Origin of the sequence: Pseudomonas sp. Leaf59, assembly GCF_920984685.1 — a bacterium.
GTDB lineage: Bacteria > Pseudomonadota > Gammaproteobacteria > Pseudomonadales > Pseudomonadaceae > Aquipseudomonas.
The window spans coordinates 55,419-99,967 of record NZ_CAKLBR010000021.1 but is presented as its reverse complement, the minus strand read 5'-3'; the positions used below and the strand labels follow the sequence as shown (position 1 = coordinate 99,967).

Genomic DNA, 44,549 nt, shown 5'->3' with positions numbered 1-44,549 from the left:
TGCCTCTGGCTAACACTTCCCCTTGCCGGGTGTGTAGAGGACTTTCACCTCCAAGTCACCAGCGTGGCCACCACAGCCAAACTGGTTGCGCTTCGCGCAACGCGCCATGCCTGGCGCACCAAAAAAAGGGCGACCCATGGGTCGCCCTTTTCATTGGCACAACGATTTACGCCGCGCTGAACAGCTTATGCGGATCAATCACAAACTTCTTCGGCACACCCGCATCGAACTCGCCGTACCCACGCGGCGCGTCATCCAGGCTGATGACCTGCACGCCAACAATGTCGGCAATGTTGATACGGTCCCACATGATCGCCTGCATCAGTTGGCGGTTGTACTTCATCACCGGCGTCTGCCCGGTGTGGAAGCTGTGGGACTTGGCCCAGCCCAGGCCAAAGCGGATGCTCAGGCTGCCCATTTTCGCGGCGGCGTCCACCGCGCCTGGGTCTTCGGTCACGTACAGGCCCGGAATACCGATCTTGCCCGCCACGCGCACCACGCCCATCAGCGAGTTGAGCACGGTGGCCGGTGCTTCGGCCTTGACGCCGTCGTGACCGTGGCCGCGTGCTTCGAAGCCCACGCAGTCAACGGCGCTGTCCACTTCGGGCTCGCCCAGCAGTGCGGCGATCTGTTCGTGCAGCGGGGTGTCGGTGGACAAGTCGGCAATTTCGAAACCCTGGGCCTTGGCGTGCGCCAGGCGGATCGGGTTGACGTCGCCGATGATCACCACCGCTGCGCCCAGCAGGCGTGCGGAAGCCGCAGCGGCCAGACCGACCGGCCCGGCACCGGCGATGTACACGGTGCTGCCCGGGCCGACGCCGGCAGTGACAGCGCCGTGGTAGCCGGTCGGCAGGATGTCGGAGAGGCAGGTCAGGTCGCGGATTTTCTCCATAGCCTTGTCGCGGTCCGGCAGCTTCAGCAGGTTGAAGTCCGCGTACGGCACCAGCACGTATTCAGCCTGGCCGCCGGTCCAGTCGCCCATGTCGACATAGCCGTAGGCGCCACCGGCACGAGCCGGGTTGACGGTCAGGCACACGCCGGTGTGTTGCTCCTTGCACGAGCGGCAGCGGCCGCACGCCACGTTGAAGGGTACGGAGACCAGGTCACCGATTTTCAGGTTCTCGACGTCGCTGCCCTTCTCGATCACTTCGCCGGTGATTTCGTGACCGAGCACCAGGCCAGTCTGAGCGGTAGTGCGGCCGCGCACCATGTGTTGGTCGGAGCCGCAGATGTTGGTGGAGACCACGCGCAGGATGACGCCGTGTTCAATCTTCCTGCCACGGGGGTCCTGCATTTTGGGATAGTCGATTTTCTGTACTTCGACCTTGCCGTTGCCGAGATACACGACACCACGATTACCAGACATGCTTTCACCTCGCTGTTGTTTTTATGGAACTGCGTTGCCCCTTTGGGTGGGCAGCGCGTTAAGTGCTCGGGTACAGATGCTGTTTCCTTGTGTTTTTCCTGTGGGCCTCATCGGGGGCAAGCCCCCTCCCACAGGGGAATGCATTCCAAAGGTGGGAGGGGGCTTGCTCCCGATGGCGCCAGTCAGAGCACCACGGTCCTATTGGCATTCAAGAACACCCGCCGCTCGATGTGATACCCCACCGCCCGCGCCAATGTGAGCCCTTCGATATCCCGCCCCTTGGCAATCAAGTCCTCGGGATAGTGGCTGTGGTCCACCACTTCCACCCCCTGGGCAATGATCGGGCCTTCATCCAGATCGTTATTGATGTAATGCGCCGTGGCACCGACCAGCTTCACCCCCTTGTTGTACGCCTGGTGATAAGGCTTGGCGCCCTTGAAGCCCGGCAGCAACGAGTGGTGGATGTTGATCGCCTTGCCATCCAGCTTGCGGCACAGCTCCGGTGACAGCACTTGCATGTAGCGCGCAAGGATCACCAGTTCCGCGCCCGTCTCTTCAATCACCTGCCACACCTGACGCTCCTGGGACGGTTTGTCGTTGGGGTCGAGGGGGAAATGGTAGTAGGGAATCTGGTGCCAGTCGGCCAACGGTTGCAAATCAGGGTGATTGGACACCACCGCAACCACGTCCATCGACAGCTGGCCGATGCGTTGGCGGTACAGCAGGTCGTTGAGGCAGTGATCGGCCTTGGAGACCATGATCACCACTTTTGGCCGGTAGTTCGGCGCCGTCAGCTCGAAGATCATGCCAAAGGCTTCACCGCGCGTGGCCAGGCCATCGCGAAAACCCTGCTCGTCAAAGCCGTCTGGCTGGCGAAATTCCACCCGAATAAAAAATCGTCCCGAGAGGCGATCATCGAACGAATGGTGCTCGGTGACGTAGCAGCCCTGCTCGAACAGGTAGCGGGTGACCGCGTCCACCGTGCCGAGCACGCTGGGGCAGTCGGCAGTCAAAATCCATGTATCGGGTGCGCGGCTCATGGTTTATTCCTCAGGCTTGAACACTCAGGCCGAACTCGGCCGAGGCATCCTGCAGCCACAACCACCAGTAATCCGAGAAGCTGCGACGAATCAGCAGTTCCCAGGTGTCTTCTGCCGTGTGGCGGATCACCAATTGCGACTTGGCAAACACCGTGCCCACCGCCTTGCCCACCGGGAAGTTGTTGGGGTGCACGTCGTAGCTGGTGGATTTCATCAGTACGTCGCGCACGTTCGGGCCGCTGAGTTCGAGGATCTGCTGGCCGCCGCTGACGTTGACGATCTGGATATGCAGCTCGCCCAGGGCCGCGCGCAGGTTCTGCTCGGCAGCGAACTCTTCACCGCCTGGCACGATCAACAGCCACTCATCCGGGCCGAGCCATTGCAGGCTGGTTTCGCCTTTGACGATGACCTGCAGGGCGCCCGGCAACTCAATGCCCAGAGCCTTGTGCACGCCAGCGGCGAAGGCGGCGTCATGGCCATCGCCACGGATGGTCAGGTGGCCGAGGAGTTTCTTTTCACGCACGGTCACGCCGGCATTGTTGCGGCCCTTGCCGACCAGGCTGGCGAGGTCGGCATGGTGCAGCGAGGATTCGGCTTTGGCGCTGGTGGTGGGGCGTTGTTGGTAAACATTGGCTGCTGTCATAAAGCACCTGTTTGAATTCTGTTGTGAGGCTGATGGCCTCATCGGGAGCAAGCCCCCTCCCACAGGGGAATGCATTTCAAAATGTGGGAGGGGGCTTGCCCCCGATGCAGGCGACTCAAATGTTCTGCCGGTCACCCTTAGGATCAAAGAACACCGAGGACACAATCTCCGCCTCGATCACGCTGCCATCCGCCTGCGGCGAGAACACCCGCTCGCCGATGCGCTTCAAGCCGCCCTTGACCACACCCATGGCAAACGAATAACCCAGGGAGTTGTGCGCATAGCTGGAAGTGACGTGGCCGACCATCTTCATCGGAATCGCCTGCTTGGCATCCAGCACAAGCTGCGCGCCTTCGGGCAGCCACACATTCGGATCGATCGGCTTCAAGCCCACCAGTTGCTTGCGCTCTTCACGCACGCAGTCTTCACGGTTCATGCCACGCCAGCCGATCCACGAGAACGGCTTGGTGCGGCCTACGCACCAGCCCATGTTCAGGTCGTCCGGGGTCATCGAGCCATCAGTGTCCTGGCCGACGATGATGAAGCCCTTCTCGGCCCGCAGTACGTGCATGGTTTCGGTGCCGTACGGGGTCAGGTTGTACTTTTTGCCGGCCTCGACGATTTTCTCCAGCACGCCCATGGCGTAGTCGGCCTGCACGTTGACTTCATACGACAGCTCACCGGTAAACGAGATGCGGAACACCCGCGCCGGTACGCCGCCGACCAGGCCTTCCTTCCAGGTCATGAACGGGAAGCCGTCCTTGTCCAGGTCGATATCGGTCACCTCACTCAGCAGCTTGCGGCTGTTGGGGCCCGACAGGGTCATGGTCGCCCAGTGGTCGGTGACCGAGGTGAAGTACACCTTGAGGTCCGGCCATTCGGTCTGTTGGTAGATTTCCAGCCACTGAAGAACACGCGCCGCGCCGCCGGTGGTGGTGGTCATCAGGAAGTGGTTATCGGCGAGGCAGGCCGTCACGCCATCGTCGAAAACCATGCCGTCTTCCTTGCACATCAGGCCATAGCGCGCCTTGCCCACGTCGAGCTTGGTCCACGCATTGGTGTAGATGCGGTTGAGGAACTCGCGGGCATCCGGGCCTTGAATGTCGATCTTGCCGAGGGTGGACGCGTCCAGCAGGCCGACGCTGTCGCGCACGGCCAGGCATTCGCGCTTCACCGCCGCGTGCAGGTCTTCACCGTTGCTCGGGAAGTACCACGGGCGTTTCCACTGGCCGACGTCTTCAAACTCGGCGCCGTTCTTCACGTGCCAGGCTTGCAGCGCGGTGTAACGCACCGGTTCGAAGATGTGCCCACAATGGCGGCCCGCTATCGCGCCGAAGGTGACCGGCGTGTAGTTGGGACGGAACATGGTGGTGCCCATCTGCGGGATGGTCACGTTCAGCGAGCGCGCGGCAATCGCCAGGCCGTTGACGTTACCCAGCTTGCCCTGGTCGGTGCCGAAGCCCAGTGCGGTGTAGCGCTTGACGTGCTCGACCGACTCGAAACCCTCGCGAGTCGCCAGTTCGATGGCGGCGGCGGTGACGTCGTTTTGCAGGTCGACAAATTGCTTGGGGGCCCGTGCAGTGACTTTGTCGTGGGGTACCTGGAACAGCGCCAGAGTCGGTTCTTCCAGACGGCTCAAGGCTTTTGGCAGCGTGCCTTCCACCGGCGCAAACCCGGCTTCGCTGGCCGCGCGCACGCCGCCTTCAAAACCGTCGGCCAACGAATCACCAAGGCCATAAACGCCGTTGATACCGCCGACGCACACGCGTTTCTGCGGCGCTTCGCCCGGCACGAAACCGAGAATATCTTCGCGCCAGGTCGGCTTGCCGCCCAGGTGCGAGGCCAGGTGCACCACCGGGCTGTAACCGCCGGAGCTGGCGAGCAGATCGCAGTCCAGCCATTCGCCGGGGCTGCTGACTTTATGGGCTTTCACATCGATTGCCGCCACGCGGGCAGCGGTGACGTGCTTGCTGCCACGGGCCTCGATCACGGCACTGCCGGTGAGAATGCGAATGCCCTTGGCGCGGGCTTCTTCCACCAGCGCGCCGCGTGGGTTGTGGCGCGCATCGGCCACGGCCACCACTTGCAGCCCGGCGTCGAACCAGTCCAGCGCCACGCGGTAGGCATGATCGTTGTTGGTCGACAGCACCAGTTTCTTGCCCGGCGCCACGCCGTAGCGGCGCACGTAGGTCGACACCGCACCGGCGAGCATATTGCCCGGCACGTCGTTGTTGCCGTACACCAGCGGACGCTCGCACGCACCAGTGGCCAGCACGACGCGCTTGGCGCGCACCCGGTGGATACGCTGACGCACCACGCCAATCGGCGCACGGTCACCGAGGTGATCGGTGAGGCGTTCGTGAATGGTCAGGAAGTTATGGTCGTGGTAGCCGTTGACCGTGGCGCGGGGCAGCAGCACCACGTCCGGCAGAGCCTTGAGTTCTGCGATCACGCTGGCGACCCACTCGGTGGCCGGCTTGCCGTCGAGGCTTTCGCGCGAATCGAGCAACGAGCCGCCGAATTCTTCCTGCTCATCGGCGATGATCACACGGGCACCGCTGCGTGCAGCCGCCAGTGCCGCGGCGAGGCCGGCAGGGCCTGCGCCCACGATCAGCACGTCGCAGTGACGGTTGAAATTGTCGTAGGTGTCCGGGTCGTTCTCGGTCGGCGAGCGGCCAAGGCCGGCAGCCTTGCGGATGTACTTCTCGTAGGTCATCCAGAACGATTGCGGGTACATGAAGGTTTTGTAGTAGAAGCCCGGCGGCATCAACTTGCCGCCGACCTTGCCGAGAATACCCATCATGTCGTTGTTCACGCTCGGCCAGCCGTTGGTGCTGGTGGCGACCAAACCCTGATACAGCGCCTGTTGCGTGGCACGCACGTTGGGGATTTGCGTGGCTTCGGTGGCGCCGATCTGCAGCACCGCGTTCGGCTCTTCGGCGCCGGCGGCAAAGATGCCGCGCGGGCGCGAGTACTTGAAGCTGCGGCCGATGATGTCGACGCCGTTGGCCAGCAGGGCGGCGGCCAGGGTGTCGCCTTCAAAGCCCTTGTAGCTCTGGCCGTTGAAGGTAAACGTCAGGACCTTGTTGCGGTCGATGCGGCCACCGTTGGACAGGCGATTGATCTGGCTCATACCTTCTCTCCAGAGGCCTTGGCGGTGAATTGTGGCTGCTCACCGATCTTGTAGGTTTCAAGGATTTCGTAGGTCACGGTGTCGCGGGTGGCGTTGAAGTACTGACGGCAACCGGCGGCGTGAATCCACAGTTCGTGGTGCAGGCCACGGGGGTTGTCGCGGAAGAACATGTAGTCGCCCCACTCGGCATCGGTGCAGGCATTCGGGTCCAGCGGGCGCGGGATGTGCGCTTGGCCGGACGCGTGGAATTCCTCTTCGGAGCGCAGTTCGCCACAGTGAGGACAGAAGATATGCAACATAAGGTGGTTCTCCTGTTAGTGGGCGACGGCCGCAGCGCCGTGTTCGTCGATCAGCGCACCGTTGTGGAAACGGTCGATGGAGAAAGGCGCGGCCAATGGGTGCATTTCACCCTTGGCGAGGCTGGCGGCAAACACGTTGCCTGAGCCCGGCGTAGCCTTGAAGCCACCGGTGCCCCAACCGCAGTTGAAGAACATGTTCGGTACTGGAGTCTTGGAAATGATCGGGCACGCGTCCGGCGTGGTGTCGACGATGCCGCCCCACTGCCGGTTCATGCGTACGCGCGAGAGCACCGGGAACATCTCGACGATGGCCTGGATGGTGTGTTCGATCACCGGGTACGAGCCGCGCTGGCCGTAGCCGTTGTAGCCGTCGATACCGGCGCCGATCACCAGGTCGCCCTTGTCGGACTGGCTGATGTAGCCGTGCACGGCGTTGGACATGATCACGCTGTCGATAATCGGCTTGATTGGCTCCGACACCAACGCTTGCAACGGGTGGGATTCGATTGGCAGACGGAAGCCCGCAAGCCCGGCCATGTGGCCCGAGTTACCGGCGGTGACCACACCGACGCGCTTGGCGCCGATAAAGCCCTTGTTGGTTTCCACGCCGATGCACACGCCGTTTTCCTTGCGAAAACCGATCACTTCGGTCTGCTGGATCAAGTCCACGCCCAGTGCGTCAGCCGCGCGGGCGAAGCCCCAGGCCACGGCATCGTGACGGGCCACGCCGCCGCGACGTTGCACGGTGGCGCCCAGCACCGGGTAGCGAGTGTTCTTCGAGCAATCGAGGTAAGGAATCTCGTCGGCAACCTGTTTGGCGTTGAGCAGTTCGCCGTCGACGCCGTTGAGGCGGTTGGCGCTCACGCGGCGTTCGGAATCACGGATGTCCTGCAGGGTGTGGCACAGGTTGTAGACGCCACGCTGGGAGAACATCACGTTGTAGTTGAGGTCCTTGGACAGGCCTTCCCACAGTTTCATCGCGTGCTCGTACAGGTGCGCCGACTCATCCCACAGGTAGTTGGAACGCACGATGGTGGTGTTGCGCGCGGTGTTACCGCCGCCCAGCCAGCCCTTCTCGACCACGGCCACGTTGGTGATGCCGTGCTCCTTGGCCAGGTAGTAGGCGGTCGCCAGACCATGCCCGCCGCCGCCGACGATGACCACGTCGTAGACCTTCTTCGGGGTCGGCGTGCGCCACATCTTCTGCCAGTTTTCGTGATGGCTGAGGGAGTGCTTGAAGAGGCCGAAGCCCGAGTAGCGTTGCATAGTCATTACTCCAAAACCGCGCTCAGCGATAAACCGGGAAATCAGCGCACAGGGCAGACACGTGCTTGGCCACGTTGGCCTCGACGTCGGCATCGCCGAGGTTGTCGAGGATGTCGCAGATCCAGCCGGCTAGTTCGACGCACTGCGCCACTTTGAAACCGCGCGTGGTCACCGCCGGGGTGCCGATGCGCAGGCCCGAGGTCACGAACGGCGACTGCGGGTCGTTCGGCACGGCGTTCTTGTTGACGGTGATGTGGGCGCGACCCAGGGCGGCGTCGGCGTCTTTGCCGGTGAGGCCCTGGCGGATCAGGCTGACCAGGAACAAGTGGTTGTCGGTGCCGCCGGAGACCACATCGTAGCCACGCTTGATAAACACTTCGGCCATCGCCTGGGCGTTGTCGATCACCTGTTGCTGGTAAACCTTGAAGCCAGGCTCAGCCGCTTCCTTGAAGCACACGGCCTTGCCGGCGATCACGTGCATCAGCGGGCCACCCTGGGCACCGGGGAACACGGCGGAGTTGAGTTTTTTCTCGATGGCTTCGTTGGCCTTGGCCAGAATCAAACCGCCACGCGGACCGCGCAGGGTCTTGTGGGTGGTGGTGGTGACCACGTCGGCGTAGGGCAGCGGGTTCGGGTACAGGCCAGCGGCAACCAGGCCGGCGACGTGGGCCATGTCGACGAACAGCAGCGCGCCCACCTTGTCGGCAATCGCACGAAAGCGCGGGAAATCCAGAGTCTTGGAGTAGGCGGAGAAACCGGCCACGACCATCTTCGGCTTGTGCTCGACGGCCAGGCGCTCGACTTCGTCGTAGTCGATCAGCCCGGTGTCGGTGTTAATGCCGTATTGCACCGCGTTGTACAGTTTGCCCGAGGACGACACTTTGGCGCCGTGGGTCAGGTGACCGCCGTGGGCCAGGCTCATGCCCAGGATGGTGTCGCCAGCGTTGATCAGCGCCAGGTACACCGCGCTGTTGGCCGACGAACCGGAGTGCGGCTGCACGTTGGCGTAATCGGCGCCAAACAGTTGCTTGGCACGCTCGATGGCCAGGGCTTCGACCTTGTCCACATGCTCGCAGCCACCGTAGTAGCGCTTGCCCGGGTAGCCTTCAGCGTATTTGTTGGTGAGGCCGCTGCCTTGCGCCTGCATCACACGTTTGCTGGTGTAGTTCTCCGACGCGATCAGCTCGATATGATCTTCCTGACGCTGCTCCTCGGCATTCATCGCCGCCAACAGTGCGTCGTCATATCCCTGGATCTGGTCTTGTTTGCTGAACATCGCGTCTCTCCCAGCCTTTCGTATTGTTGAGGCCCGTGCAGGGCCCTTTGATGCGATGGTAGGGCTGGGGCGTGCAGGTCAAATGCCTACGGACGCCACGCAAAGGTGCGTTTACGACATCGCCTGAATATTGTGCAGAGGCCTCTGCGGGAGGCGGCTTGCCTGCGATGGCATCGCTGCGGTGCAACTGACGCTCCGAGGTGTCTGCATCGCAGGCAAGCCAGCTCCCACAGGGGTTAGGCGATGATCTTGCGAAGGAGGAAAAGCAGCAGAAAATGCGCCGGATACAAAGCATATGCCCAGCGACGCATGGCCGGCGGCGAGACATTTTTGACATGTCGCAACAAGACCAATCCGGCCAATGGCGCAATCAGGCACGCAGCCAGCCCGGTCAGCGCCACGATTGAGCCGCTATTGAGCAAAATCTGCCATTGATTAGCCGCCACACAGACCAAACCCGGCAACACACTGAAATACCATGGCCGGCGAAACACCAGCAGCATCGCCAGCGGCAGCAATACACCGAATACCCCGAACATCAAATATGGGGAAAACACAGCACCTGACGCGAGCGCGATCAACGCCAGTCCTCGATCAAAAAACGCCTTCTGCTGCCATCCTCGGGCAACCAGCAGACCCAGCGCGAGGGTGGGCAGCACGTTCAAGGTATCGGCATCGTCGATAAACATCCGATACGGCACTTCGCTGATCACGCTGAACAGCAGCAGCCAGCCCAGATAACGCCAGTGGCCGGTCACCACAGCGTTGCGCGTACGGTGCAGGTTCGCCGCAATCGCCAGGCAAAACCACGGGAACGCCAGGCGTCCCGGCACATACAGCCCATCCAGGCTCACACCGACGTAGCGCAGGTGATCGAGCACCATGCTCAGCAGCGCCAGCCACTTGAGCAGATCCAGGGCGCCATCACGGACTCGTCCGACAGGCGTAGTGTGAGTACCGTGCATAATTCCCCACTGACTTTGCATTTACAGCGCGTGCGCACCCCGGCCGATGTTGGGTAAAGTGCGCACCAACATCGACCACAGGAACGGGCCATGACCGACAAGAGCCAACAATTTGCCAGCGACAACTATTCCGGCATCTGCCCGGAAGCCTGGGCCGCCATGGAACAAGCCAACCAGGGCCATCAGCGCGCCTACGGTGATGATGAATGGACCCATCGCGCCGCCGACGGTTTCCGCAACCTGTTCGAAACCGACTGCGAAGTGTTTTTCGCGTTCAACGGCACCGCCGCCAACTCGCTGGCGCTGTCGTCCCTGTGCCAGAGCTACCATAGCGTGATTTGCTCGGAAACCGCCCACGTCGAAACCGACGAATGCGGCGCACCGGAGTTTTTCTCCAACGGCTCCAAGCTGCTCACCGCACGCACCGAAAACGGCAAGCTGACCCCGGACTCGATCCGCGAGATCGCCCTCAAGCGCCAGGACATTCACTACCCCAAGCCGCGCGTGGTCACGCTGACCCAAGCCACTGAAGTGGGCAGTGTGTACACCCCCGAAGAAATCCGTGCCATCAGCGTCACCTGCAAGGAACTGGGCCTGAACCTGCACATGGACGGCGCGCGCTTCGCCAACGCGTGCGCTTTCCTCGGCTGCTCGCCGGCGGACCTTACCTGGAAGGCCGGGGTGGACGTGCTGTGCTTTGGCGGCACCAAAAACGGCATGGCAGTGGGTGAAGCGATCCTGTTCTTCAACCACGCGCTGGCCGAAGACTTCGACTACCGCTGCAAACAGGCGGGCCAGCTGGCATCGAAAATGCGCTTTCTCTCCGCGCCGTGGGTGGGCCTGCTGGAAAACGACGCGTGGCTCAAGCACGCCCGCCACGCCAACCACTGTGCGCAATTGCTGAGCAGCCTGGTGGCGGATATTCCCGGCGTGGAGTTGATGTTCCCGGTACAGGCCAACGGCGTGTTCCTGCAACTCTCGGAACCGGCGATTGCGGCGCTCACGGCCAAGGGCTGGCGGTTCTATACCTTCATTGGCAAAGGCGGCGCGCGGTTCATGTGTGCGTGGGATACCGAGGAAGAGCGTGTAAGGGAATTGGCTGCTGATATCAGGGAAGTGATGAACGCCTGACGCAGGAAATCGGCGAGTGGGTACTGGCCGATTGCCGAGGTTGTTTTATGGTATTTCCGACAGCCCACGATATCAAAATCATTGACTAGCCTCTTGGAACCCGGAAGGAAAACGCAGACCGGTCTGCCACTTTCCGGGGCTCACCGCCCGCCGAATGAATCGGCAGGAAACGGAAATCCAATAGAGGGCTACACCATGGAAGACGCTGCACGCTACGCAATGAACACAAAACAATTCGGCACTCTTGCGCCAACCTACATAGGTTGGGACGACTTCAGGAAACTGGCGAACGTCGGTGACACCATCAGGGAGCCTTCCAGGACCTTGACCGTTACCGGAAAAGTGTTCGAACTGACACCTTCAGGTGATCAGTTCGCCATCCACATCTATACCCGATAACGATCAGGGGCAGCGCCGGGGACTCATCCACCCCGGCGCAGTTCTTGTGTTGGAGGAGGCAAGCCCTAATGCCGTTCAGTTAAGCGCAGATTCCCTGTGGCGAGCAGGCTTGTCCTGCGTTGGGCTGCGCAGCAGCCCCAAAACCAGACGCTGAGCCGTATCAGGTACACCGCGTTTTGCTTGATTGGGGGCGCTTCGCACCCCAACGCGGGGCAAGCCCGCTCGCCACAATAAGCCCACACATTTTCCTTAACTGAACGGCATTAGGGCTTGCCCCCTTGCACATTTGAACAGTGCGTCCCCGGGAAATCAGAACTCGATACGCACATCGCCCTTCGGCACGCTGCAGCACGACAGGATGTAACCCTCGGCTTCGTCTTCTTCGGTGATCCCGCCGTTGTGCTCCATCTCGACCTCCCCGCCCAGCTTCATCACTTTGCACGTGCCACAGATGCCCATGCCGCAGGCCTTCGGAATCAGCAGGCCCAGCTTGGCGGCGGCCGCATGCACGGTTTCGCCGGGGGCCACGCGGATGCTCTTGCCCGAGGCGATGAATTCCACTTGATGCAGGTCGGCCAGGTCGACTTCCGGAGCGTCGGCAGCCTGTTCGGCCTGCTCCACCGCGTCGGCGCGGGCTTCCGGTGGCGTGGCGCCGAAGGATTCTTCGTGATACCGCGCCATGTCGAACCCGGCCGTTTCCAGCAGGCGCTTCACCGCGCTCATGTACGGCGTGGGGCCGCAGCAGAACACTTCACGTTCGAGGAAGTCCGGCACCATCAGTTCGAGCATCTTGTGGTTCAGGTAGCCGCGATAACCCGCCCAGGGTTCGCCAAGGCCATGTTTCTCGCAGATCAGGTGCAGGCTGAAGTTGTCGATCCGCGACGCCATGTGCTCCAGCTCGCGGTGGTAGATGATGTCCTTGGGCGAGCGGGCGCTGTGGACAAAGGTCATGTCGACATTGGCATTGGTGTCGTAGAACCAGCGCGCCATGGACATCACCGGCGTGATGCCGACCCCGCCGCTCAGGTACAGCACTTTGGGGCTGGGAAAGTCGATGGCGTTGAACAGACCAACCGGCCCGTGCACCGCCAGCTCCTGCCCTTCATGCAGGGTATCGTGCAGCCAGTTGGACACCCGGCCGCCCGGTACGCGCTTGATGGTCACCGAAAAACTGTAGGGCACCGACGGCGAACTGGAAATGGTGTAGGAACGCATGATCGGCTGGCCTTCGATTTCCAGCTCCAGCGTGACGAACTGCCCCGGCTTGAAAAAGAACAGAATCGGCTGGTCGGCCATGAAGCAGAAGGTGCGCACGTCCCAGGTTTCCTGGATGACTTTGACGCAACGGACGATGTGCCGACCATTGGCCCAGGTCTGTGTCGTTACCGGATTCAGGAAATTGTTGGACATGCTTATTCTCCGTAGCCGTAGGTCGGCCTGATGGTGGCGATTCTGCGTAACGCCGGAACCACCCACTTACCTATCTGCGACATTCACATACTTACGGCGACCAGCCCCCAATGACAGGGGGTTGCGCGTCGGGATCAGATTGCGCCATGTCGCCCATGGATAAGGTTCGTCGCAACGCCGGCCCCACACTCACGCCCAACAAGACACTTTCTTTACGCCTTGCATTGCAACAACCGTAGCCACTTTCACCGGCCACACAGAATGGCCTTGAGGACACACACGATGGACGTCACCGCAACCTTAAGCTTGGGCGATCCGCTGGAACCCGCACGCAAGGCCACCGCGCAAATGCTGCAAGAGCGTGAGCGCACCTTTTCCCTGCCGCAGCCGTTCTACTCTGACGAGCGGCTGTTTGATATCGACATGCAGGAAATCTTCCAGAAAGAGTGGTTGATCGCCGGCATGACCTGCGAAATCCCTGCCAAGGGCAACTACCTGACCCTGCAGATCGGCAAGAACCCAATCATCGTGATCCGTGGCGCCGAAGGCGTGGTGCATGCGTTCCACAACGTGTGCCGGCACCGTGGCTCGCGCCTGTGCACCAGCGACAAGGGCAAGGTCGCCAAGCTGGTCTGCCACTACCACCAGTGGACCTACGAGCTCGATGGCCGCCTGCTGTTCGCCGGCACCGAGATGGGCACCGATTTCGACATGAAGCAGTACGGCTTGAAGCCGGTGAACGTGAAAACTGCCGGCGGCTATATCTTCATCAGCCTGGCGGAAAACCCGCCAGCCATCGATGACTTCCTGTCGACACTGAACCACTACATGGAACCCTACGACATGGAAAACACCAAGGTGGCGATCCAGACCACCTTGTTCGAAAAAGCCAACTGGAAACTGGTGCTGGAAAACAACCGCGAGTGCTACCACTGCAACGCGTCGCACCCGGAACTGCTGAAAACCCTGCTGGAATGGGACGACGTCACCGACCCACGGGCCGACCAGGCCTTCAAGGACCACGTCGCCGCCTCGGCCGCCGCCTGGGACGCCGAGAAGATCCCTTACGCCCACGCCAGCTTCGGCCTGCGCAACCGCATTGTGCGCATGCCGCTGCTCAAGGGCACTGTGTCGATGACGCTGGATGGCAAACAGGGCTGCGCCAAACTGATGGGTCGCATCAAGAACCCGGACCTGGGCTCGATGCGCATCCTGCACCTGCCCCACTCCTGGAACCACTGCATGGGCGACCACATCATCGTGTTCACCGTGTGGCCGATCAGCGCCCAGGAAACCATGGTCACCACCAAGTGGATCGTGCACAAGGACGCCGTGGAAGGCGTGGACTACGACGTCGACCGCATGCGCCAGGTGTGGGACGCCACCAACGACCAGGACCGTCGCCTGGCCGAAGAGAACCAGCGCGGGATCAACTCCACGGCCTACCAGCCGGGTCCGTACTCCAAGACCTATGAGTTTGGCGTGGTGAACTTCGTGGACTGGTACAGCGAGCGGCTGCTCAATAACCTGGGTGCGGCGCCAGCGCCTTATCTCAAAGGTGTGGCTGCACACGAGTAACTGATACCCCACAGATCAGAAAGGTGGGACTTTTGTGGGAGCGGGCTTGCCTGCGATGCGGACACCTCGCAGCCTCGGCGGCACCGGGGTGATGCCATCGCAGGCAAGCCAGCTCTCACATTGGATATCATCAGTGTTCAAAAAATGCTCAGCCCCCTTCAAACCCTTTATCGCCCTGCCCTCCAGCCTTTACCCAACAACTTATCCACAAAGCCACCCACAGCAATTGTGGGCAACTGCATCGTTCAGCTGAAATTAAATCAAGAAAATCCGTGACTTATTCAGTTGACGCAATTTTATCCCGCACTGATCACTTATTGATCAACCCCATCAAAGCCGCGATCTGCAAGGGCTGTAGCGGTGCGCGAACACCTTATCCACAGAAGCACCAACAGACTTTGGGGGCAACTTTGCAAGCGCTGTGGAAAACCATGTCAACGCTTCATAAACCGGGGTATCCAGGGGTTTTTGGCAGCTGAAAAGGCGACATTGATCAGAATTTGATCAGAGCGGCGCAGCCCACGTCTTATAAGGCCTGTAGCCGATAGCGAACATCTTATCCACAGAAGCGCCAACAGACTTTGGGGGCAAGTTCAGAACTTTCTCAACGGAAAAACCCAATAAAAACCGCAGGTTAGCCTGGTTATTTTTCGTACGACAGGCTGCAGGGCCTGATTTACAAGGGGTGTGGACATGCGCGAACAGGTTATCCACAGACGGGTCAACAGGGATTGTGGGTAAGCACCCCGTCATCACAAAAATAACGGTGGGAGGGCTTGCCCCTCCCACACAGGATTCAGCGTACGACGCCTTCTTCTATGAGCAACTTGAGAATGGCCTGGGCGCCCTCTTCGGCGCTGACGCCCTTGAGCACCTGGCCACCGCCGCCGCTGGCCTTGGCCGTGGCGGCTTTCATGCGGTCGGCGCCGCTCTTGGCCTTGATCACCTTGAGGCGCTTGGGCCGAGGCTTGGCCGGTTGCAGCGAGGCGCCTGTGAATAACTCGTCTTCTTCGACTTCAACCTCATGGGCCGCCAACTCGCCGCGTTGCGCCGGGCCGTACGCGCTCTGCCGGGGCTTGGGCGCGGCGTTATCCACAGTTGCCAGAAATGGCAGGCGCACCTTCAGGCGCCGCCGCTGACCACGGGGCAACGCCTGCAACACATGGGCGACGCCGCCGTCGATGGATTCCACTTGCGCCAGCCCCACAATCAGCGGCCAGCCCAGGTGTTCAGCGAGCAAAAACGGCAGCATGCCCGAGCCTTCACCGGTTTCGGCCTGGCTGCCGGTGAGCACCACCTGGGCGCCGGCCTCGCGCAGATAATCGCCGAGCACCGGCAGCGCATCAGCGCCGCTCGGTTGTTCCAGCACGTGCAATTGCGGCAGGCCCATGCCCAGGTAGCTGCGCAAGGTGGGCTCATTGATGTTGCCGGCGTGCAGCACCTGCAACTTATCCCCAGCCATTTGCAGGCCCAGCTCGACAGCGCGTGCGTCCTGCTCTGCACGGCGCGCGCGCCCGGAGGTGGGGTGGGCGCCGATGGACACCAGGCTGATTACATTGGTTGTCATGCTCATGTCCTCAAGCCGCGTCGCGCTTGGCGCCGTGGCGGTGGGCCTCGACCGCAGCGATCAAGGCTTGCAGAATCGCGGCACTTTCACCGATCACCGACAGGTCGGCCCGCTTGATCATGTCGCAACCCGGGTCGAGGTTGATCGCCACCACCTTGTCGCAGGCACCGATGCCTTGCAGGTGCTGGATAGCCCCGGAAATGCCCACGGCCACGTACACCCGCGCCGTGACCCAGGTGCCGCTGGCGCCAACCTGACGGTCACGCGCCATGAAGCCGTCGTCCACCGCCACCCGTGATGCGCCTTCGGTGGCGCCGAGTGCGGCGGCAGTCTGGTGAAACAGTGCCCAGTCCTTGACCCCGTTGCCGCCGGAGAAAATGAATTCGGCTTCGGCCATGGGAATCGCTGCCGGGTCCACCGCCACCGCGCCCAAATCTTCGATACGCGGCAGGCTGCGCGCCAGGGCTGTGGATAACTCCACCGGTAATACTTCATGGCGCGTGTCGCTGACCGGTTCGGCGCATTCGACGGCGGCGAGGATCAGGCGTGGCAACGGCCGCGCCACATCCTGCTGGCCGGCACCGGCGCGGCCGATGCATTGTTCGTCCTTGACTTGCCACACCCGCGTGGCCGGACGTTCCTTGAGGCTGGCGGCAAAGCGTCGGCCCAGTTCACCGCCGCCGCTGCGGCTGTCGGGCAGCAACCAGTGGCGTGGGTTGAACTGGTTATCCACAGCGCGCAGCCCCTGCACCCGTTGCTCCGGTGAATAACCGTCGAATTCGTGACCCTCCAGCACCAGCAGGCGGTCGACGCCAGCGGTGGCGAATGCGCTTTCCTTGTGCTCGCCAAACACCACGGCCAGCACCGCGCCGTCGTGGCCGGCCAGTTGCCGTGCCAGGCCCAACAGATCGCGGTCGTGGCTGCTCAGGCGGCCGCCGACCATGTCCGGCACCACGTTGATGTAAAACGCAGGCTCGGCAATCCGGTGCAACGGCAACTGCACTTCCACTGCCGCCGTACGCTTGGCCGCGCCGCCCTGCTGGGCGCCGCTGCGGTCGATGCGCTTGATGCCGTTGGGGCCGATAAAGCCCACGCCATGCACGTTCTTGCGCATGACGCCGTTGGGCCCCATCCAGCTCTGCTGCACAGGCTGCATGGCCGCGTGCAAGGGATGCAGACGGTTACGGGCGATCCATTCGGCCCGTGGGTCGCGGCGGATAATGTCGCTCATCACTGCACCTCCGCAGGTTCACGCTTTAAGGGGGCTTTGGCCGGTGCAGCGTCTTCCAGCAACGCGTCAGCCACCAACTCGGCGATGTCCTTGATCAACGGCCGCGGTTCGACCACGCCTTCGAGCATTGCCGTGCATTGCGGGCAGCCCACGGCCACCAGTTCGGCGCCGGTCTCACGGATGTCGTCCATGCGCATGTCCGGGATCCGTTGCTTGCCGGGAATGTCGGTGATCGGCGCGCCGCCACCGCCGCCACAGCAGCGCGAACGGAAGCCCGAGCGTTGCATCTCCTTGACCTCGATGCCCAGCGCACGCAGTACCTGACGCGGCGCCTCGTACTCGCCGTTGTAGCGGCCCAGGTAGCAAGGGTCGTGGTAGGTCACGCTGTTGCCCTTGTGCTGGCCCAGGTTCAGCTTGCCCGCGTCGATCAGTTCGGCCATGAAGGTGCTGTGATGCTGCACCTGGTAGTTGCCGTTGAAGGCGCCGTATTCGTTTTTGAGTACGTGAAAACTGTGCGGGTCGCAGGTGACGATGCGTTTGAAGCAGTACTTCTCCAGGGTCTGGATATTGCGGGTCGCCAGCAGCTGGAAGGTCGCTTCGTCGCCCAGGCGTCGGGCCACATCGCCGCTGTCGCGTTCTTCCAGGCCGAGGACGGCGAAGTCTACCCTGGCGGCCTTCAGCACTTTGACGAAGGCGCGCAGGGTGCGCTGGTTGCGCATGTCGAAGGCGCCGTCGCCGACCCAGAACAGCACATCACAGCTGGCCTTTTCGCTGAGCAACGGCAGGTTCAGATCCGCCGCCCAGTTGAGCCGACCGCCCGGGGCGAAGCCGCCGGGGTTGTCGGTGGCGATCAGGTTTTCCAGCACTTCAGCGCCCTTGTTCGGCGTGGCGCCCCTTTCCAGGGTGAGGTGGCGGCGCATGTCAACGATGGCATCGACGTGCTCGATCATCATCGGGCACTCTTCCACGCAGGCGCGGCAGGTGGTGCATGACCACAGGGTCTCGGCGTCCACCAGGCCGTTGACGATTGGCTGGTGCGGGTTGCCGCCGTGTTCGCCGACGGGTTTGCCTGGATAGGGGCTGCCAGCGAATTTTGCGTCGGTGCCGCCAGCCAGACCGACGACCATGTCCTGGATCAGTTTTTTCGGGTTCAGCGGCTGGCCGGCGGCGAAGGCCGGGCACGCCGCTTCGCACTTGCCGCACTGCACGCAGGCGTCGAAACCGAGCAGTTGGTTCCAGGTGAAATCCTTGGGCTTTTCCACGCCCAGGGGCGCGCTTTTGTCCGTCAGGTCCAGCGGTTTCAAGCCGGTGGAGCGGCCGCCGCCGAAGCGTTCGGCGCGGCGGTGCCAAGCCAGGTGCAGGGCCCCGGCGAAGGCGTGCTTCATCGGGCCGCCCCAGGTCATGCCGAAGAACATTTCGCACACGCCCCACAGCACACCCACGCTCAGCAATGCAGCGAGCAGCCAGCCGCCAAAGTCAGCGGGCAGAATGCCGGCGACCGGCAAGGTCACCAGGAAGAAGCTCACCGAGAACGCCAGCAGGCTTTTCGGCAGGCGCATCCATGGGCCTTTCGACAGGCGCGCGGGCGGGTTGCGGCGGCGCAGGTACATGAAGATCGCGCCGACAAACATCAAGGTCGAGGCCAGCAGCAAGGCGTAGCCGAGGATACGGTTTTGCAGGCCGAACCCATGCACCAGGATCGCCAGCAGCGCCGACAGCACAAAGCCCAGCGCCGTGGCGACGTGGGTGTTGGCGATGTATTTGTCGCGGGCGACCACGTGGTGCAGGTCGACCATGTAGCGCTTGGGCATGGCCAAAAGGCCGCCCAGCAGGTCGACTTTGGACGCGCGGCCACGGCGCCACATGTTTGCCCGGCGCAGGGCGCCGAGGACGGCGAGGCCCAGGGCGGCAAACAGGAGAATAGGCAGCAAGGTGTTCAACATGGTGAAGCTCCCAAAGACCACACAGGCCTACGGTGAAACTGGCCTTGAAGGTGGGAGGGGGCTTGCCCCCGATAGCAGTGGGTCAGCTACAGCTGCATCAACTGACACTCCGCTATCGGGGGCAAGCCCCCTCCCACATTTTTCGACCGTGTGCGGGTCAGAAATCCTTGCACAAGCGCAGGGCGTCATAGATGGCGGCGTGGGTGTTGCGCTGGGCCACACAGTCACCGATGCGGAACAGCAAGTAGCCCTCGCCCGCTTCGCTCAAACAAGGCTGCGGCTTGATCGCGAACAAGGCTTCGACGTCGATCTGGCCCTTGTTGCGCGAGGCTTCCTTGAGGGCGTAGTAGATGGCCTCGTCCGGACGCACGCCGTTCTCGACCACCACCTGGTCCACCACCCGCTCCTCTTTGGCGCCGGTGTATTCGTTCTCCAGCACCGCCACCAGTTTGTCGCCCTCGCGGTAGACCTTCTCCAGCATCATGTCGCCGGTCATGATCACTTCTTTCGGGTACATGCTGCGGTAGTAGGTGGGGAACGACGTGCCGCCAATCGCCACGCCCGGCTTGATGTCGTCGGTGACGATCTCCACCTGGCAGCCCTTGTCGGCCAGAAAGTCCGCCACCGACATGCCGGTGAACTCGCAGATGGTGTCGTACACCAGCACGTTCTTGCCCGGCGCAACCTTGCCGTCGAGCACGTCCCAGCTGCTCACTACCAGGCCTTCGGCGGCGCCCCAGTGTTCGTTCTGCTCGATGAACGGATGGCCGCCGACGGCCAGCACCACCACGTCGGGGCGCAGGTCGAGGATGGTGTCGGCGTCCGCCGCTACGCCCAGGCGCAGGTCGACTTTCAAGCGCGCCAGCTCCAGTTGGAACCAGCGGGTGATCCCGGCAATCTGGTCACGCTGCGGCGCTTTGGACGCGGTGGTGATTTGCCCGCCGATAAACTCTTTCTTCTCGAACAGGGTCACGTCGTGGCCACGTTCGGCCGCCACGCGCGCAGCTTCCATCCCGGCCGGGCCGGCACCGACCACAACGACCTTGCGTTTCGGTCCGGTGGATTTCTCGATGATGTGCGGCACGCCCATGTATTCACGGGAGGTCGCGGCGTTCTGGATGCACAGTACGTCCAGGCCCTGGTACTGACGGTCGATGCAGTAGTTGGCGCCGACGCACTGCTTGATCTGGTCGATCTGGCCCATCTTGATCTTGGCGATCAGGTGCGGGTCGGCAATGTGCGCACGGGTCATGCCGACCATGTCCACGTAGCCGCCTTCGAGGATGCGCGTGGCCTGGTTCGGGTCCTTGATGTTCTGCGCGTGCAGCACCGGCACCTTGACCACTTCCTTGATACCGGCGGCCAGGTGCAGAAACGGCTCCGGCGGGTAGCTCATGTTCGGGATCACGTTGGCCAGGGTGTTGTGGGTGTCACACCCCGAGCCCACCACGCCGATAAAATCGAGCATGCCGGTGTCGTCGTAATACTTGGCGATCTGCTTCATGTCCTCGTGGGACAGGCCGTCCGGGTGGAACTCGTCACCACACAGGCGCATGCCCACGCAGAAGTCGTCACCGACCTCGGCGCGCACGGCTTTGAGCACTTCCAGGCCGAACTTCATGCGGCCTTCGAAGGTGCCGCCCCATTCGTCAGTACGCTTGTTGACGCGCGGGCTCCAGAACTGGTCGATCATGTGCTGGTGCACGGCGGACAGTTCCACACCGTCCAGGCCACCGGCCTTGGCGCGTTTGGCGGCGCTGGCGTAGTTGCCGATCACGCGCCAGATCTCTTCGGGCTCGATGGTCTTGCAGGTGGCGCGGTGCACCGGCTCACGCACCCCGGACGGCGACATCAGGGTCGGCCAGTTAAAACCGTCCCAGCGCGAGCGACGGCCCATGTGGGTAATCTGGATCATGATCTTGGCGCCATGCTTGTGCATGGCGTCGGCCAGGTTCTGGAAGTGCGGGATGATGCGGTCGGTGGACAGGTTCACCGAACTCCACCATTCCTGGGGGCTGTCGATGGCCACCACCGAGGAGCCGCCGCAGATGGCCAGGCCGATACCGCCCTTGGCTTTCTCTTCGTAATACTTCACATAGCGGTCGGTGGTCATGCCGCCGTCGGTGGCATACACCTCGGCGTGGGCGGTACTGAGCACGCGGTTGCGGATGGTCAGTTTGCCGATCTGAATCGGCGCAAACATTGCTTCGAAAGCCATGGCACGGTCCTCGGCTTACAACGGCTTGACGGTGAACAAACCATCTTCGTGACCCTCTTCGGAGCCTCCGTAGACTTGTTCGGCGACGGTGCGGATCTGGCTGCCGCGGGCTTGCAGAATCTGGTCCATGGCGCCGGCAAACCAGCCGGTGAACATGTAGTCGACCTTGCGCCCGACCTTGCCGTACACGTAGACGAAGGCCGAGTGTTCGAGCTTGACGCTGGCGGTGCCTTTGTCGAGGTCGATGTCCTGGATCTTGAACAGGCCCCAACCGCGCTGCGAGAGGCGCTTCATGTAGTGCTCGAACACGGCGACGCCTTCCAGGCCGTGACATTCGGCTTCCTTTTCACACCAGTGCCAGGCGGACTTGTAGCCGGCCTTGTAGAGGATGTCGGCATAGGCGTCGGCACCCAGCACTGCTTCGATGCCCATGTGGTTGTTGACGAAGAAATGGCGCGGCACGTACAGCATCGGCAGGGCGTCGGAGGTCCAGACACCGGTTTCGCTGTCGACTTCGATTGGCAATTGCGGGGCGATCTTGGCCATGGAAACTTAACTCCAGAAAATTCGTTTGGATGCCCCCGGCGCGGATGCCGGAGGAAAAGAGAGGTTGGCTTATTCGCCCCAGACGTCTTTCAAGACGTTGACCCAGTTTTCGCCCATGATCTTGCGCACTACGCGCTCAGGATGGCCGCGCTTGAGCAGGGTCTCGGTGAGGTTGGGGAATTCGCCCACGGTACGGATGCCCAGCGGGTTGACGATCTTGCCGAAGCTGGTCAGGCGGCGGGCGTAGCCCTTGTCATGGGTCAGCATTTCGAAGAAATCCTGGCCATGGCCCTGGGTGAAGTCGGTGCCGATGCCGATGGCGTCTTCGCCGACGATGTTCATGGTGTATTCGATGGCTTCGGCGTAGTCGTCGATGGTCGAATCGATGCCCTTGGCCAGGAATGGCGCGAACATGGTCACGCCGACAAAACCGCCATGGTCGGCAATGAACTTGAGCTCTTCATCGGACTTGTTGCGCGGGTGCTCTTTGAGGCCGGACGGCAGGCAGTGGGAGTAGCACACCGGCTTTTTCGATTCGAGGATGACTTCTTCGCTGGTCTTGGAGCCAACGTGGGAGAGGTCGCACATGATGCCGACGCGGTTCATCTCGCCGACGACCTCACGGCCAAAGCCGGACAGGCCGCCGTCGCGCTCGTAGCAGCCGGTGCCGACCAGGTTCTGGGTGTTGTAGCACATCTGCACCACACCCACGCCGAGCTGCTTGAAGATCTCGACGTAGCCGAGCTGGTCTTCAAAAGCGTGGGCGTTCTGGAAGCCGAAGATAATGCCGGTCTTGCCCAGCTCTTTCGCGCGGCGAATGTCGGCGGTGGTTTTTACCGGGATCACCAGGTCGCTGTTCTCACGGATCAGGGTCTGGCTGGCAACGATGTTGTTGATCGTGGCCTGGAAGCCTTCCCACACCGACACCGTGCAGTTGGCGGCGGTGAGGCCACCTTTGCGCATGTCTTCGAACAGGTCGCGGTTCCACTTGGCAATAATCAGACCGTCGATAACGATGCTGTCGGCGTGCAACTCGGCTGGGCTCATCAGGCGTCCCCTTATTGGCGATTCATGCGCCGAATCGTCTGCCGGCGCTTTGGGGCCAGCATATGCCCCGGGGCTGAACGGACCGGGTGCAAAAACGACAGGGGAATTGCCGAAAGCGTCAATCCGCGACAAAGGCTGCACAGACAGGCCTGACTGGCGGCTGTTCTTTGTCTTACGCTTGAGCCAGAATTCGGCCATCACCTGATATGAGACGGCGCAATGAAATCGATTTTCCTGGCTTTGGCACTCATCGCAACCGGCGTCCACGCCGCCGAAGACACCGACAGCACGCCGTGCGACGGCATCGAAAACGACCAGCAGACCCTCGCCTGCGCCACCTACAACAAGACCACCGCCGAGCAATTGCTCAAGGACAACTATCAGGGCCTGCTCGAGCGCATGGGTTCGACCTACGGCAGCGACAAGACCAAACTGGCCGACATTACCGCTCGTCTGAAGGACGCCCAACAGAAATGGGAAAAATTGCGCGACGCCGACTGCGCCGTAGACACCTTCCCGGCGGTGAATGGCAGCAAAGCGTATGCGATTGCGCAGAATGATTGCCTGGCACGGATGAGTGATGAACGGTCGGAGTTTTTGGAGTCGATTGGGCAGGAATAAGCGACAATCTGCGCCCACTTGATCTTATCCAGGGCTATTCATGACTATTTGCGGCATCGAAATCAAAGGCAGCGAAGCCATCATCGTGGTGGCCTCACTGGATAACCAGGCGCTGACCCATGTGGCCCTGTCCACCAAGAAAATCGCCCTGGAAGACGACGATGAGGCCGCCAACGTCAAAGCCTTCGCCGCACAGGTGAAGGCCTTCGTACAGGCAAACGCAATCACCCGCATCGCGATCAAGAAGCGCAGCAAGAAAGGTGAGTTTGCCGGTGGGCCGACCACGTTCAAGATTGAAGGGGTGTTTCAGTTGCTGGACGGGGTTGAGGTGACGCTGCTGTCGCCGCAGACCATCAATGCGCAGAACAAGAAGCACACCTTTGACCTGCCCGCGACACTGAACAAGTATCAGCATGAAGCGTACAAGGCGGCGTGTTCGGCACTGCTGAAAAAATAAGCCACACCAAAATCTACTGTGGGAGGGGGCTAGCCCCCGATGGCGGTGTATCAATCACTTATGTGCTGCTGACCCACCGCTATCGGGGGCAAGCCCCCTCCCACATTTGATCTCTGTGTTCTTCAAGCAATTGAACGGCGCCGGTGCTGCAGCCAATCCCCGAAGGATTTGTCCTCCAGAGCATAGCCACCCCGGCTCGACTTCCATACCAGCTCTTTATCGCGCAGGGCATCGATACAGGCCTGAATGGTCTGGGTGCCCGGCACTACGTCGCTGCCCATGTCCTCCAGTGCCTTGCTGACGGCCGTGATGGTGCTGTCGGTAAACGGCGCGAACGGTTCGTTGTTCTGGGAGCGCTCCACCATCACTTCCAGCACCGCACGCTGGGGAATGGTGAGGGCGTTCCAGGCACTTTCGAATTCGGTCCAAACGCCAGCGCGCAGCAGTTCGGCGCGGCTGTGCAGCAGTTGGCCGAGATTGCTTGCCTCCCCCAGTTCCAATGCCACCTCACCAATAATGGTGCGCAACATTTCCGGGCGACGACCCACCAGCTCGAACGCTTCATCGATGTCGGCCGCATTGAACTGGTTGGTCTTGGCCAGAAGGCCGTTGAGGTACACGGTGTAGGCCTGTGTGAATGCTTTGCCCAGCAGTGGAAATGGCGTGATGCTGGACCCGAAGAACGGCTGGCTTTTACCTAATACCAGATGGGCAAGCTTGTCGCGATTGGACCCCGTGAACACCAGGCGCAACCCGCTGCCCTCGCCTTCACGACCTTGGTTGAGCTGGTCTCGGGCGGCCTTGAGGGCAAACATCGCGTTAACACCCGCTTCGGTGGTGAGCGCGTGCTGGGCTTCGTCGATCACCAGCACGACGGTTTTCTCGGCAGCGCTGTGAAGCAGCTCCAGCGCTTGCGTCAGTGTCGCGCCTGCAGGCAATTGCGGCTTGGTGAAATCCCAGGACAAGGTGCGCAGGAAACTGAGCTTTTCAATGCCGATATTCTTGGCCAGTTTGCGGATGCCCTTTGCAAAGGGCACCAGGGCACCGGCAATGGCGCTGGAGATCAGGTCGGCGGGGTCTTTTTCCTTGTCGGCCCACAGGTCGACATACACCGCCAGCCAACCACGCGCCTGGCATTCAGGAACAAAGTCCTCACGCAAAAAAGTACTTTTGCCCGTGCGACGCGGCGCCGCGAGAAACAGGCCAGAGGTGAAATCCTGAATACCGGCCCCCACCAGGCCATCGGCAATGCTGCTTGCCAGGTCGGGACGGCGGAACACAAAGCCGCTGTTCTTGGACATGCTTTTATACTCAATTATGGAAAGGACTATAAATTATAGTAACAAGTATAATTGACTATAATCAGCCGTCAAACCACCTCCCGTCGCCGATCCTCCCTTGGGCATTTCGCAAACCGTGCCCGATAACTCCGGGTGAAATACGACGGCGACTCAAACCCGCACGCAATGCTCACCTCCAGCACGCTCATGCCGCTTTGGCGCAACAGCTGCCGGGCTTTTTCCAGGCGCAGGCCAAGGTAGAAGTTGCTTGGCGTGTCGTTCAAATGCAGGCGAAACAGCCGTTCCAGCTGGCGCCGCGTCACTTTGATCGCTTCGGCCAGGGCCAGTGTGCTCAGCGGCGGCTCGGTGTGCTGCTCCATCTCGCCGATGACCTGCACCAGTTTCTTGTTGTTGATGCCGTAGCGCGTGGCGATCTGCATGCGCTGGTGGTCTTTGCGCGGGCGGATGCGGCCGAGCACGAACTGTTCGGAGACCTGGATCGCAAGGTCGGGGCCGTGGGCCTGAGCGATCAGGTCGAGCATCAGGTCGATGGAGGCGGTGCCGCCGGCGCAGGTGATGCGGCGACGGTCGATTTCGAACAGTTCCTGAGTCACGCTCAGGTGCGGATACGACTCCTTGAAGGCATCGATGGCTTCCCAGTGCAGGGTCACGCGGTGGCCGTCGAGCAGGCCGGCTTCGGCCAGCACGCAGGCGCCGGTGTCAATGGCGCCCAGGGTCACGCCGTCATGGTCGAGGCGGCGCAGCCAGTGTTCCAGGGCAGGCGTGGCGAACTGCAGCGGTTCGAAGCCGGCCACCACCAACAGCGTCGCGCCTTTGTTCAGCGGTTCCAGCGCAGCGTCGGCGTTGACCGACATGCCGTTGCTCGCCAGCACCGCACCGCCGTCGGCGCTCAGTATGTGCCAGCGGTACAGCTCGCCGCGAAAGCGGTTGGCCACTCGCAGCGGTTCCAGCGCAGAGATAAAGCCGATGGCGGAGAAGCCCGGCATCAGCAAGAAGTAGAAATCCTGAGACATGGTGGGGCTCTCGTCGGCAGGCTAAGTGGCACTGTGATACTCCCGTTGTCGGGCGGATTCAAGGGGGCAGGTCGCTGCAGTGCAAGCGTCGGTCGCCGCTGTGCGTTTTGTGCTCGACGAAGATCCGTAACGTGGCGTCACGGTGCACGAAGACGCCGGCCCCCACAATAACGACCTGCCGAGGGATCCACCATGAACCGACTGATCAGCCGCTGCGTGTTTGCACTCAGCGCCAGCGCCATTTTGAGCACCAACGCTCTGGCCGCCGACGCGGCATCCTGCCAGAACGTGCGCATGGGCGTGGTGAACTGGACCGACGTCATCGCCACCAGCGCCATGACCCAAGTGTTGCTCGACGGCCTCGGCTACACCACCAAACAGACCAGCGCCTCCCAGCAAATCATCTTCGCCGGCATCCGCGACCGGCGCCTGGACCTGTTCCTCGGCTACTGGAACCCGCTGATGACCCAGACCATCACGCCATTCGTCGACGCCAGGCAAGTCAACGTCCTCGACAAACCCAGCCTGGAAGACGCCCGCGCCACCCTCGCCGTGCCGACTTATCTGGCCGACAAGGGCCTGAAAACCTTTGCCGACATCGCCAGGTTCGACAAGGAACTGGGCGGCAAGATCTACGGCATCGAGCCGGGCTCGGGCGCCAACACGCAGATCAAGGCGATGATCGCCAAGAACCAGTTCGGCCTGGGCAAGTTCCAGTTGGTGGAATCCAGTGAAGCCGGCATGCTCGCCGCCGTCGACCGCGCCGTGCGACGCAAGGAAGCCGTGGTGTTCTTCGGCTGGGCGCCGCACCCGATGAACGTCAACATTGCGATGACCTACCTCAGCGGCAGCGAAGACGCCCTGGGGCCGAACGAGGGCATGGCAAGCGTGTGGACCGTCACCTCGCCCACCTACGCCCAACAGTGCCCCAACGTGCACAAGCTGCTGACCAACCTGACCTTCACCGCCGCCGACGAGAGCCGGATGATGCAGCCGCTGCTGGATCACAAGGACGCCCTGGAATCCGCCCGGCAGTGGCTCAAGGACCACCCGCAGGACCAGGCACGCTGGCTGGAAGGTGTGACCACCTTCGACGGCAAACCGGCTGCGGCCAACCTGCAACTGACCGGTAAATAACCCGTTTTCAATCACTGTTTCGCGGTCGCTTTCGACCGCGAGCGGCACCACCACGCCTGTAAGGAACCGCCCCATGAACCACGACGTCATCATCACCTGCGCACTCACCGGTGCTGGCGACACGACCAGCCGCAGCCCCCACGTGCCGGTCACCCCCAAACAGATCGCCGCCGCTGCCGTGGAGGCCGCCAAGGCCGGCGCCACGGTGGTGCACTGCCACGTACGTGATCCAGAGACCGGCAAGTTCAGCCGCGACGTGGCGCTGTACCGCGAAGTGATGGAGCGCATCCGCGAAGCCGACATCGACATCATCGTCAACCTCACCGCCGGCATGGGCGGTGACCTGGAGATCGGCGGCGGCGAGAACCCGATGGCATTCGGCCCCAACACCGACCTGGTCGGCCCGCTGACCCGCCTGGCCCACGTCGAAGAACTGTTGCCGGAGATCTGCACCCTGGACTGCGGCACCCTCAATTTCGGCGATGGCGACACCATTTACGTGTCCACCCCGGCGCAATTGCGGGCCGGCGCCAAACGCATCCAGGAACTGGGCGTAAAAGCCGAGCTGGAAATTTTCGACACCGGCCACCTCTGGTTCGCCAGGCAGATGATCAAGGAAGGCCTGCTGGATAACCCGCTGTTTCAGCTGTGCCTGGGCATCCCCTGGGGCGCGCCGGCCGATACCACCACCATGAAAGCCATGGTCGACAACCTGCCGACCGACGCGGTGTGGGCCGGCTTCGGCATCGGCCGCATGCAGATGCCGATGGCGGCGCAGGCGGTGCTGCTGGGCGGCAACGTGCGGGTGGGCCTGGAAGACAACCTGTGGCTGGACAAGGGTGTGCTTGCTACCAATGGCCAGTTGGTGGAGCGCGCCAGCGAGATCCTCAGCCGCCTGGGTGCGCGGGTCCTCAGCCCCGCCGAGGGCCGAATCAAGATGGGTCTGACCAAACGCGGTTAAAGAATGTGGGAGGGGGCTTGCTCCCGATAGCAGTGTGTCAGCCAATAAATCCATCAACTGACCCATCGCCATCGGGAGCAAGCCCCCTCCCACAAGGGATTAGCGAACTCTTTAGGAATGTGCCATGAGTTTTATCACTGAAATCAAAACCTTCGCCGCCCTCGGCAGCGGTGTTATCGGCAGCGGCTGGGTGTCCCGCGCCCTGGCCCACGGCCTCGATGTGGTGGCCTGGGACCCGGCCCCCGGTGCCGAAGCGGCCCTGCGCAAACGTGTCGCCAACGCCTGGGGTGCCCTGGAAAAACAAGGCCTGGCACCCGGTGCATCCCAGGGCCGCCTGCGCTTTGTGCCAACCATTGAAGAGTGCGTGAAAGACGCCGACTTCATCCAGGAAAGCGCCCCGGAACGCCTGGAGTTGAAGCTGGAATTGCACAGCAAAATCAGCGCCGCAGCCAGGCCGAACGCCTTGATCGGCTCCAGCACTTCGGGCCTGTTGCCGAGTGAGTTCTACGAGGGCTCGACCCACCCGGAGCGTTGCGTGGTCGGGCACCCGTTCAACCCGGTGTATCTGCTGCCGCTGGTGGAAGTGGTGGGCGGCCGGCACACCGCGCCCGAGGCCATCCAGGCAGCGATCAAAGTGTACGAATCCCTCGGCATGCGCCCGCTGCATGTGCGCAAGGAAGTCCCCGGGTTTATCGCCGACCGACTGCTCGAAGCGCTGTGGCGGGAGGCGTTGCACCTGGTGAATGACGGCGTGGCTACCACCGGTGAGATCGACGATGCGATTCGCTTTGGCGCGGGGTTGCGCTGGTCGTTCATGGGCACGTTTCTCACCTACACCCTGGCGGGCGGCGATGCCGGTATGCGGCACTTCATGGCACAGTTCGGCCCGGCGTTGCAGTTGCCGTGGACTTACCTGCCCGCACCGGAATTGACTGACAAGCTGATCGACGATGTGGTCGATGGCACCCGCGATCAGTTGGGCAAACACAGCATTTCGGCGCTGGAGCGCTATCGTGATGATTGCCTGCTGGCAGTGCTTGAAGCGGTGAAGAGCACCAAGGCAAAACACGGCATGACCTTCGCCGAATAACCCAATGTGGGAGCGGGCTTGCTCGCGAAGGCGGTGTGTCAGGCAACTAATTTGCTACTGATGTACCGCATTCGCGAGCAAGCCCGCTCCCACATTTTTGACCGAGTACAAACCCCATGCCCGTACTGAAAACCTATACCACCAACATCCAACAGGACTGGGTGGACTACAACGGTCATCTGCGCGATGCGTTCTACCTGCTGATTTTCAGCTACGCCACCGACGCGCTGATGGACACCCTGGGCCTGGACAGCGACAACCGCGAAGCCAGCGGTCACTCGTTGTTCACCCTGGAGCTGCACCTGAACTACCTGCACGAAGTCAAACTCGGCGCCGAGGTGCAGGTGCACACCCAACTGATCGCCTTTGATGCCAAGCGCCTGCACCTCTATCACAGCCTGCATTGGGTGGGCGACGAGAAGGAGTTGGCAGGCAACGAGCAGATGCTGTTGCACGTCGACCTGGCCGGCCCGCGCGCGACGCCGTTCAGCGAGGTCACATTGGCAAGACTCATGGCCCTCAGCGCCGGGCAGAAGGATCTCCCCAGGCCCGCCCTGCTGGGCCGGGTGATCGGTTTGCCGACAAAAAAAGCCCCGATCCAGCCGTGACTGAATCGGGGCAGAGGTGCCTTGTGTGAGCCATGCATCCCGAGGGTGACCAAACCGTCAAGCTGCTTGCCTGGGTGCAGTGTGCCGGTTCATGCGCTCGCCACCTGCCCCCAAAACGACACCCTCATAGCCATTCGAGGCATTCGGGCATTCTGCCCTTGCCGAGCGGTCGGGGGGCTACCAGAATCCGAGTCAATCCAGCTCCGTTAACCAGGGTAAACGTCATGATGCACGCGGATTTGATTGACCAGGATGACCTGCTGAGCCAACTGCGCTCGCTGGGTTTCGACGTGTCCAGCGGCGCCAGCGCCGAGCAGGCCTGCGAGTGTGCGGTGCGCGGTTTGAGTGACGAGCGGGCGAAGGCGCTCCAGAGGATGGTTGAGCGGATGTATGGCGGCAGTGCGACGATCCTGCCAGCGGTGAGGCAAGCGATTGACAAGCAGCTGTTGCCGGCCTTGATGCAGTTCAAACAGAACGCCGGCGCCTGACAGAGCGCTATCGGGAGCAAGCCCCCTCCCACATTTTGAATTGTGAATACCTTCAAATGTGGGAGGGGGCTTGCTCCCGATACAGGCGACGCGGTCTACAGCCTTACACTGGCAAACGTCGACTCATTGCGCGCCTGGCTCAACGCCGACATCGGCCCCGACAACGGCGACAACAGCGCCTGCGGAATCGGCAGCATCGCCACCTGCTGGGTGGTGTTGGAGCCGACGCGCTCATCGCGTGGCGGAATGCCGAAGTATTCGCGGTAGCACTTGGAGAAATGCGGCGTGGACACAAACCCGCACACCGATGCCACTTCGATGATCGACATCGGCGTTTGCTTGAGCAACTGCCGCGCACGGATCAGGCGCAGTTTGAGGTAATAGCGCGACGGCGAGCAGTGCAGGTATTTCTGGAACAGCCGCTCCAGTTGGCGTCGCGACACGGCGACGTACACCGCCAGTTCATCCAGGTCGATCGGCTCTTCGAGGTTGGCTTCCATCAACGCGACGATTTCCTGCAGCTTCGGCTGGTTGGTGCCGAGCATGTGCTTGAGTGGCACGCGCTGGTGATCCTGTTCGTTGCGGATGCGTTCGTAGACGAACATTTCGGAGATGGCCGCCGACAATTCACGGCCGTGGTCGCGGCTGATCAGGTGCAGCATCATGTCCAGCGGCGCGGTGCCGCCGGAGCTGGTGAAGCGGTTGCGGTCGAGGGTGAACAGGCGCGTGCTCATGGCCACGCGCGGGAAGGCTTCCTGCATCGACGCCAGGCACTCCCAGTGCACGCTGCAATCGAACCCGTCGAGCAAACCGGCACAGGCCAGCGCCCAACTGCCGGTGCACACCGCACCCAGGCGGCGCGACTGGCGCGCCTGGCTCTGCAGCCACGACACGTGCTCACGGGTCACGGTGCGCTGGATGCCCACGCCGCCGCACACAATGACGGTGTCCAGGGCCGGGGCTTTGTGCATGGAGGCATCGGGCGTGATTTGCAGACCGTCGCTGGCCCACACCTGGCTGCCGTCGGCACTCAGGGTGGTCCAGCGATACAGTTCGCGACCGGACAGCTGATTGGCCATGCGCAGCGGTTCCACCGCCGACGCCAGGGAAATCAGCGTGAAATTGTCCAGCAGCAAAAAGCCGATGGATTGAGGCGCACGGTTCTGGGGTTGGGCCCCTGAGTTGAACGACGTCATCGCGGTATCTCCTCACACAAAGCAGTTGATGGCCTCAGGCGAGGCTCTTGTTATTGCGCTCTTCATCCATAAAGAAGAGAGGCTTTGAATTGCTAGAGCAAATGCCGTGCCTGAATTTGAATGCCTATTCAATAAATCCTGAAAACGACCTGTTGACGCGTCTATACAAGCCCACGCAGGGAGTCCGGGATAGGGCTGAAAAAGGCGCTCGTTCAAAAGGGGTGAGCAGATCGGTAGCACTTGTGGGAAGGCGCTTTGCGGGCGTAGGAGTAGTCTGTCACCCCATGCGCAGGTGACGGGTCGTTAAGGGGGAAGTCGTTCGCTAGCTACTTATCTATTTGCGACGCGCTAAAAGGTGGCGCTTTTGGGGCCGGGTGTTCACTTTATGAGCAGCTTTGTTTGAACCACCGCTATCGGGAACAAGCCCCCTCACACATTTGAAGGTATTCACAATTCAAAATGTGGGAGGGGCTTGCTCCCGATGCAGGCAACTCGGTCTCAGCACTCAACCGCGCTGACCGCCAAGCCACCGCGCGACGTTTCCTTGTACTTGTCATGCATGTCCGCGCCGGTATCACGCATGGTGCGGATCACCCGGTCCAGGGAGATAAAGTGCTGCCCATCGCCACGCAGGGCCATTTGCGCGGCGTTGATCGCTTTCACTGCGGCAATCGCATTGCGCTCGATGCACGGCACTTGCACCAGGCCACCCACCGGATCGCAGGTCAGACCAAGGTTATGCTCCAGGCCGATTTCGGCGGCGTTGCACAGTTGCTCCGGGGTCGCGCCAAGAATCTCCGCCAGCCCGGCGGCGGCCATGGCGCACGCAGAACCCACCTCGCCCTGGCAGCCGACTTCGGCGCCGGAGATCGACGCGTTCTTCTTGCACAGAATCCCCACCGCCGCAGCGCCGAGCATGTAGTCGACCACGTTGGCTTCGGTGACGTCTTCGCTGAATTTCATGAAGTAGTGCAGCACTGCCGGAATGATCCCTGCCGCGCCGTTGGTGGGGGCGGTGACCATGCGCCCGCCGGCGGCGTTCTCTTCGTTGACCGCCAGGGCGAACAGGTTGACCCACTCCATGGCGCTCAGGGTCGAGCCGATCACATTCGGTTTGCCCAGCTCTTGCAGGCTGCGGTGCAACCTGGCCGCACGGCGCCGCACATTCAGCCCGCCGGGGAGGATGCCTTCATGCTTGAGGCCCTGCTCCACGCAATCCTGCATGGCGCGCCAGAGCTTCATCAGGCCGCTGCGGATTTCCTCTTCGGAGCGCCACACCTTTTCGTTGGCCAGCATCAGTTCGGCGACGCGCAGGTTGTGGGTCTTGCATAACTGCAACAACTCGGCCGCGCTGGAAAAATCATAGGGCAGCTCGGTGCGGTCCATGTCGGCCACCCCGCTTTGCGCCTGGGCCTCGTCCACCACAAAGCCGCCACCCACCGAGTAGTAGGTGTCGCGGTGCAATTCGCCGTGCTGGTCAAACACCACCAGGGTCATAGCATTGGGGTGAAACGGCAGGTTTTCGTCGAGCAGGCGCATGTCCCGCGCCCACACGAAGGGCACCGGCAAACGCCCGTCGAGCAGCAGCGTGTCGGTTTCGCGCAGGGTGCTGATGCGGATGCCGATCTGCGACGGATCAATCGCGTCCGGCCACTCGCCCATCAGGCCCATGATGGTGGCGGTGTCGCTGCCGTGACCGATGCCGGTGGCCGACAATGACCCGTACAGCTGAACTTCGACGCGGCAAACCTGTTCCAACAGGTCACGTTCACGCAGTGTCTGAACGAACAACGCCGCGGCGCGCATGGGGCCGACGGTGTGAGAACTCGAAGGCCCGATGCCGATCTTGAACAGGTCGAAAACGCTGATAGCCATTAACGTGAAACTCCTCGGTGGACACAAATCGGACACCCGGGAGCTGCTACGCTCAGATCGCCCAGATGGCGGCATCATCAGGCTTTTGTCCGCCGTCACGGCGTCTCACACCGACGCAACCATGCTCACCAGCGTCGCCTGCGTGCAATCGCCTGTTTTGGCCGTTTTTTGCGGTGCGCAAGGCTGAAAACTGCGGTTTTGCCTTGGGAAAAATCTGTAAGCGACGTCACCAATACTGGATACGACCCTCCCTGTACTGGATACGACGCCCCCTGTAGGCGTCAGATTTTCACTGGTACATGATCAGTCCCGACTCGTTTGCAAGGCACCGTGCCAGAGCTGCATCGCACGCTCCAACCGCAACACCTATAAAGCGCGGCGATTGCCGCCAGAAAAAACACAGGAGTCTAGCCCTATGAAAGCTTCACCCTCGTTGTTGTTGGCCGCCATGCTGAGTCTGCCCGTCATGACTCACGCTGCAGAACCGGAACAGTGCAAGACCGTCAACTTCTCCGATGTCGGCTGGACCGACATTACCGTCACCACCGCGACCACCAGCGAAATCCTCAAGGGCCTGGGCTACAAGCCGCGCACCACGATGATTTCGGTACCTGTGACCTACAAGTCGCTGGCCGACGGCAAGAACATGGACATCTTCCTCGGCAACTGGATGCCGACCATGGAAAACGACATCAAGCAGTACCGTGATGCCGGCACCGTGGAAACCGTACGCGCCAACCTGGAGAACGCCAAGTACACCCTGGCCGTGCCGGAAGCGCTGTACAACAAGGGCCTGAAAGACTTCGCCGATATCGCCAAATTCAAGGACGAGCTGGACGGCAAGATCTACGGCATCGAGCCTGGCAACGACGGCAACCGCACCATCCAGACCTTGATCGACAAAGACGCCTTCGGCCTCAAGACCGCCGGTTTCAAAGTCGTCGAGTCCAGCGAAGCCGGGATGCTTTCGCAGGTGGAGCGCGCTGCCCGGCGCGACAAGGCCATCGTGTTCCTTGGCTGGGAACCGCACCCGATGAACACCCGCTTCAAAATGAAATACCTGACCGGGGGGGATGATTCATTCGGCCCCAACTACGGCCAGGCCACCATCTACACCAACACCCGCAAGGGCTACACCCAGGAATGCAGCAACGTGGGCCAGTTGCTGAAAAACCTGGTGTTCAGCCTCGACATGGAAAGCACCCTGATGGGCAAGGTCCTGGACGACAAACAGAAGCCCGACGCCGCCGCCAAGGCCTGGCTGAAAGCCAACCCGCAAGTCCTCGATACCTGGCTCGCCGGTGTCACCACCGTCGACGGCAAACCCGGGCTCGACGCCGTTAAAGCTTACCTCGCCAAATAACCCCCGCTGACCCCGGGCCGGTGCGCTGGCCCGGGATGTTTTCCCCTTCGCATGTGGACATTCACTACCATGCTGACTGAACAGAAAATCCCACTAGGCCAGTACATCGCTGCCTTCGTCGAATGGTTGACCGAACACGGTGCCAACTACTTCGACGCAATCGCATCGACACTGGAAACGATGATCCACGGCGTGACGTTCGCGCTGACCTGGTTCAATCCACTGGCATTGATCGGTCTGATTGCGCTGCTGGCTCACTTCATTCAACGCAAATGGGGACTGACTGTCTTCGTCATCGTCTCCTTCCTGCTGATCCTCAACCTGGGGTACTGGCAGGAAACCATGGAAACCCTCGCGCAGGTGCTGTTCGCCACCCTGGTCTGCGTGGTCATCGGCGTGCCGCTGGGCATTGTTGCCGCGCACAAGCCGATGTTCTACACCATGATGCGGCCGGTACTCGATCTGATGCAGACCGTACCGACCTTCGTCTACCTCATCCCTACCCTGACCCTTTTCGGGCTGGGTGTGGTGCCTGGCCTGATCTCCACGGTGGTGTTCGCGATTGCCGCGCCCATCCGGCTGACCTACCTGGGCATCCGCGATGTACCGCAAGAGTTGATGGACGCCGGCAAGGCCTTCGGCTGCTCGCGCCGTCAGTTGCTCTCGCGCATTGAACTGCCCCACGCCATGCCGAGCATTGCCGCCGGTATTACCCAATGCATCATGCTGTCGTTGTCGATGGTGGTGATCGCCGCGCTGGTGGGCGCCGACGGCCTCGGCAAACCGGTGGTCAACGCACTGAACACCGCCGATATCGCCCTGGGCTTTGAAGCGGGCCTGGCGATCGTGTTGCTGGCCATCATGCTCGACCGCATCTGCAAACAACCCGAAGCCAAAGCAGGGGGTGATGCATGAGCATTATCCGATTCGACAAGGTCGACGTGATCTTCTCCAAGGACCCACGCGAAGCGCTCAAGCTGCTGGACCAGGGCATGAGCCGTAACGAGATTCTGAAAAAAACCGGGCAGATCGTCGGCGTGGAAAACGCCAGCCTGGATATCCAGAAAGGCGAAATCTGCGTGCTGATGGGCCTGTCGGGCTCCGGCAAGTCGAGCCTGCTGCGCTGCATCAACGGCCTCAACACCGTGAGCCGTGGCCAGTTGTTCGTCGAGCATGAAGGCCGCCAGATCGATATCGCCTCGTGCACACCCGCGGAGCTTAAGATGATGCGCACCCAGCGCATTGCCATGGTGTTCCAGAAGTTCGCCCTGATGCCCTGGCTGACGGTGCGCGAAAACATCAGCTTTGGTCTGGAAATGCAGGGTCGCCCGGAGAAAGAGCGCCGCAAGCTGGTGGATGAAAAACTCGAGCTGGTGGGCCTGACGCAATGGCGCAACAAGAAGCCGGACGAGCTGTCGGGCGGCATGCAGCAACGTGTGGGCCTGGCCCGTGCGCTGGCGATGGACGCCGACATCCTGCTGATGGACGAACCTTTCTCCGCCCTCGACCCGCTGATCCGCCAGGGCCTGCAGGATGAACTGCTGGAACTGCAGCGCAAGCTGAACAAGACCATCGTGTTCGTCAGCCACGACCTGGATGAGGCGCTCAAACTGGGCAGCCGCATCGCGATCATGAAGGACGGCAAGATCATCCAGTACAGCGTGCCCGAAGAGATCGTGCTGAACCCGGCCGATGACTACGTGCGCACCTTCGTCGCGCACACCAACCCGCTGAACGTGCTGTGCGGCCGCAGCCTGATGCGCACGCTGGACAACTGCACGCGCGTCAACGGCTCTGTGTGCCTGGACCCGGGCGGCGACTCGTGGCTGGACCTGGCCGAAGGCAATACCATCCAGGGCGCGCGGCAGAACGGCGTGGTCATGAATCTGCAGAACTGGGCGCCGGGCCAGGCCGTGGAAAGCCTGGAGCGGGTACCGACGCTGGTGGATTCCAATATCGGCATGCGCGATGCGTTGCAGATTCGCTACCAGACCGGCAACAAGCTGGTGTTGCATGACAACCACAAGGTGGTAGGCATCCTCGGAGACAGTGAGCTGTACCACGCCCTGCTGGGCAAAAACCTGGGCTGACAGACACTGCACAACAACCTGTGGGAGGGGGCTTGCTCCCGATAGCGGTGTATCAGCCACAGAGGGTGTGGCTGGCAGCCTGCCATCGGGAGCAAGCCCCCTCCCACATTTTTTTGCGCCGATTCCAGTCTGTGATTTTTTATTGATTGAACGTTCAATCAAAACAAAATAGACTGCCCCTCAAGCCGATGGCCGCATTTGGCCCATCAGCGGCCTAAGGAAGAGGTGAAACATGCCCAAGGTCGGTATGCAACCCATACGCCGCCAGCAGTTGATCGAGGCCACATTGACGGCCATCGACCAGGTCGGCATGGCAGACGCCAGCATTGCGCTGATCGCGCGTCTGGCCGGGGTGTCGAACGGCATCATCAGCCACTACTTTCAGGACAAGAACGGCCTGATCGCGGCAACCATGCGTTACCTGATGAACGTGCTGATCGAGCGCGTCCAGGAGCGCCGACAGGCGTTGGAAGACGACAGCCCCCGTGCACACCTGCAGGTGATCATCGGCGGCAACTTCGACGCCAGCCAGGTCAGTGGCCCGGCAATGAAAACCTGGCTGGCCTTCTGGGCCGCCAGCATGCACCACCCGTCATTGCACAGGTTGCAGCGGATCAACGATCACCGCCTGTATTCCAACCTGTGCTGCCAGTTCCGCCGTGTGCTGCCGCTGCCCGAAGCACGCAGCGCAGCCCGCGGCCTGGCGGCCCTGATCGACGGTTTGTGGTTGCGCGGCGCCCTCTCGGGAGACGCTTTCGACACGGCGCAGGCGCAGCGGATCGCTGACGAATACATGGACTTCCAATTGGCCAAGCAGGCGAGCTAGCGCACCAACACGCGCTCAACTGCCAAACGCGCCAACCCATTAATGCACATGCGAGGACTTTATGGCCCGTTTCGAAACGCAAAAACTCTACATTGACGGCGGCTACAGCGACGCTGGCAGCGATGCCACCTTTGAAGCCATCAACCCGGCTAACGGTGAAGTTCTCGCCCACGTGCAACGCGCCACCTTCGATGACGTCGAGCGTGCCGTGGTCAGCGCCGAAAAAGGCCAGAAAATCTGGGCCGCGATGACCGCCATGGAGCGTTCGCGCATCCTGCGTCGCGCCGTCGATATCCTGCGCGAGCGCAACGACGAGCTGGCCGCCCTGGAAACCCTGGACACCGGTAAAGCCTTTTCCGAAACCCAATTCGTCGACGTCGTCACCGGCGCCGACGTGCTGGAGTACTACGCAGGCCTGGTGCCGGCCATCGAAGGCGAGCAGATTCCGCTGCGCGACACCTCGTTCGTCTACACCCGCCGCGAACCGCTGGGCGTGGTGGCCGGTATCGGCGCGTGGAACTACCCGATCCAGATCGCCCTGTGGAAATCCGCACCGGCCCTGGCCGCCGGCAACGCGATGATCTTCAAGCCCAGCGAAGTCACCTCGCTGACCACCCTGAAACTGGCCGAGATCTACACCGAAGCCGGCGTACCGGCAGGCGTGTTCAACGTACTCACCGGCAGCGGCCGCGAAGTCGGCACCTGGCTCACCGAGCACCCGCGCATCGAGAAAGTCTCGTTCACCGGCGGCACCGACACCGGCAAGAAGGTGATGGCCAGCGCTTCCAGCTCATCGCTCAAGGAAGTGACCATGGAACTGGGCGGCAAGTCGCCGCTGATCGTGTTCGAAGACGCCGACCTGGACCGCGCCGCCGACATCGCAATGATGGCCAACTTCTACAGCTCCGGCCAGGTGTGCACCAACGGCACCCGCGTGTTCGTGCCCAAGCAGCTGCAATCGGCGTTCGAAGCCAAGATCCTTGAGCGTGTGGCGCGCATTCGCGTCGGCGACCCGCAGGACGAAAACACCAACTTCGGCCCGCTGGTCAGCTTCGCCCACATGGAAAGCGTGCTCGGCTACATCGCCAAGGGCAAAGAGCAAGGCGCACGCCTGCTGTGCGGCGGTGAGCGCATGACCGAAGGCGACCTGGCCAAAGGCGCCTACGTCGCCCCGACTGTGTTCAGCGATTGCACCGACGACATGGTGATCGTGCGTGAAGAAATCTTCGGCCCGGTAATGAGCCTGCTCACCTACGAGACTGAAGAAGAAGTGATCCGCCGCGCCAACGACACCGACTTCGGCCTGGCTGCTGGACTTGTGACCAAGGACCTGAACCGCGCCCACCGCGTGATTCATCAACTCGAAGCGGGCATCTGCTGGATCAACGCCTGGGGCGAGTCCGACGCGAAGATGCCGGTGGGCGGCTACAAGCAATCGGGTGTGGGCCGCGAGAACGGGATCAGCTCGCTGAACAACTTCACCCGCATCAAATCGGTACAGGTTGAGCTGGGCGACTACGCCTCGGTGTTCTAAAACCGGGGGCAATGCCCCCCCTGTGGCGAGCGGGCTTGCCCCGCGCTGGGCTGCGAAGCAGCCCCATTCCAGCCCGGCACAGTCTTTTCAGATAGAACTCCAGCGCTGATTTTGCGACTGCTGCGCAGTCGAACGGGGGGCAAGCCCCCTCGCCACAAAAGCAGCCGAACCCAATTTTACGAGGGTGCATCCAATGTCCCAAGAATACGACTACATCATTGTGGGTGCCGGCTCGGCCGGTAACACCCTGGCGACCCGTCTGACCGAAGACGAAGGCGTCACCGTTCTGCTGCTGGAAGCCGGCGGCCCCGACTATCGTCTGGATTTCCGCACCCAGATGCCCGCCGCCCTGGCGTTCCCACTGCAAGGCCGCCGCTACAACTGGGCCTACGAGACCGATCCCGAGCCACACATGAACGGGCGCCGGATGGAATGCGGTCGCGGCAAGGGTCTGGGCGGTTCCTCGCTGATCAACGGCATGTGCTACATCCGTGGCAACGCAATGGACTATGACAACTGGGCCAAATTGCCGGGCCTGGAAGACTGGACTTACCTCGACTGCCTGCCGTACTTCCGCAAGGCCGAAACCCGCGACATCGGCCCGAATGACTGGCACGGCGGCGACGGCCCGGTCAGTGTGACCACGCCCAAGGCCGGGAATAACCCGCTGTTCAGCGCCATGGTCGAAGCCGGCGTGCAGGCCGGTTACCCGCGTACCGAAGACCTGAACGGCTACCAGCAGGAAGGCTTCGGCCCGATGGACCGCACCGTCACGCCCAACGGCCGTCGCGCCAGCACTGCGCGCGGTTACCTGGACACCGCCAAGAAGCGTTCGACCCTGACCATCGTCACCCACGCCCTCACCGACAAGGTGCTGTTCGAAGGCAAACGTGCAGTGGGCGTGCGTTACCTGATCGGTGCCGCCGAAGAACGCGTTGAAGCCCGTGCCCGTAAAGAAGTATTGGTCTGCAGCGGCGCAATCGCTTCGCCGCAACTGCTGCAACGCTCCGGCGTCGGCCCGGCCAAACTGCTGGAGAGCCTCGACATCCCGGTGGTCCACGACCTGCCCGGTGTCGGCGAAAACCTGCAGGACCACCTTGAGCTGTACCTGCAATACGCGTGCACCCAACCGGTGTCGCTGTACCCGTCGCTGCTCTGGTACAACCAGCCGGCCATCGGTGCCGAGTGGCTGTTCAACGGCACCGGCATCGGCGCCAGCAACCAGTTCGAAGCCGGCGGCTTCATCCGTTCGCGTCCGGAATTCGAATGGCCGAACATCCAGTACCACTTCCTGCCGGTGGCGATCAATTACAACGGCAGCAAGGGTGTGCAGGAGCACGGTTTTCAGGCGCACATGGGCTCCATGCGTTCGCCAAGCCGTGGCCGTGTGCAGGTGAAGTCGAAGAATCCACGGGACTACCCGAGCATCCTCTTCAACTACATGGCCTCGGAGCAGGACTGGGAAGAATTCCGCGACGGCATCCGCCTGACCCGCGAAATCATGCAGCAGCCGGCGCTGGACCCTTACCGTGGCCGCGAAATCAGCCCGGGCATCGAGGTGCAAACCGATGAACAGCTCGACACGTTCATCCGCGAGCACGCCGAAACGGCCTACCACCCTTCATGCTCGTGCAAGATGGGCACCGACGAGATGGCCGTGGTCGATGGCGAAGGCCGCGTGCATGGCATGCAGGGCCTGCGTGTGGTGGATGCGTCGATCATGCCGATCATCACCACCGGCAACCTGAACGCGCCAACGATCATGATCGCCGAGAAAATCGCCGACAGGATCCGCAACCGCCAGCCGTTGCCACGCAGCACTGCCGACTACTACGTGGCGGGCGATGCGCCGGTGCGCGGCAAACCGCTGCGTGAGATTGCGCAGTAACTGATACCCCTTGTGGCGAGCAGGCTTGTCCTGCGTTGGGCTGCGCAGCAGCCCCAAAACCAGACGCTGAGCCGTATCAGGTACACCGCGTTTTGCTCGATGGGGGGCGCTTCGCACCCCAACGCGGGGCAAGCCCGCTCGCCACAATAAGCCCACACATTTTCCTTAACTGAACGGCATCAGGGCTTGCCACAACGGTGCACCTGCCACAAAGCACTGCCTTTCCTTGATCAGCTCCCCAGCCCAGGCCTACTCTGTTCGCCTGCCCGCGCTGAGCCGCCCACAAGGAAGGCCCCATGTTCGACCACCACGCCACACTCAAACAGCACTTCAACGCCCTGCGCACCACCGCCGACTTCTTCTCGCTGCGCTATGTACGCGAATCCGGCCAGTACCTCTCGGTCCGCAAGAACGTCGCCGAACCGCCGCACCTCAGCCACGACGAAGGCGCCATGCTCACCGTGCGTCTCAACGGCGTGCAGGCCTACGCCGCGACCAACGACATCTCCCTCGCCGGCCTGCAAGCCGCCCTCCAGCGCGCCGAACAGCAAGCCCGCCAGATCAAGCCCCATGCCCTGCTCGACCTGCACCAGCAGCCGGTGTCCAGCGACGTGGCCGATTACCTGTCGCCCAATCTCGAGCAGGCCTTCCCGTCCCTCAGCGACTGCTACCAATTGCTGGGCGATGAATCCGCCGCCGTGCCCAGGGACGAGCGCCTGGTGAGCTGGGATGTGAGCCTGGGCCTCACCCACGTCGAGCAGATCTACCTCAACAGTGCCGGCGCCGAGCTGCGCCAGGCCCAGCGCTTTGTGTTCCCCGGCGTCAACGTCACCGCCTTTGATGGCCACGACAGCCAGACCCGTACCCTGGGCGGCAGCAACTTCGGCCAGCAGGGCGGCTTCGATGTGATCAGCCGCTTCGGCCTGATCGGCGCTGCGCCACGCGTCGCCGATCAGGCGCTGCAACTGCTGCTCGCGCCGAACACCCCCCAGGGCCCGCGCGACCTGCTGTTGATGCCCGACCAGATGATCCTGCAGATCCACGAATCCATCGGTCACCCGCTGGAACTCGACCGTATCCTGGGGGATGAGCGCAATTACGCCGGCACCAGTTTCGTCAAGGCCAGCGACTTCGGTCACCTGCAATACGGCTCGCCGCTGCTCAACGTGACCTTCGACCCGGACATCCCCGAGCAGCTGGCCAGCTATCACCATGACGATGACGGCACCCGCGCCAGCAAACAATTCCTGATCCGCGAAGGGCTGCTGCTCAAGCCTTTGGGTGGCGCTTTGTCGCAATTTCGCTCGGGCCTGCCAGGCGTGGCCAACAGCCGCGCCAGCGGTTGGAACCGCCCGCCCATCGACCGCATGGCCAACCTGAACATCGAGGCCGGCGACCAGAGCCTGGCGCAGATGATTGGCGCCATCGAGCACGGCATTCTGATGTCGACCAACCGCTCCTGGTCCATCGACGATGCGCGCAACAAATTCCAGTTCGGCTGCGAATGGGGCCAGTTGATTGAAAACGGCGAACTCAAGGGCGTGGTGAAAAACCCCAACTACCGGGCCATTTCCGCGCAGTTCTGGCGCAACCTCAGCGCGGTGGGCGACGCCAGCACGTTCCAGGTATTGGGCACGCCCAACTGCGGCAAGGGCGAGCCCAACCAGGTGATCCGCGTCGGCCATGCGTCGCCGGCCTGTGTGTTCAGCAACGTGGATGTATTTGGGGGAGATGCCTGATGAACGATTTCAAGGCATTGGTGCAGTGGCTCCAGCAAGCCGTCACCGACAATGAACAATTTCACCTGGGCTACGCGGCCGAGTCGTCCGAATTCGTGCGATTCAACCACGCCGAGGTACGCCAGGCCGGGCATGTGCAGCAGGCCAGCGTGAACCTCAAGCTGATCAGCGATGGCCGGCATGCCGACCTCGGCATCACTCTGGCCGGCTCGCCGGCACTGGATCGCCAGCGCCTCGCCGATGGCCTGCAACAGTTGCGCGAGACCTTGCCGTTGCTGCCACAGGATCCTTACCTGCTGCTCAATCAGGAGCCTTGGCAAAGCCACAATGAACACGTGAGACCGCTGCCGGACCTGGCCCGCGTGCTGGAGGAGATCAGCCAGGCCGCGGCCGACGTTGACCTGGTCGGTTTCTACGCCGCAGGCCCGATCAGCCGTGGCTTTGCCAGTTCGAACGGCGCGTTCGGCTGGCATCAGGCCAATAGTTTCAACTTCGACTTCAGCCTGTTCCACGCCAACGGCGAAGCGGTAAAAGCCAGCTACGCCGGGCACACGTGGGACAGCGCCGAATTCGCCGCGCGCCTGCAGCAGGCGCGCGCGCAGTTGGCGTTCCTCGATCGCCCGCTGCACCCGCTGCCGCCCGGGCAATACCGCGCCTACCTGGCACCGGCGGCACTGGAAGAAATCATCAGCATCATCACCTGGGGCGGTTTTTCGGCCCAGGCCATCGCCAGCAAAGGCAGCTCGCTGCAAAAGCTCTATGCCGGTGAACAGCCGTTGAGCCCATTGGTGACCGTCACCGAGCAGATCAGTGGCTCGCTGAGCCAGGCGTTTTCCACCGAGGGTTACCCGCGCAGTGATGTCACGTTGATCAAGGCCGGTGCTGCCTGCGACCAGTTGGTGAACTCGCGCAGCGCCGCCGAATATGGCCTGCCCGCCAACGGCGCCAGCAGTGATGAATCCCCCAGCGCCCTGCAGATGGCGGCGGGCACGCTCGCCCAGGCCGATATCCTCAAGCAACTGGGCACCGGGCTGTACATCAGCAACCTGTGGTACCTGAACTACTCCGACCTGCCGGCGGCGCGCCTCACCGGTATGACGCGCTTCGCCACGTTCTGGGTGGAGAACGGCGAAATCAAGGCGCCGGTCAGCACCATGCGCTTTGATGACAGCGTCTACAGCCTGCTCGGCTCGCAGCTGGAAGCGCTCACGGCAGAGCGGGAATTGCTGTTGTCGCCGAGCACCTACGGCCAGCGCAACACCGCTTCCAATCTACTCCCGGGTGCGCTGGTCAAACGCCTCACC

The 44,549-nt window shown here is 62.1% G+C and carries 37 protein-coding genes (1 of these 37 only partly in view); 18 read left to right on the top strand and 19 right to left on the bottom strand.

What is annotated here, in order from left to right; genetic code table 11:
* Positions 1 to 166 precede the first annotated feature (166 nt).
* From fdhA to LUB09_RS20030, 8 genes are all read right to left on the bottom strand, one after another.
* Positions 167 to 1,366 (bottom strand): formaldehyde dehydrogenase, glutathione-independent, encoded by a 1,200-nt coding sequence (gene fdhA, locus LUB09_RS20065; protein WP_090401752.1) that lies wholly within the window; start codon positions 1,364 to 1,366, stop codon positions 167 to 169.
* A gap of 182 nt (positions 1,367 to 1,548) precedes the next feature.
* Complete coding sequence (purU, locus tag LUB09_RS20060) at positions 1,549 to 2,406, bottom strand: formyltetrahydrofolate deformylase (protein ID WP_003234431.1); 858 nt, start codon at positions 2,404 to 2,406, stop codon at positions 1,549 to 1,551.
* Between the two features lie 10 nt (positions 2,407 to 2,416).
* Positions 2,417 to 3,049: a sarcosine oxidase subunit gamma gene (locus LUB09_RS20055; protein ID WP_209985674.1), complete on the bottom strand. Its 633-nt coding sequence runs from the start codon at positions 3,047 to 3,049 to the stop codon at positions 2,417 to 2,419.
* Between the two features lie 115 nt (positions 3,050 to 3,164).
* Positions 3,165 to 6,182, bottom strand: a complete 3,018-nt coding sequence (locus LUB09_RS20050) for a sarcosine oxidase subunit alpha (protein WP_231423515.1) — start codon at positions 6,180 to 6,182, stop codon at positions 3,165 to 3,167.
* The gene (locus tag LUB09_RS20045; protein WP_003234437.1) at positions 6,179 to 6,481 is read right to left on the bottom strand and encodes a sarcosine oxidase subunit delta; all 303 of its coding nucleotides are present in this window, start codon (positions 6,479 to 6,481) and stop codon (positions 6,179 to 6,181) included. The genes LUB09_RS20050 and LUB09_RS20045 overlap by 4 nt, the downstream gene beginning before the upstream one ends.
* 15 nt (positions 6,482 to 6,496) lie before the next feature.
* Positions 6,497 to 7,747 (bottom strand): sarcosine oxidase subunit beta family protein, encoded by a 1,251-nt coding sequence (locus tag LUB09_RS20040; RefSeq protein ID WP_231423513.1) that lies wholly within the window; start codon positions 7,745 to 7,747, stop codon positions 6,497 to 6,499.
* A 22-nt stretch (positions 7,748 to 7,769) separates the two neighbouring features.
* Positions 7,770 to 9,023: a serine hydroxymethyltransferase gene (gene glyA, locus LUB09_RS20035; protein ID WP_209985682.1), complete on the bottom strand. Its 1,254-nt coding sequence runs from the start codon at positions 9,021 to 9,023 to the stop codon at positions 7,770 to 7,772.
* Positions 9,024 to 9,259: 236 nt separating this feature from the next.
* On the bottom strand, positions 9,260 to 9,988 hold the full coding sequence (locus tag LUB09_RS20030; protein ID WP_209985685.1) for a TraX family protein: 729 nt from the start codon (positions 9,986 to 9,988) through the stop codon (positions 9,260 to 9,262).
* Positions 9,989 to 10,078: 90 nt separating this feature from the next.
* On the opposite strand from LUB09_RS20030, the gene LUB09_RS20025 reads away from it, so the two are divergent.
* Together LUB09_RS20025 and LUB09_RS20020 are read left to right on the top strand one after the other, a co-directional pair.
* Positions 10,079 to 11,119, top strand: coding sequence for a threonine aldolase family protein (locus LUB09_RS20025; RefSeq protein ID WP_209985688.1), 1,041 nt, complete (start codon positions 10,079 to 10,081; stop codon positions 11,117 to 11,119).
* Positions 11,120 to 11,314: 195 nt separating this feature from the next.
* Positions 11,315 to 11,518, top strand: coding sequence for a hypothetical protein (locus LUB09_RS20020; protein WP_373460574.1), 204 nt, complete (start codon positions 11,315 to 11,317; stop codon positions 11,516 to 11,518).
* A gap of 309 nt (positions 11,519 to 11,827) precedes the next feature.
* On the opposite strand, the gene gbcB is transcribed toward LUB09_RS20020, so the two are convergent.
* Positions 11,828 to 12,928 (bottom strand): glycine-betaine demethylase subunit GbcB, encoded by a 1,101-nt coding sequence (gene gbcB / locus LUB09_RS20015; RefSeq protein ID WP_209985690.1) that lies wholly within the window; start codon positions 12,926 to 12,928, stop codon positions 11,828 to 11,830.
* Positions 12,929 to 13,210: 282 nt separating this feature from the next.
* Between gbcB and gbcA the strand changes: the two genes are divergently transcribed.
* A complete protein-coding gene (gene gbcA, locus LUB09_RS20010; RefSeq protein ID WP_209985693.1) occupies positions 13,211 to 14,506 on the top strand; it encodes a glycine-betaine demethylase subunit GbcA in 1,296 nt (431 codons plus the stop codon).
* 796 nt (positions 14,507 to 15,302) lie between these two features.
* On the opposite strand, the gene etfB is transcribed toward gbcA, so the two are convergent.
* The 6 genes from etfB to LUB09_RS19980 form a co-directional block, all read right to left on the bottom strand.
* Entirely contained in the window at positions 15,303 to 16,073 is a 771-nt protein-coding gene (gene etfB / locus LUB09_RS20005) for an electron transfer flavoprotein subunit beta (RefSeq protein ID WP_209985696.1), read from the bottom strand.
* A 10-nt stretch (positions 16,074 to 16,083) separates the two neighbouring features.
* Complete coding sequence (gene etfA / locus LUB09_RS20000) at positions 16,084 to 17,304, bottom strand: electron transfer flavoprotein subunit alpha (protein WP_209985699.1); 1,221 nt, start codon at positions 17,302 to 17,304, stop codon at positions 16,084 to 16,086.
* Positions 17,304 to 19,247, bottom strand: coding sequence for a dimethylglycine demethylation protein DgcB (gene dgcB / locus LUB09_RS19995; RefSeq protein ID WP_231423512.1), 1,944 nt, complete (start codon positions 19,245 to 19,247; stop codon positions 17,304 to 17,306). Before dgcB ends, etfA begins: the two co-directional genes overlap by 1 nt.
* Before the next feature lie 157 nt (positions 19,248 to 19,404).
* The gene (gene dgcA, locus LUB09_RS19990) at positions 19,405 to 21,465 is read right to left on the bottom strand and encodes a dimethylglycine demethylation protein DgcA (RefSeq protein ID WP_209985706.1); all 2,061 of its coding nucleotides are present in this window, start codon (positions 21,463 to 21,465) and stop codon (positions 19,405 to 19,407) included.
* 15 nt (positions 21,466 to 21,480) lie between these two features.
* Positions 21,481 to 22,011, bottom strand: coding sequence for a DUF5943 domain-containing protein (locus LUB09_RS19985; protein WP_209985709.1), 531 nt, complete (start codon positions 22,009 to 22,011; stop codon positions 21,481 to 21,483).
* Between the two features lie 69 nt (positions 22,012 to 22,080).
* On the bottom strand, positions 22,081 to 23,058 hold the full coding sequence (locus LUB09_RS19980) for a dipeptidase (RefSeq protein WP_231423510.1): 978 nt from the start codon (positions 23,056 to 23,058) through the stop codon (positions 22,081 to 22,083).
* Between the two features lie 219 nt (positions 23,059 to 23,277).
* Here LUB09_RS19980 and LUB09_RS19975 point away from each other — a divergent pair, with 219 nt between their 5' ends.
* Positions 23,278 to 23,679 carry a lysozyme inhibitor LprI family protein gene (locus LUB09_RS19975; RefSeq protein WP_057006602.1) on the top strand — a complete coding sequence of 134 codons (402 nt, stop codon included), beginning with the start codon at positions 23,278 to 23,280 and terminating at the stop codon, positions 23,677 to 23,679.
* Positions 23,680 to 23,719: 40 nt separating this feature from the next.
* A complete protein-coding gene (locus tag LUB09_RS19970) occupies positions 23,720 to 24,136 on the top strand; it encodes a DUF3010 family protein (RefSeq protein WP_231423509.1) in 417 nt (138 codons plus the stop codon).
* Positions 24,137 to 24,258: 122 nt separating this feature from the next.
* Here the strand turns inward: LUB09_RS19970 and LUB09_RS19965 are convergent, their stop codons facing one another.
* Both LUB09_RS19965 and LUB09_RS19960 read right to left on the bottom strand, forming a co-directional pair.
* Complete coding sequence (locus tag LUB09_RS19965) at positions 24,259 to 25,437, bottom strand: ATP-binding protein (RefSeq protein WP_231423508.1); 1,179 nt, start codon at positions 25,435 to 25,437, stop codon at positions 24,259 to 24,261.
* A 68-nt stretch (positions 25,438 to 25,505) separates the two neighbouring features.
* Positions 25,506 to 26,450 carry a GlxA family transcriptional regulator gene (locus tag LUB09_RS19960; RefSeq protein ID WP_015373139.1) on the bottom strand — a complete coding sequence of 315 codons (945 nt, stop codon included), beginning with the start codon at positions 26,448 to 26,450 and terminating at the stop codon, positions 25,506 to 25,508.
* Between the two features lie 192 nt (positions 26,451 to 26,642).
* Here LUB09_RS19960 and LUB09_RS19955 point away from each other — a divergent pair, with 192 nt between their 5' ends.
* The 5 genes from LUB09_RS19955 (at position 26,643) to LUB09_RS19935 (ending at position 30,734) form a co-directional block, all read left to right on the top strand.
* Complete coding sequence (locus LUB09_RS19955) at positions 26,643 to 27,587, top strand: choline ABC transporter substrate-binding protein (protein WP_231423507.1); 945 nt, start codon at positions 26,643 to 26,645, stop codon at positions 27,585 to 27,587.
* 73 nt (positions 27,588 to 27,660) lie between these two features.
* Complete coding sequence (locus tag LUB09_RS19950; RefSeq protein WP_209985722.1) at positions 27,661 to 28,548, top strand: 3-keto-5-aminohexanoate cleavage protein; 888 nt, start codon at positions 27,661 to 27,663, stop codon at positions 28,546 to 28,548.
* 124 nt (positions 28,549 to 28,672) lie between these two features.
* On the top strand, positions 28,673 to 29,638 hold the full coding sequence (locus tag LUB09_RS19945; protein ID WP_231423506.1) for an L-carnitine dehydrogenase: 966 nt from the start codon (positions 28,673 to 28,675) through the stop codon (positions 29,636 to 29,638).
* 116 nt (positions 29,639 to 29,754) lie between these two features.
* Positions 29,755 to 30,246: a thioesterase family protein gene (locus tag LUB09_RS19940; protein ID WP_231423505.1), complete on the top strand. Its 492-nt coding sequence runs from the start codon at positions 29,755 to 29,757 to the stop codon at positions 30,244 to 30,246.
* A gap of 224 nt (positions 30,247 to 30,470) precedes the next feature.
* Complete coding sequence (locus tag LUB09_RS19935) at positions 30,471 to 30,734, top strand: hypothetical protein (RefSeq protein WP_231423504.1); 264 nt, start codon at positions 30,471 to 30,473, stop codon at positions 30,732 to 30,734.
* Positions 30,735 to 30,829: 95 nt separating this feature from the next.
* On the opposite strand, the gene LUB09_RS19930 is transcribed toward LUB09_RS19935, so the two are convergent.
* Together LUB09_RS19930 and LUB09_RS19925 are read right to left on the bottom strand one after the other, a co-directional pair.
* Entirely contained in the window at positions 30,830 to 31,930 is a 1,101-nt protein-coding gene (locus tag LUB09_RS19930) for a GlxA family transcriptional regulator (protein ID WP_209985736.1), read from the bottom strand.
* 498 nt (positions 31,931 to 32,428) lie between these two features.
* Complete coding sequence (locus LUB09_RS19925) at positions 32,429 to 33,805, bottom strand: L-serine ammonia-lyase (protein WP_209985740.1); 1,377 nt, start codon at positions 33,803 to 33,805, stop codon at positions 32,429 to 32,431.
* A 415-nt stretch (positions 33,806 to 34,220) separates the two neighbouring features.
* Between LUB09_RS19925 and LUB09_RS19920 the strand changes: the two genes are divergently transcribed.
* From LUB09_RS19920 to LUB09_RS19885, 8 genes are all read left to right on the top strand, one after another.
* Positions 34,221 to 35,168, top strand: a complete 948-nt coding sequence (locus tag LUB09_RS19920) for a choline ABC transporter substrate-binding protein (RefSeq protein ID WP_060548166.1) — start codon at positions 34,221 to 34,223, stop codon at positions 35,166 to 35,168.
* A gap of 69 nt (positions 35,169 to 35,237) precedes the next feature.
* Positions 35,238 to 36,083, top strand: a complete 846-nt coding sequence (choW, locus tag LUB09_RS19915; protein WP_015373144.1) for a choline ABC transporter permease subunit — start codon at positions 35,238 to 35,240, stop codon at positions 36,081 to 36,083.
* Positions 36,080 to 37,258 carry a choline ABC transporter ATP-binding protein gene (gene choV / locus LUB09_RS19910; protein ID WP_209985743.1) on the top strand — a complete coding sequence of 393 codons (1,179 nt, stop codon included), beginning with the start codon at positions 36,080 to 36,082 and terminating at the stop codon, positions 37,256 to 37,258. Before choW ends, choV begins: the two co-directional genes overlap by 4 nt.
* Positions 37,259 to 37,490: 232 nt before the next feature.
* Positions 37,491 to 38,084, top strand: a complete 594-nt coding sequence (gene betI / locus LUB09_RS19905; RefSeq protein ID WP_209985746.1) for a transcriptional regulator BetI — start codon at positions 37,491 to 37,493, stop codon at positions 38,082 to 38,084.
* Positions 38,085 to 38,145: 61 nt separating this feature from the next.
* Positions 38,146 to 39,618, top strand: coding sequence for a betaine-aldehyde dehydrogenase (gene betB, locus LUB09_RS19900; RefSeq protein ID WP_209985748.1), 1,473 nt, complete (start codon positions 38,146 to 38,148; stop codon positions 39,616 to 39,618).
* A gap of 193 nt (positions 39,619 to 39,811) precedes the next feature.
* Positions 39,812 to 41,506 carry a choline dehydrogenase gene (gene betA / locus LUB09_RS19895; RefSeq protein ID WP_209985752.1) on the top strand — a complete coding sequence of 565 codons (1,695 nt, stop codon included), beginning with the start codon at positions 39,812 to 39,814 and terminating at the stop codon, positions 41,504 to 41,506.
* A 296-nt stretch (positions 41,507 to 41,802) separates the two neighbouring features.
* Positions 41,803 to 43,245 (top strand): TldD/PmbA family protein, encoded by a 1,443-nt coding sequence (locus tag LUB09_RS19890; RefSeq protein ID WP_231423502.1) that lies wholly within the window; start codon positions 41,803 to 41,805, stop codon positions 43,243 to 43,245.
* Positions 43,245 to 44,549: the 5' portion of a TldD/PmbA family protein gene (locus LUB09_RS19885; RefSeq protein WP_231423501.1), read on the top strand. It continues 12 nt past the right edge of the window; the window shows 1,305 of its 1,317 coding nt (coding positions 1-1,305); the start codon lies at positions 43,245 to 43,247; the stop codon falls past the right edge of the window. The genes LUB09_RS19890 and LUB09_RS19885 overlap by 1 nt, the downstream gene beginning before the upstream one ends.

Bases quoted from the DNA above. Each gene is read 5' to 3' on its own strand.
- purU (WP_003234431.1), bottom strand. From the start codon at position 2,406: ATGAGCCGCGCACCCGATACATGGATTTTGACTGCCGACTGCCCCAGC.
- choW (WP_015373144.1), top strand. From the start codon at position 35,238: ATGCTGACTGAACAGAAAATCCCACTAGGCCAGTACATCGCTGCCTTC.
- LUB09_RS19930 (WP_209985736.1), bottom strand. From the start codon at position 31,930: ATGACGTCGTTCAACTCAGGGGCCCAACCCCAGAACCGTGCGCCTCAA.
- dgcB (WP_231423512.1), bottom strand. From the start codon at position 19,247: ATGTTGAACACCTTGCTGCCTATTCTCCTGTTTGCCGCCCTGGGCCTC.
- LUB09_RS19960 (WP_015373139.1), bottom strand. From the start codon at position 26,450: ATGTCTCAGGATTTCTACTTCTTGCTGATGCCGGGCTTCTCCGCCATC.
- LUB09_RS19975 (WP_057006602.1), top strand. From the start codon at position 23,278: ATGAAATCGATTTTCCTGGCTTTGGCACTCATCGCAACCGGCGTCCAC.
- betA (WP_209985752.1), top strand. From the start codon at position 39,812: ATGTCCCAAGAATACGACTACATCATTGTGGGTGCCGGCTCGGCCGGT.
- etfB (WP_209985696.1), bottom strand. From the start codon at position 16,073: ATGACAACCAATGTAATCAGCCTGGTGTCCATCGGCGCCCACCCCACC.
- fdhA (WP_090401752.1), bottom strand. From the start codon at position 1,366: ATGTCTGGTAATCGTGGTGTCGTGTATCTCGGCAACGGCAAGGTCGAA.
- gbcB (WP_209985690.1), bottom strand. From the start codon at position 12,928: ATGTCCAACAATTTCCTGAATCCGGTAACGACACAGACCTGGGCCAAT.
- LUB09_RS20050 (WP_231423515.1), bottom strand. From the start codon at position 6,182: ATGAGCCAGATCAATCGCCTGTCCAACGGTGGCCGCATCGACCGCAAC.
- LUB09_RS19955 (WP_231423507.1), top strand. From the start codon at position 26,643: ATGAACCGACTGATCAGCCGCTGCGTGTTTGCACTCAGCGCCAGCGCC.
- betB (WP_209985748.1), top strand. From the start codon at position 38,146: ATGGCCCGTTTCGAAACGCAAAAACTCTACATTGACGGCGGCTACAGC.
- LUB09_RS19965 (WP_231423508.1), bottom strand. From the start codon at position 25,437: ATGTCCAAGAACAGCGGCTTTGTGTTCCGCCGTCCCGACCTGGCAAGC.
- LUB09_RS19950 (WP_209985722.1), top strand. From the start codon at position 27,661: ATGAACCACGACGTCATCATCACCTGCGCACTCACCGGTGCTGGCGAC.
- gbcA (WP_209985693.1), top strand. From the start codon at position 13,211: ATGGACGTCACCGCAACCTTAAGCTTGGGCGATCCGCTGGAACCCGCA.
- LUB09_RS20055 (WP_209985674.1), bottom strand. From the start codon at position 3,049: ATGACAGCAGCCAATGTTTACCAACAACGCCCCACCACCAGCGCCAAA.
- LUB09_RS19980 (WP_231423510.1), bottom strand. From the start codon at position 23,058: ATGAGCCCAGCCGAGTTGCACGCCGACAGCATCGTTATCGACGGTCTG.
- LUB09_RS19920 (WP_060548166.1), top strand. From the start codon at position 34,221: ATGAAAGCTTCACCCTCGTTGTTGTTGGCCGCCATGCTGAGTCTGCCC.
- dgcA (WP_209985706.1), bottom strand. From the start codon at position 21,465: ATGGCTTTCGAAGCAATGTTTGCGCCGATTCAGATCGGCAAACTGACC.
- choV (WP_209985743.1), top strand. From the start codon at position 36,080: ATGAGCATTATCCGATTCGACAAGGTCGACGTGATCTTCTCCAAGGAC.
- LUB09_RS19935 (WP_231423504.1), top strand. From the start codon at position 30,471: ATGATGCACGCGGATTTGATTGACCAGGATGACCTGCTGAGCCAACTG.
- LUB09_RS19890 (WP_231423502.1), top strand. From the start codon at position 41,803: ATGTTCGACCACCACGCCACACTCAAACAGCACTTCAACGCCCTGCGC.
- LUB09_RS19925 (WP_209985740.1), bottom strand. From the start codon at position 33,805: ATGGCTATCAGCGTTTTCGACCTGTTCAAGATCGGCATCGGGCCTTCG.
- LUB09_RS20045 (WP_003234437.1), bottom strand. From the start codon at position 6,481: ATGTTGCATATCTTCTGTCCTCACTGTGGCGAACTGCGCTCCGAAGAG.
- LUB09_RS20040 (WP_231423513.1), bottom strand. From the start codon at position 7,747: ATGCAACGCTACTCGGGCTTCGGCCTCTTCAAGCACTCCCTCAGCCAT.
- LUB09_RS20020 (WP_373460574.1), top strand. From the start codon at position 11,315: ATGGAAGACGCTGCACGCTACGCAATGAACACAAAACAATTCGGCACT.
- LUB09_RS19945 (WP_231423506.1), top strand. From the start codon at position 28,673: ATGAGTTTTATCACTGAAATCAAAACCTTCGCCGCCCTCGGCAGCGGT.
- LUB09_RS20025 (WP_209985688.1), top strand. From the start codon at position 10,079: ATGACCGACAAGAGCCAACAATTTGCCAGCGACAACTATTCCGGCATC.
- glyA (WP_209985682.1), bottom strand. From the start codon at position 9,023: ATGTTCAGCAAACAAGACCAGATCCAGGGATATGACGACGCACTGTTG.
- LUB09_RS19940 (WP_231423505.1), top strand. From the start codon at position 29,755: ATGCCCGTACTGAAAACCTATACCACCAACATCCAACAGGACTGGGTG.
- betI (WP_209985746.1), top strand. From the start codon at position 37,491: ATGCCCAAGGTCGGTATGCAACCCATACGCCGCCAGCAGTTGATCGAG.
- etfA (WP_209985699.1), bottom strand. From the start codon at position 17,304: ATGAGCGACATTATCCGCCGCGACCCACGGGCCGAATGGATCGCCCGT.
- LUB09_RS20030 (WP_209985685.1), bottom strand. From the start codon at position 9,988: ATGCACGGTACTCACACTACGCCTGTCGGACGAGTCCGTGATGGCGCC.
- LUB09_RS19985 (WP_209985709.1), bottom strand. From the start codon at position 22,011: ATGGCCAAGATCGCCCCGCAATTGCCAATCGAAGTCGACAGCGAAACC.
- LUB09_RS19970 (WP_231423509.1), top strand. From the start codon at position 23,720: ATGACTATTTGCGGCATCGAAATCAAAGGCAGCGAAGCCATCATCGTG.